The organism is Streptomyces sp. NPDC052020 (assembly GCF_040680575.1).
Lineage (GTDB): Bacteria > Actinomycetota > Actinomycetes > Streptomycetales > Streptomycetaceae > Streptomyces.
Window position 1 is genome coordinate 57,672 of record NZ_JBFAWY010000024.1, and the last position, 55,543, is coordinate 113,214.

50 protein-coding genes, 1 tRNA gene and 3 pseudogenes (2 of these 54 only partly in view) are annotated in these 55,543 nt (G+C 72.1%); 26 read left to right on the forward strand and 28 right to left on the reverse strand.

What is annotated here, in order from left to right; all coding sequences use genetic code 11:
• A protein-coding gene (locus AB0L74_RS23520; protein WP_365655627.1) for a cyclopropane-fatty-acyl-phospholipid synthase family protein crosses the window boundary here: on the forward strand, positions 1 to 911 show its 3' portion. The gene continues 394 nt to the left of window position 1, outside the view; the window shows 911 of its 1,305 coding nt (coding positions 395-1,305); the start codon falls outside the window, past its left edge; the stop codon is at positions 909 to 911.
• A gap of 79 nt (positions 912 to 990) precedes the next feature.
• Here AB0L74_RS23520 and AB0L74_RS23525 read toward each other — a convergent pair whose 3' ends face one another.
• Both AB0L74_RS23525 and AB0L74_RS23530 read right to left on the reverse strand, forming a co-directional pair.
• A complete protein-coding gene (locus tag AB0L74_RS23525; RefSeq protein ID WP_365655630.1) occupies positions 991 to 3,519 on the reverse strand; it encodes an ABC transporter permease in 2,529 nt (842 codons plus the stop codon).
• 65 nt (positions 3,520 to 3,584) lie between these two features.
• Positions 3,585 to 4,355: an ABC transporter ATP-binding protein gene (locus AB0L74_RS23530; protein ID WP_365655633.1), complete on the reverse strand. Its 771-nt coding sequence runs from the start codon at positions 4,353 to 4,355 to the stop codon at positions 3,585 to 3,587.
• 394 nt (positions 4,356 to 4,749) lie between these two features.
• On the opposite strand from AB0L74_RS23530, the gene AB0L74_RS23535 reads away from it, so the two are divergent.
• Positions 4,750 to 4,833, forward strand: a tRNA-Leu gene (locus AB0L74_RS23535).
• A 132-nt stretch (positions 4,834 to 4,965) separates the two neighbouring features.
• Here AB0L74_RS23535 and AB0L74_RS23540 read toward each other — a convergent pair.
• Positions 4,966 to 5,154 (reverse strand): annotated as a pseudogene (locus tag AB0L74_RS23540) (GNAT family N-acetyltransferase); the annotation flags it as partial.
• 419 nt (positions 5,155 to 5,573) lie between these two features.
• On the opposite strand from AB0L74_RS23540, the gene AB0L74_RS23545 reads away from it, so the two are divergent.
• Positions 5,574 to 6,749 (forward strand): 4-hydroxybenzoate 3-monooxygenase, encoded by a 1,176-nt coding sequence (locus AB0L74_RS23545; protein ID WP_365655636.1) that lies wholly within the window; start codon positions 5,574 to 5,576, stop codon positions 6,747 to 6,749.
• 167 nt (positions 6,750 to 6,916) lie between these two features.
• Entirely contained in the window at positions 6,917 to 7,840 is a 924-nt protein-coding gene (locus tag AB0L74_RS23550; protein WP_365655639.1) for a Bax inhibitor-1/YccA family protein, read from the forward strand.
• An 84-nt stretch (positions 7,841 to 7,924) separates the two neighbouring features.
• Here the strand turns inward: AB0L74_RS23550 and AB0L74_RS23555 are convergent, their stop codons facing one another.
• Positions 7,925 to 8,152 carry a DUF4287 domain-containing protein gene (locus tag AB0L74_RS23555; RefSeq protein WP_365655642.1) on the reverse strand — a complete coding sequence of 76 codons (228 nt, stop codon included), beginning with the start codon at positions 8,150 to 8,152 and terminating at the stop codon, positions 7,925 to 7,927.
• A gap of 101 nt (positions 8,153 to 8,253) precedes the next feature.
• On the opposite strand from AB0L74_RS23555, the gene AB0L74_RS23560 reads away from it, so the two are divergent.
• Positions 8,254 to 8,565 carry a hypothetical protein gene (locus AB0L74_RS23560; RefSeq protein ID WP_365655644.1) on the forward strand — a complete coding sequence of 104 codons (312 nt, stop codon included), beginning with the start codon at positions 8,254 to 8,256 and terminating at the stop codon, positions 8,563 to 8,565.
• Between the two features lie 37 nt (positions 8,566 to 8,602).
• Here the strand turns inward: AB0L74_RS23560 and AB0L74_RS23565 are convergent, their stop codons facing one another.
• From AB0L74_RS23565 to AB0L74_RS23575, 3 genes are all read right to left on the reverse strand, one after another.
• Positions 8,603 to 9,385, reverse strand: a complete 783-nt coding sequence (locus AB0L74_RS23565) for a hypothetical protein (protein WP_365655647.1) — start codon at positions 9,383 to 9,385, stop codon at positions 8,603 to 8,605.
• 295 nt (positions 9,386 to 9,680) lie between these two features.
• Complete coding sequence (locus tag AB0L74_RS23570) at positions 9,681 to 10,901, reverse strand: acetyl-CoA C-acetyltransferase (protein WP_365655649.1); 1,221 nt, start codon at positions 10,899 to 10,901, stop codon at positions 9,681 to 9,683.
• Between the two features lie 156 nt (positions 10,902 to 11,057).
• Positions 11,058 to 12,083: an SGNH/GDSL hydrolase family protein gene (locus AB0L74_RS23575; protein WP_365655652.1), complete on the reverse strand. Its 1,026-nt coding sequence runs from the start codon at positions 12,081 to 12,083 to the stop codon at positions 11,058 to 11,060.
• Between the two features lie 379 nt (positions 12,084 to 12,462).
• Between AB0L74_RS23575 and AB0L74_RS23580 the strand changes: the two genes are divergently transcribed.
• A complete protein-coding gene (locus AB0L74_RS23580; protein ID WP_365655654.1) occupies positions 12,463 to 13,851 on the forward strand; it encodes a cystathionine beta-synthase in 1,389 nt (462 codons plus the stop codon).
• Between the two features lie 474 nt (positions 13,852 to 14,325).
• Here AB0L74_RS23580 and AB0L74_RS23585 read toward each other — a convergent pair whose 3' ends face one another.
• Together AB0L74_RS23585 and AB0L74_RS23590 are read right to left on the reverse strand one after the other, a co-directional pair.
• On the reverse strand, positions 14,326 to 14,748 hold the full coding sequence (locus AB0L74_RS23585; protein ID WP_365655771.1) for a hypothetical protein: 423 nt from the start codon (positions 14,746 to 14,748) through the stop codon (positions 14,326 to 14,328).
• A gap of 19 nt (positions 14,749 to 14,767) precedes the next feature.
• Positions 14,768 to 16,183, reverse strand: coding sequence for a cytosine permease (locus AB0L74_RS23590; RefSeq protein WP_365655657.1), 1,416 nt, complete (start codon positions 16,181 to 16,183; stop codon positions 14,768 to 14,770).
• Between the two features lie 257 nt (positions 16,184 to 16,440).
• Between AB0L74_RS23590 and AB0L74_RS23595 the strand changes: the two genes are divergently transcribed.
• Positions 16,441 to 17,283, forward strand: coding sequence for a MurR/RpiR family transcriptional regulator (locus AB0L74_RS23595; protein ID WP_365655660.1), 843 nt, complete (start codon positions 16,441 to 16,443; stop codon positions 17,281 to 17,283).
• Positions 17,284 to 17,395: 112 nt separating this feature from the next.
• Positions 17,396 to 18,016: a hypothetical protein gene (locus tag AB0L74_RS23600; RefSeq protein WP_365655662.1), complete on the forward strand. Its 621-nt coding sequence runs from the start codon at positions 17,396 to 17,398 to the stop codon at positions 18,014 to 18,016.
• 133 nt (positions 18,017 to 18,149) lie between these two features.
• On the opposite strand, the gene AB0L74_RS23605 is transcribed toward AB0L74_RS23600, so the two are convergent.
• On the reverse strand, positions 18,150 to 19,541 hold the full coding sequence (locus tag AB0L74_RS23605) for a diaminopimelate decarboxylase (protein ID WP_365655774.1): 1,392 nt from the start codon (positions 19,539 to 19,541) through the stop codon (positions 18,150 to 18,152).
• Between the two features lie 232 nt (positions 19,542 to 19,773).
• On the opposite strand from AB0L74_RS23605, the gene hutU reads away from it, so the two are divergent.
• The 4 genes from hutU to hutI are packed head-to-tail and all read left to right on the forward strand — an operon-like array spanning position 19,774 to position 25,329.
• A complete protein-coding gene (hutU, locus tag AB0L74_RS23610) occupies positions 19,774 to 21,489 on the forward strand; it encodes a urocanate hydratase (protein ID WP_365655664.1) in 1,716 nt (571 codons plus the stop codon).
• Entirely contained in the window at positions 21,486 to 22,703 is a 1,218-nt protein-coding gene (locus AB0L74_RS23615; protein ID WP_365655667.1) for an allantoate amidohydrolase, read from the forward strand. The genes hutU and AB0L74_RS23615 overlap by 4 nt, the downstream gene beginning before the upstream one ends.
• Complete coding sequence (locus AB0L74_RS23620) at positions 22,694 to 24,118, forward strand: formimidoylglutamate deiminase (protein WP_365655777.1); 1,425 nt, start codon at positions 22,694 to 22,696, stop codon at positions 24,116 to 24,118. Before AB0L74_RS23615 ends, AB0L74_RS23620 begins: the two co-directional genes overlap by 10 nt.
• A 35-nt stretch (positions 24,119 to 24,153) precedes the next feature.
• A complete protein-coding gene (gene hutI / locus AB0L74_RS23625; RefSeq protein ID WP_365655670.1) occupies positions 24,154 to 25,329 on the forward strand; it encodes an imidazolonepropionase in 1,176 nt (391 codons plus the stop codon).
• A 90-nt stretch (positions 25,330 to 25,419) separates the two neighbouring features.
• Here the strand turns inward: hutI and AB0L74_RS23630 are convergent, their stop codons facing one another.
• On the reverse strand, positions 25,420 to 26,346 hold the full coding sequence (locus tag AB0L74_RS23630) for an RNA polymerase sigma factor SigF (RefSeq protein WP_044381987.1): 927 nt from the start codon (positions 26,344 to 26,346) through the stop codon (positions 25,420 to 25,422).
• A gap of 239 nt (positions 26,347 to 26,585) precedes the next feature.
• Here AB0L74_RS23630 and AB0L74_RS23635 point away from each other — a divergent pair, with 239 nt between their 5' ends.
• Both AB0L74_RS23635 and AB0L74_RS23640 read left to right on the forward strand, forming a co-directional pair.
• Positions 26,586 to 26,963, forward strand: a complete 378-nt coding sequence (locus tag AB0L74_RS23635; protein ID WP_365655674.1) for an STAS domain-containing protein — start codon at positions 26,586 to 26,588, stop codon at positions 26,961 to 26,963.
• Between the two features lie 236 nt (positions 26,964 to 27,199).
• Entirely contained in the window at positions 27,200 to 27,772 is a 573-nt protein-coding gene (locus AB0L74_RS23640; RefSeq protein WP_365655677.1) for an ATP-binding protein, read from the forward strand.
• A 220-nt stretch (positions 27,773 to 27,992) separates the two neighbouring features.
• Here the strand turns inward: AB0L74_RS23640 and AB0L74_RS23645 are convergent, their stop codons facing one another.
• Positions 27,993 to 29,531 (reverse strand): oligopeptide:H+ symporter, encoded by a 1,539-nt coding sequence (locus tag AB0L74_RS23645; protein ID WP_365655680.1) that lies wholly within the window; start codon positions 29,529 to 29,531, stop codon positions 27,993 to 27,995.
• A 533-nt stretch (positions 29,532 to 30,064) separates the two neighbouring features.
• Between AB0L74_RS23645 and AB0L74_RS23650 the strand changes: the two genes are divergently transcribed.
• Positions 30,065 to 30,742: a response regulator transcription factor gene (locus AB0L74_RS23650; protein ID WP_358782430.1), complete on the forward strand. Its 678-nt coding sequence runs from the start codon at positions 30,065 to 30,067 to the stop codon at positions 30,740 to 30,742.
• Positions 30,743 to 30,801: 59 nt separating this feature from the next.
• Entirely contained in the window at positions 30,802 to 32,070 is a 1,269-nt protein-coding gene (locus AB0L74_RS23655) for an ATP-binding protein (protein WP_365655684.1), read from the forward strand.
• Between the two features lie 88 nt (positions 32,071 to 32,158).
• Here AB0L74_RS23655 and AB0L74_RS23660 read toward each other — a convergent pair whose 3' ends face one another.
• Positions 32,159 to 32,761, reverse strand: coding sequence for a GtrA family protein (locus AB0L74_RS23660; protein WP_365655687.1), 603 nt, complete (start codon positions 32,759 to 32,761; stop codon positions 32,159 to 32,161).
• A 154-nt stretch (positions 32,762 to 32,915) separates the two neighbouring features.
• Here AB0L74_RS23660 and AB0L74_RS23665 point away from each other — a divergent pair, with 154 nt between their 5' ends.
• Genes AB0L74_RS23665 through AB0L74_RS23675 form a run of 3 tightly spaced genes read left to right on the forward strand, consistent with a single transcriptional unit; the run spans position 32,916 to position 35,781 of the window.
• Positions 32,916 to 34,076: a 5-(carboxyamino)imidazole ribonucleotide synthase gene (locus tag AB0L74_RS23665; RefSeq protein WP_365655690.1), complete on the forward strand. Its 1,161-nt coding sequence runs from the start codon at positions 32,916 to 32,918 to the stop codon at positions 34,074 to 34,076.
• On the forward strand, positions 34,073 to 34,597 hold the full coding sequence (gene purE, locus AB0L74_RS23670) for a 5-(carboxyamino)imidazole ribonucleotide mutase (RefSeq protein ID WP_365655693.1): 525 nt from the start codon (positions 34,073 to 34,075) through the stop codon (positions 34,595 to 34,597). The genes AB0L74_RS23665 and purE overlap by 4 nt, the downstream gene beginning before the upstream one ends.
• A gap of 5 nt (positions 34,598 to 34,602) precedes the next feature.
• A complete protein-coding gene (locus AB0L74_RS23675; RefSeq protein WP_365655780.1) occupies positions 34,603 to 35,781 on the forward strand; it encodes a dipeptidase in 1,179 nt (392 codons plus the stop codon).
• Here the strand turns inward: AB0L74_RS23675 and AB0L74_RS23680 are convergent.
• Positions 35,730 to 36,878 (reverse strand): alkene reductase, encoded by a 1,149-nt coding sequence (locus AB0L74_RS23680; RefSeq protein WP_365655696.1) that lies wholly within the window; start codon positions 36,876 to 36,878, stop codon positions 35,730 to 35,732. The genes AB0L74_RS23675 and AB0L74_RS23680 overlap by 52 nt on opposite strands.
• A 57-nt stretch (positions 36,879 to 36,935) precedes the next feature.
• On the opposite strand from AB0L74_RS23680, the gene AB0L74_RS23685 reads away from it, so the two are divergent.
• Positions 36,936 to 37,295, forward strand: a complete 360-nt coding sequence (locus tag AB0L74_RS23685; protein WP_365655699.1) for a MerR family transcriptional regulator — start codon at positions 36,936 to 36,938, stop codon at positions 37,293 to 37,295.
• 92 nt (positions 37,296 to 37,387) lie between these two features.
• Positions 37,388 to 38,518: a dipeptidase gene (locus AB0L74_RS23690; RefSeq protein WP_365655703.1), complete on the forward strand. Its 1,131-nt coding sequence runs from the start codon at positions 37,388 to 37,390 to the stop codon at positions 38,516 to 38,518.
• Positions 38,519 to 38,553: 35 nt separating this feature from the next.
• On the opposite strand, the gene AB0L74_RS23695 is transcribed toward AB0L74_RS23690, so the two are convergent.
• The 3 genes from AB0L74_RS23695 to AB0L74_RS23705 all read right to left on the reverse strand — a co-directional run bounded on the left by AB0L74_RS23695 (position 38,554) and on the right by AB0L74_RS23705 (position 40,978).
• On the reverse strand, positions 38,554 to 38,946 hold the full coding sequence (locus tag AB0L74_RS23695) for a VOC family protein (RefSeq protein ID WP_365655706.1): 393 nt from the start codon (positions 38,944 to 38,946) through the stop codon (positions 38,554 to 38,556).
• An 18-nt stretch (positions 38,947 to 38,964) separates the two neighbouring features.
• A complete protein-coding gene (locus tag AB0L74_RS23700) occupies positions 38,965 to 39,333 on the reverse strand; it encodes a VOC family protein (protein WP_365655783.1) in 369 nt (122 codons plus the stop codon).
• Positions 39,334 to 39,634: 301 nt separating this feature from the next.
• Positions 39,635 to 40,978, reverse strand: a complete 1,344-nt coding sequence (locus AB0L74_RS23705; protein WP_365655709.1) for a UDP-glucose/GDP-mannose dehydrogenase family protein — start codon at positions 40,976 to 40,978, stop codon at positions 39,635 to 39,637.
• Between the two features lie 185 nt (positions 40,979 to 41,163).
• Between AB0L74_RS23705 and AB0L74_RS23710 the strand changes: the two genes are divergently transcribed.
• Entirely contained in the window at positions 41,164 to 42,321 is a 1,158-nt protein-coding gene (locus tag AB0L74_RS23710) for an acyl-CoA dehydrogenase (RefSeq protein ID WP_365655712.1), read from the forward strand.
• A 196-nt stretch (positions 42,322 to 42,517) separates the two neighbouring features.
• Here AB0L74_RS23710 and AB0L74_RS23715 read toward each other — a convergent pair whose 3' ends face one another.
• Together AB0L74_RS23715 and AB0L74_RS23720 are read right to left on the reverse strand one after the other, a co-directional pair.
• The gene (locus AB0L74_RS23715) at positions 42,518 to 43,222 is read right to left on the reverse strand and encodes a class I SAM-dependent methyltransferase (protein WP_365655715.1); all 705 of its coding nucleotides are present in this window, start codon (positions 43,220 to 43,222) and stop codon (positions 42,518 to 42,520) included.
• A gap of 82 nt (positions 43,223 to 43,304) precedes the next feature.
• A complete protein-coding gene (locus AB0L74_RS23720; protein ID WP_365655718.1) occupies positions 43,305 to 43,778 on the reverse strand; it encodes a hypothetical protein in 474 nt (157 codons plus the stop codon).
• A 366-nt stretch (positions 43,779 to 44,144) separates the two neighbouring features.
• Here AB0L74_RS23720 and AB0L74_RS23725 point away from each other — a divergent pair, with 366 nt between their 5' ends.
• Positions 44,145 to 44,924, forward strand: coding sequence for an XRE family transcriptional regulator (locus AB0L74_RS23725; protein WP_365655721.1), 780 nt, complete (start codon positions 44,145 to 44,147; stop codon positions 44,922 to 44,924).
• A gap of 372 nt (positions 44,925 to 45,296) precedes the next feature.
• Here AB0L74_RS23725 and AB0L74_RS23730 read toward each other — a convergent pair whose 3' ends face one another.
• The 4 genes and pseudogenes from AB0L74_RS23730 to AB0L74_RS23745 all read right to left on the reverse strand — a co-directional run.
• A complete protein-coding gene (locus AB0L74_RS23730; protein ID WP_365655725.1) occupies positions 45,297 to 45,473 on the reverse strand; it encodes a helix-turn-helix transcriptional regulator in 177 nt (58 codons plus the stop codon).
• Positions 45,463 to 45,699 (reverse strand): annotated as a pseudogene (locus AB0L74_RS23735) (DUF6879 family protein); the annotation flags it as partial. The pseudogene AB0L74_RS23735 and the gene AB0L74_RS23730, both read right to left, overlap by 11 nt.
• A 229-nt stretch (positions 45,700 to 45,928) precedes the next feature.
• A complete protein-coding gene (locus AB0L74_RS23740; protein WP_365655728.1) occupies positions 45,929 to 46,138 on the reverse strand; it encodes a DUF397 domain-containing protein in 210 nt (69 codons plus the stop codon).
• Between the two features lie 11 nt (positions 46,139 to 46,149).
• Positions 46,150 to 46,359 (reverse strand): annotated as a pseudogene (locus tag AB0L74_RS23745) (Scr1 family TA system antitoxin-like transcriptional regulator); the annotation flags it as partial.
• A 29-nt stretch (positions 46,360 to 46,388) separates the two neighbouring features.
• On the opposite strand from AB0L74_RS23745, the gene AB0L74_RS23750 reads away from it, so the two are divergent.
• Positions 46,389 to 46,790 (forward strand): ATP-binding protein, encoded by a 402-nt coding sequence (locus AB0L74_RS23750; RefSeq protein WP_365655731.1) that lies wholly within the window; start codon positions 46,389 to 46,391, stop codon positions 46,788 to 46,790.
• On the opposite strand, the gene AB0L74_RS23755 is transcribed toward AB0L74_RS23750, so the two are convergent.
• On the reverse strand, positions 46,780 to 47,346 hold the full coding sequence (locus AB0L74_RS23755) for an acyl-CoA thioesterase (protein WP_365655734.1): 567 nt from the start codon (positions 47,344 to 47,346) through the stop codon (positions 46,780 to 46,782). The genes AB0L74_RS23750 and AB0L74_RS23755 overlap by 11 nt on opposite strands.
• 118 nt (positions 47,347 to 47,464) lie before the next feature.
• Here AB0L74_RS23755 and AB0L74_RS23760 point away from each other — a divergent pair, with 118 nt between their 5' ends.
• A complete protein-coding gene (locus AB0L74_RS23760; RefSeq protein ID WP_365655737.1) occupies positions 47,465 to 48,763 on the forward strand; it encodes an LCP family protein in 1,299 nt (432 codons plus the stop codon).
• Positions 48,764 to 48,829: 66 nt separating this feature from the next.
• Here the strand turns inward: AB0L74_RS23760 and AB0L74_RS23765 are convergent, their stop codons facing one another.
• On the reverse strand, positions 48,830 to 49,192 hold the full coding sequence (locus tag AB0L74_RS23765; protein ID WP_365655740.1) for a four-helix bundle copper-binding protein: 363 nt from the start codon (positions 49,190 to 49,192) through the stop codon (positions 48,830 to 48,832).
• Between the two features lie 282 nt (positions 49,193 to 49,474).
• Positions 49,475 to 50,983, reverse strand: a complete 1,509-nt coding sequence (locus tag AB0L74_RS23770) for an LCP family protein (protein WP_365655743.1) — start codon at positions 50,981 to 50,983, stop codon at positions 49,475 to 49,477.
• Positions 50,984 to 51,128: 145 nt separating this feature from the next.
• On the opposite strand from AB0L74_RS23770, the gene AB0L74_RS23775 reads away from it, so the two are divergent.
• A complete protein-coding gene (locus AB0L74_RS23775) occupies positions 51,129 to 52,172 on the forward strand; it encodes a glycosyltransferase family 2 protein (protein WP_365655747.1) in 1,044 nt (347 codons plus the stop codon).
• A gap of 57 nt (positions 52,173 to 52,229) precedes the next feature.
• Here the strand turns inward: AB0L74_RS23775 and AB0L74_RS23780 are convergent, their stop codons facing one another.
• Positions 52,230 to 53,930, reverse strand: a complete 1,701-nt coding sequence (locus AB0L74_RS23780; RefSeq protein WP_365655786.1) for an LCP family protein — start codon at positions 53,928 to 53,930, stop codon at positions 52,230 to 52,232.
• Positions 53,931 to 53,994: 64 nt separating this feature from the next.
• Positions 53,995 to 55,543, reverse strand: partial view of an LCP family protein gene (locus AB0L74_RS23785; protein WP_365655750.1) — the 3' portion only. 194 nt of this gene lie beyond the right edge of the window; only the last 1,549 of its 1,743 coding nucleotides appear in the window; the start codon falls outside the window, past its right edge; its stop codon occupies positions 53,995 to 53,997.

Consider the following 55,543-nt stretch of genomic DNA (forward strand, 5'->3'; position numbering starts at 1 on the left):
TCCGCGGCCATCTGCACACCCGGCGCAGCGACCGGCGGGCCGTCAGCCACCACTACGACGTCGGCAACGACTTCTACGAACTCGTCCTCGGGCCCTCCATGGTGTACTCCTGTGCCTACTGGCGGGCCCCGGAGTCCGAGGGCGGCACCCTGGAGGACGCCCAGCGCGACAAGCTCGAACTCGTCTGCCGCAAGCTCGCCCTGAAGCCCGGTCAGCGCCTGCTCGACGTCGGCTGTGGCTGGGGCTCCATGGCCATCCACGCGGCCCGCGAGCACGGCGTGAGCGTCGTCGGGGTCACCCTGTCGCAGGAGCAGGCCGCGTACGCCCGCAAGCGCGTCGCCGACGCGGGGCTCACCGACCGGGTGGAGATCCGGGTCCAGGACTACCGGGACGTCGCCGACGGGCCCTACGACGCGATCTCCTCCATCGGCATGGCCGAGCACGTCGGCGCCGAACGGTACCTGGAGTACGCCCAGGACCTGTACGCGCTGCTGAAGCCGGGCGGGCGGCTGCTGAACCACCAGATCGCCCGGCGCCCGGAGAGAGACGAGTCCGCCTACCGGGTGGACGAGTTCATCGACGCCTACGTCTTCCCCGACGGCGAGCTCGCGCCCGTCGGCACCACCGTCACCCAGCTGGAGCGCGCCGGTTTCGAGGTGCGCGACGTGGAGTCGATCCGCGAGCACTACGCCCTCACCCTGCGCCGCTGGGTCGCCAACCTGGAGGCCCACTGGGCGCGCGCCGTGCGGCTCACCGGCCCGGGCCGGGCCCGCGTCTGGCGCCTGTACATGGCCGCCTCCGCGCTGGCCTTCGAGCGCAACCGCATCGGCGTCAACCAGGTCCTGGCCGTGAGGACCCCGGAGCCGGGTGACTCCGGGATGCCGCTGCGGTCCCGCACCTGGACCGGCTGAACGGGCCGGGGCCGGCCGCCGTACGGGTCCGTCCCACCGGAGCACCGGTGGGACGGACCCGTCGCCGCGGCGGTGCGATCTACTCCGCCTTGATCGCCTGGAGCATGTTCAGCCGGGCCGCGCGCCGCGCCGGCCACAGGGCCGCCAGGACGCCCACGGCCGCCGCCAGCAGCAGGAAGACGGCCATCCGGCCCCACGGCAGGACCAGTTCGTACGTCGCCAGCGACGTGCCGAGCAGCTGGCCGGCCGCCCAGCCGAAGAACACGCCCAGCCCGATGCCGAGCACGCCGCCGAACAGGGAGATCACCAGCGACTCCAGCCGGACCATCCGCTTGATGCCCCGGCGGTCCAGGCCGATCGCCCGCAGCATCCCGATCTCCTGGGAGCGCTCGAAGACCGACATGGCCAGGGTGTTGACGACACCGAGCACGGCCACGATCACCGCCATGGCCAGCAGGCCGTAGAGCATGTTCAGCATCAGCGTGAACATCTGGGCGATCTCGTCGGAGAGGTCCTTCTTGTCCTGGACCTTGATGGCCGGGTTGCTGCCCAGCGCCTTCTCCAGCCGGTCCTTCATCGTGTCGGAGGCGCCGCCGGAGGTCTTGACCATCACCTGCATGTCGGCCGGCTCGCTCTGGTGCGGGGCGAGGGTCGCGGTGTCGATCATGATGCCGCGCATCATCTCGTTGCCCTCGTAGACGCCCGCGACCGTCAGCTTCTGCTTGCGGCCGTCCTCGTAGGCGACGGTGAAGGCGGAGCCGGCCTGCCAGCCGTGCCGCTCGGCGGTGCCGTCGTCGACGGTCACCCGGGTGCCGTCCACCGTGAAGGAGCCGTCGTCCAGCTTCAGCTCGGTCAGCTCGCCGATGGTCGAGCCGTCGACGCCGGTGAGGTACTCGGTCTCGCCGCCGATGCGGGAGGGCGAGTTGCGCAGCGGACTGGTGGCGGTGACGTCACCGGTCCGCTTCAGCTTCTGCTCGACGTCCGGCGACAGCAGGTTGCCGTTGGCCATGGAGACCACGTAGTCCGCCTCGATCGCGGACGCCGCCATCTTGTCGATCGACTTCTGAAGGCTGCCCGCCACCACGGTCATGCCGGTGATGAGGGTGAGTCCGATCATCAGCGCGGAGGCGGTGGCGGCCGTACGGCGCGGGTTGCGCACCGAGTTCTGCCGGGCCAGCTTCCCGGAGACGCCGAACAGGCGCAGCACGGGGGAGGCGGCGGCGATCAGCGGGCGGGACAGCAGCGGGGTCAGAACGAACACGCCGATGATCAGGAGTACGGCGCCCAGGCCCATGGGGGCCTGTCCGTCGGTGCCGTCCATCGTCGTGGCCGCCAGCACCACCGCCACGCCCGCGGCCGAGAACAGCGAGCCCAGCGTGTTGCGCAGCACCAGCGACTTGCCCGACGCCTTGGCGTGCACGCTGTTCATCGCCGCCACCGGCGGGATCTTCGCCGCCCGGCGGCCCGGCAGCCAGGCCGCCAGCATGGTGACCAGGACGCCCACCGCGAACGCCGAGACGACCGTGCCGGGGGAGACCACCAGCGGCCCGTCGGGCACGGTCGCGCCGAACGAGCCCATCAGGGAACGCAGCCCCGCCCCGATGCCGATACCGGCGGCCAGGCCGGCCACGGCGGCGGCCATACCCACCACGAACGCCTCGATCAGCACCGACCGGGTGACCTGGCGGCGGGAGGCGCCGACCGCGCGCAGCAGCGCCAGCTCCTTGGTGCGCTGGGCGACCAGCATGGTGAAGGTGTTGGCGATGATGAAGGTGCCGACGAACAGCGCGATGCCGGCGAAGACCAGCAGGCTCTGCCGCATGCCGCTCATCGACGAGGCGATCGTCTCCGCCTGGTCCTCGGCGAGCCGCTCGCCGGTGGTGGTCTCGACGAGGTCCGCCGGCAGCGCCCGGTCCAGCCGGTCCTTGAGCGCGGTCTGGGTGACGCCCGGCCCGGCCTCGACGGCGATCTCGTCGTACGTGCCCGGCTTGCCGAACAGCCGCTGCGCGGTCGCCGTGTCGAAGAGGGTGAGGCTGCCGCCGGCCGCGACATTGCCGTCGTCGGTGGTGAAGACGCCGGTCACGGTGGGGGTCAGGACGGGGCCGTCGACGGACAGGCGCACGGTGTCGCCGACGCGGTAGCCGGTGCGCTCGGCCGTCTTCGCGTCGATGAGGATCTCCCCGGGACCCTTCGGGGCGTGGCCGCTGACCAGCGGGTAGCGGGGGTCCTCGGTGCCCCAGTAGTTGCCGCCCAGGGTGCTGAAGCCGTTGCCGATCAGCTTGCCGTCCCGGTCGGCGACGGCGGTGAAGCCGCCGACGACGCCGATCGCGGAGGCGGCGCCGGGCACCCGCGCGCTCTTGTCCAGGACCGCCTGGGTCAGCTCGGGCCGCCGCCCGACCTTGTCGCCCTCGGCGCCCTGGTACTTCGGCTGCACGGCGACGTCGACATGGCCGAAGCCCTTGGCGGAGCTCTTCTGCAGGGCGCCGGAGATGGTGTTGGTGAAGACCAGGGTGCCCGACACGAACGCCACGCCGAGCATCACGGCGAGCACGGTCATCAGCAGCCTGGCCTTGTGCGCGAGTACGTTGCGCAAGGCGGTACGGAACATGGGGGTCGTCTCAGTCCAGGAGGTACGGGGAGTGGGGGGGCGGGGCGGCGGGCGGGCGCGGCGCGTCAGCTGGTGCGGCCCTTGGCGTCGAACCGCTTCATGCGGTCCAGCACCGCGTCGGCCGTCGGGCCGTACAGCTCGTCGACGATGCGGCCGTCCGCCAGGAAGACCACCCGGTCCGCGTAGGCCGCGGCCACCGGGTCGTGGGTGACCATCACGACGGTCTGGCCCAGCTCCCGCACGGAGTTGCGCAGAAAGCCCAGCACCTCGGCGCCGGAGCGCGAGTCGAGGTTCCCGGTCGGCTCGTCACCGAAGATGATCTCGGGCTTGGAGGCCAGCGCCCGGGCCACGGCGACCCGCTGCTGCTGGCCGCCGGAGAGCTGGGCGGGCCGGTGGCTCAGCCGGCCCGACAGGCCGACCATCTCGATCACGGTGTCAAGCCACTGCCGGTCCGGCTTGCGGCCCGCGATGTCCATCGGAAGGGTGATGTTCTCCAGGGCCGTCAGCGTCGGCAGCAGGTTGAACGCCTGGAAGATGAAGCCGATCTTGTCCCGGCGCAACGTGGTGAGCTGCTTGTCCTTCAGGGAGCCCAGCTCGGTGTCGCCGAGGCGCACCGACCCCGAGGAGAAGGTGTCGAGGCCGGCCACACAGTGCATCAGCGTGGACTTGCCGGAGCCCGACGGCCCCATGATCGCCGTGAACTCCGCCTGCCGGAACTCCACGGAGACCCGGTCGAGGGCGACCACCTGGGTCTCGCCCTCGCCGTAGATCTTCGACAGCTCCGTGGCACGTGCGGCCACGGCGGTGGACCGGCCGGCGAGGGGGGCGGTGGTCATGGGAAGGCGCTCCTGTCGGGACGACGGTGTTCTCGGGGACGTGATCCATCGTCCCGGCCGCGCGGGCCGGTGGAGTCAGCCGCTGTTCCGGTTCCGGGGGGAGACTTCGGTCGGACCGGGCGAGGCCATGTCATACCTGGGGATGACGGGCGACCCTGAGACGCCGGCGCTGGTGCGGAACGCATGGATCCGTCATGTCGAGACGGTGAAATTCCGTCATTCCGCATGCGCGGCCGAGCTTCGCACGCAAGGCTGTTGGCAAGTGCGGATGGCCTGTTCGGCTGACTGATGCTTCCTCAGACATCAATAAAATAAGACAACATCGGTCCGCCCGCCCGCTGTTCGGGGGATGCATCCCGATAGGCTCGGAGTCTCGACGCGGAGCCCATGGCCTGCCCGGATGGTGGAATGCAGACACGGCGAGCTTAAACCTCGCTGCCCCTTCGCGGGCGTGCCGGTTCGAGTCCGGCTCCGGGCACCTCCGCTCGCACGGCGCCTGTCCAGGAGAACGACCTCTCGGGGCCGTTCTCCGATCTTTCGTGTGGCGCCCATCGGCACACGCGCTCCTACCCCGCCCTCCCCCGCCCATGCGCAGGAGCTGAGGAACAAGGACGGGATGGTCGTCCGCGTAGGCGAGGACGGCGACGAATCCCGGATCCCCGCCGTGGCGGTCCAGGCGCTCGCCGAATGAGGTGACGGCGTAGTCCGGCAGGTGCAGCAGGGGCGCGCGCACTTCGGTGTAGACGTCCAGCAAGGTCGCCGCGGACGTCCTGAGCGTGGTGTACGCGCGCGGTTCGATGGCGGGTGCCGTGGTCGTGCGCTGGCCTTCCAGGCGGCCGTGTGCTCGGTCCGGGTGCCGCACGGTCCGGTTGCCGGGCACGGTGGCCCGGAGCGCCGCACCGGACTCTGGCAGCGTGCGGGATGCCCCCGCGGGTTGGGCACGTCCACCGCACTCGACGCCGACCTGCGCCAATCGTCGTACCGCAGCGTTCACAGGCGGGCCGCGCGGACCGCGCCGCCGCCGGTCCGCCCGCCCGCCGCCCCCCAGGACTTCGCCGCCCACCCATTGACAGCGGGCCCGCGCGGCCGGAAACTCACGTCAGCAGTCAGTGAAGGAAATTTCACCACGCGAACAAGCGGGCGGGCGGTCGGACGCGCCGCGCCGCCGTCCTCGACGCCCCGCCCACCGGCAACGACGCCAACTGAAGGGAACGACCGATGCGCACCACCGTCGGCATCATCGGAGCCGGCCCCGCCGGCCTGCTGCTCGCCCGGCTCCTCCACAACGCCGGCATCGACTCGGTCGTCCTGGAGAGCCGCGACCGCGCCTACGTCGAGCGGCGCCAGCGGGCCGGCATCCTGGAGCAGGGCACCGTGGACGTGTTGCGGGCGGCCGGTGCCGGGGAGCGGATGGACCGCGAGGGGCTGCGCCACGACGGCATCGAGCTGCGGTTCGACCGCACCCGTCACCGCGTCGACTTCCCCGCGCTGACCGGCGGCAAATCCGTGATGGTCTACGCCCAGACCGAGGTCTGCAAGGACCTCATCGCCCTCCAGCTCAAGGAGGGCGGCCCGCTGCTGTTCGAGGCGGAGGCGCTGGCCGTCGAGGGCGCCGGCACCGACAGCCCGCGGATCCGCTTCCGGCACCAGGGCGCCGAGGACGTCCTGGAGTGCGACTACGTCGTCGGCTGCGACGGCTTCTGGGGCGTGGCCCGCCAGGCGATCCCGGCCGAGCTGAGCCGTACGTTCGAACGGACGTACCCCTTCGGCTGGCTCGGCATCCTCGCCGACGTCGCCCCCTCCCACGACGAGCTGGTCTACGCCCGCCACGACCGCGGCTTCGCCCTGCTCTCCATGCGCTCCCCGTCCGTCTCCCGCCTCTACCTCCAGGTGCCCGAGGGCACGGACGCCGAGACCTGGGGCGACGAGGAGATCTGGGACGAGCTGGAGCGCCGCTTCGAGACCGCCGACGACTGGCGGCTGGAGCGCGGCCCGATCACCCAGAAGTCCGTCACCCCCATGCGCTCCTTCGTCCACGAGCCCATGCGTCACGGACGCCTCTTCCTCGCCGGCGACGCCGCGCACATCGTGCCGCCCACCGGCGCCAAGGGGCTGAACCTCGCCGTCGGCGACGTCGTGACCTTCGCCCGGGCCCTGGTCCACCAGCGCGAGACCGGCTCCGCCGAGCTCCTCGACGCCTACTCGGCCACCTGCCTGCGCCGGGTCTGGCAGGCCGAGCGGTTCTCCTACGACATGACGACCCTCCTGCACCGCGCGCCCGACGCCACCCCCTTCGAGGACCGGCTCCAGGTGGCACGCCTGACGCGCATCACCGCCTCCCGGGCCGCCGAGACCGACCTCGCCGAGGCGTACACCGGCTTTCCGATCGGGTGAGCCGGGCGCCCGGGGGCATGGCCCCCTGCCGTGAGGGGAATCACGGACCCGCGTAGCGTGTTGCGCAGCACCATGAGGGAAAGATCCTCCCCAAGCACTAGGGTCAATCCTTTGCCTACCTATTACTCTTGAGCCAAGGCCATGCTGTGTGGCCATGGAGGAGTGAAATGAGGAGCAGAAACCCGGTCTTCTCGCGACGGGGGTTCAGCCGCGACAACGGCTACGCGGGCTTCAACGCCGCGCCGCAGGCCGGGGGACCCGCCGTCGCCACGCAGGGGAACCCGTACGCGCAGGGCAATCCGTACGCCCAGCCGGCCGGCGACCCCTACGCGCAGAACCCGTATGCGCAGAACCCGTACGCCCAGCAGGACGTGCAGTACGGCGCTCCCCAGGCGCCGGCCGCCACCGGCCGGATGACGATGGACGACGTCGTGGTGCGGACGGCGAGCACGCTCGGCGTCCTGATCGTCACGGCCGCGCTCTCCTGGGCGCTGCTGCCCGTCGACGACGCCCACATCAGCCGGTCCTACGGCATCGGCATCGGTGCCGCGCTGATCGGCATGGTCCTGGCGTTCGTCCAGTCCTTCAAGCGCAAGGCCTCGCCGGCGCTGATCCTGACGTACGCGGCGTTCGAGGGCGTCTTCCTCGGCGTCGTCTCCAGCGTCGTCGACAACCGCATCGCCAGCGGCGCGGCCATGCAGGCGGTCCTCGGCACGATGGCGGTCTTCGCCGCCGTGCTGGTCGCCTACAAGGCGGGCTGGATCCGCGTCAACCGCCGCTTCGTCGGCTTCGTGATGGCCGCGTCGCTCGGCTTCGTGCTGCTGATGCTGGTGAACCTGCTGTTCGCCGTGTTCGGCGGCGGTGACGGCCTCGGCTTCCGCAGCGGCGCCCTCGGTGTCGTCTTCGGCGTCATCGGTGTGCTGCTCGGCGCCTGCTTCCTCGCCCTGGACTTCAAGCAGGTCGAGGACGGCGTCGCCTACGGCGCCCCCCGTGAGGAGGCGTGGCTGGCCGCCTTCGGCCTGACGCTGACGCTGGTGTGGATCTACCTGGAGTTCCTGCGCCTCATCTCGATCCTCAACAGCAACGACTAGCACCCGCGCGAGCACCTCGCTCACACAGGCGTGCGAAAGGGCCCCGGACATCCGGGGCCCTTCGTCGTGTCCGAAGCCACGCGCCTAGAGCAGCTTGCGCGCGGCTCGCCTCAAGTCGTACTCATGAATGATCGCCTTGGCGTGGCCGTACGCCAGGTTGTGCTCGTGACGCAGCCAGCTGACCTTCTCCTCGAAGCGGAGAGCCGGGCCTTCTTCGACGGTGCGCAGCCAGTCGGAGATCTCACGACCGGTGCAATGGGGGATGCGGGCGAGCAGGTTGCGATGGGTCTCCTCGGAGAAGATCTGGGACATCGGCGCCTCCGGCGGTATGGGTGTAAGCCGGTCCTTCAGCTCACCGTGCCCGAGCGTTCGCCCGTTGGCAACAGTGCCGGTGGGCCGCGTACGCTCGCGCCGTGGTTGATACGACGCCTCTGACCCGTGCCGTGGATCACTTCGCCGACCGGCTGCGGGCGGCCCCGCAGAGCCGGCTGCAACGGGGCGCCGCCGCCGAGGCGCTCGCGCTGGCCAGGGAACTGGCGCGCCGCGCCCAGCTCGCCGAGGCGCCCGGCGCGGAACCCCGCGAGATGCCCGACGCGGGGATGTTCGCCGCCGCCGACCAGATCACCGTCGCCGCCCACGACCTGGCGCTCGTCCTGAGCGGCGAGGCCGAGGTGGCCGAGGCGGTGCGGCTGGTGGCCGAGGCACAGAAACGCGCCGGGGTGTGAGCCCCGGCGCGTCGCGCGCGAACGGACGGGACCGCGGTTACAGCGACGCGATGACGCGGTCCGCCAGCACGTACACCGTCTCGCCGCCGCAGGCGAAGGTGAGGGCGTAGGCGCCCGAGACGCCGGAGCCGCCGAGCAGGACCGGGGTGTCGCCCGCGCGCAGCGCGGCGGCCAGGCGCTCCGCGGTCTCCCGGTGCCCCGGGGTCATGCACAAGGTGGTGCCGTCGGCGAAGACGTAGACGTCCAGCGTGCCCAGCGGGCCCGGGCGGACGTCCGCCAGCTCGACGCGGGCGGCGGCCAGTTCCTCCAGCGCGGCGGCGGTGCGCTCGTGATCGTCCGCCGCGGGCGAGGGGGCCGGGACGAAGTCCGGGTGCGAGGGGTGGCGGCGGCGGGCCGCGGCCAGCTCGGCGGAGTCCCCGGCGGTCTCGTCGGCGTCCGCGCCGGGCTCGGCCACCGGCTCCAGGCCCGCGAAGTCGGCCTGCCGGGGCAGGTAGAGCTCGCTGTCGGGCAGGCCCAGCAGCAGCGGCGCGTCGGAGGCCTCGCGGGCCTCCTGGGCGGCCCAGAACGCCCGCGCCTCGGCGAGCTCCCGCTCGCGTTCCTCGGCCAGCGCCTCGGCGACGGCGGCGCGTATCTCGTCCGCGTCGGCGGTGGTGCGGGCGGCGGGAACGAGGCCCCGCGCCGCGACGGCGCGGCTCTCGGCCAGCTCGGTGCGCAGGGCCGCCACCTGCCGGCGCAGTACCCGGATGCCGCGCAGGACGGCGAGGCCCACGGCGCCGGTGGCGGCCGTGGTGAGCAGCAGGGCGATCGGCATGGCGCTCACGGACGTACTCCCGGTTTCAAAGTCGACCCCCGACTTCCTACATCAGCTTGAACGGCGGACTAACCCTCTGTCAGTGCGTAACGTCACGAAACGGACAGGGGGAGGGGGCGGGAGGTTCCGGTGGGGCTGCTCTGACCTGCGTGAATGACCGGCACGAGGGAGATAGGTCACATCCTGGGGGAGATTGGGTCACGAAACGGGCCCGGAGCCCCGGGTTTCCGGAGTTCCGGGCCAGAGCCTCGCGAGGCGTCGACCGGCCGCTACGGACCGTCGACCGACGGGAGCCGGGGCGGACTCAGCTGAGCCGCTCGATGACCATGGCCATACCCTGGCCGCCGCCGACGCACATCGTCTCCAGGCCGAACTGCTTGTCGTGCCACTGGAGGGAGTTGATGAGCGTGGTGGTGATGCGGGCGCCGGTCATGCCGAACGGGTGGCCGACGGCGATGGCGCCGCCGTTGACGTTCAGCTTCTCCAGCGGGATGCCGAGGTCCCGGTAGGAGGGGATCACCTGGGCGGCGAACGCCTCGTTGATCTCCACCAGGTCGATGTCGCCGATGGTCAGGCCCGCCCGCTTCAGGGCCTGCCGGGAGGCCTCGACCGGGCCGAGGCCCATGATCTCGGGGGAGAGGCCGGAGACGCCGGTGGAGACGATCCGGGCGAGCGGGGTGAGGCCCAGCTCGCGGGCCTTGGTGTCGCTCATGATGACCAGGGCCGCGGCGCCGTCGTTCAGCGGGCAGCAGTTGCCGGCGGTGACCAGGCCGTCGGGGCGGAAGACCGGCTTCAGGCCCGCCACGCCCTCCATGGTCACGCCGGGGCGCGGCCCGTCGTCCTTGGAGATCACCGTGCCGTCGGGCAGCGTGACCGGGGTGATCTCGCGTTCCCAGAAGCCGTTCTTGATGGCCTCCTCGGCGAGGTTCTGCGAGCGGACGCCGAACTCGTCCATCTCCTGGCGGGTCACGCCCTTGAGGCGGGCGAGGTTCTCGGCCGTCTGCCCCATCGCGATGTACGGGTCGGGCAGCAGGCCGTCCTCGCGCGGGTCGTGCCAGGTGGTCCCCTCCTGCTCGGCGACGGCGGCGGTGCGCGCCTCCGCCTGGGCGAAGAGCGGGTTGTGCGTGTCCGGGAGGTTGTCGGAGTTGCCCTTGGTGTACCGGGAGACCATCTCGACGCCGGCCGAGATGAACACGTCGCCCTCGCCGGCCTTGATGGCGTGCAGGGCCATGCGGGAGGTCTGCAGGGACGAGGAGCAGTAGCGGGTGACCGTGCAGCCGGGCAGGTGGTCCATGCCCATCTGCACGGCGACGATCCGGCCGAGGTTGTTGCCCTGCTCGCCGCCGGGCAGGCCGCAGCCGAGCATCAGGTCGTCGATGTCCTTCGGGTCCAGCTCGGGCACCTTGGCGAGGGCCGCCTGGACGATCGTGGCGGTCAGGTCGTCGGGGCGCAGGTCCTTCAGGGAGCCCTTGAAAGCGCGCCCGATGGGGGAGCGGGCGGCAGAGACGATCACGGCTTCGGGCATCACGGCTCCAGAGGCGATACGGATACGGGTCCGGCGGGGCTGGTTGGGAAGTTACCCGGCCGTATGGCCAGGGTCACGGGTCGTGCGGTGTGACCCTGGCCGCAGTTTACTAAGCGCTTGCTTTCTCCCTGGTCTCCCCCGGGGGACCGGGCCGCGTCACGACGGCTGCGCCGTGGGTTCCGGCTCCGCCTCGGTCACCCGGCGCCGCCTGCGCCGCTTGAGCAGCGCCCACGGGCCGCGCGGCCCGGCCGGCATCGCGGCCGCGACCTCGGTGCCCGCCTCGGACGCCGCCTCCGCCGCCGCCCGCGCCACCGGCAGGAAGCCCTCGCGGCGGGAGACGTCGGGCCGCTCCTCCTCGGCCGGCCACAGCCCGAGCGCCGCGCAGACCGTGGGCAGCACCGCCATCGCCGCCGTGGCGTAGCCCTCCGCCGAGGGGTGGTAGTTGTCCGGGCCGAACAGCTCGCGCGGGTTGGCCGCGAACTCCGGGCCCAGCAGGTCGCCCAGCGACACCGTGCGCCCGCCCTGCTCGACGACCCCGATCGTCTGGGCCGCCGCGAGCTGCCGCGAGACCCGCCGGGCCAGCCAGCGCAGCGGCTGCCGCACCGGCTCGATCGTGCCCAGGTCGGGGCAGGTGCCGACCACCACCTCCGCGCCGGACGTGCGCAGCCGCCGTACCGCCGACGCCAGGCAGCGGACCGAGCGGGTCGCCGGCATGCGGTGCGTGACGTCGTTGGCGCCGATCATGATCACGCAGATGTCGGGTGCCCGGGCGGGGTCGGCCAGCACCAGCGAGACCTGCCGGTCCAGATCGTCGGACCGGGCTCCGGGCACCGCCACCGACCGCAGCGTCACCGGACGCTCGGCGACCGCCGCCAGCCCCGACGCCAGCAGCGCCCCCGGCGTCTGCCCGGCCCGGTGCACCCCCTGCCCGGCGGCGGTGGAGTCGCCCAGCATCACCAGCCGCAGCGGCGGCTGGCCGGCCGGGGGCACCGTGGCCCCGTACAGCCCCTCCGCGTTCGGCACCCGTGGGGGCGTGCCGTTGCCCACCCGCCGCCTGGCCAGGTGCATCTCCGCCAGCAGCAGGCCCACCGCGGCCGCCCCGGCCAGACCGAGCCCGCCACCGCCGTATGCCGCCCCGGCCGCGATCCGCCGGGCCACCCTCGCCCTCGCCATGCTCGTCATGCGTCCCCGCCACCTCCTTCGAGCCGTACACCCACTGCTTGCCCCGTACGGACCGTCGCCCAATCTCGACCAGGAGTGAACGGCCATCGCGTGCTGACGGCAGGGCCTAGTGCCGCGGCAGGCAACGTTCGCCCCGTCGCGACGCCCGGCACGCTCCCCCAAGCTCTTCGAGCAGGGGGGACCCCCACTCGCCGCACCGGCCGAAAGCCCAAGTACGTCCAGTACGAGGACTTCCGGCCGGCACTCCCCCAGCCTTCGGCCGGGGGGACCCCCAGAGCACGCACCGGACGCCGCTCCTTGACGGGCCAACGTCGCCTGCCGCGGCACTAGGCTGGCGGAACCATCACGACCACACCTTTTGCAGCATCCGGAGACAACGGTGCAATTCCACGACTCGATGATCAGCCTCGTCGGCAACACCCCGCTGGTGCGGCTCAACAGCGTGACCAAGGGAATCCGGGCGACCGTCCTGGCCAAGGTGGAGTACTTCAATCCGGGCGGCTCGGTGAAGGACCGCATCGCCTTGCGCATGATCGAGGCGGCGGAGCGGAGCGGCGAGCTGAAGCCCGGCGGCACGATCGTCGAGCCGACCAGCGGCAACACGGGCGTCGGCCTGGCCATCGTGGCCCAGCAGAAGGGCTACAAGTGCGTCTTCGTCTGCCCGGACAAGGTGTCGACCGACAAGATCAACGTGCTGCGCGCGTACGGCGCCGAGGTGGTCGTGTGCCCGACGGCGGTCGCCCCGGAGCACCCCGACTCCTACTACAACGTCTCCGACCGCCTGGTCCGCGAGACCCCCGGCGCCTGGAAGCCCGACCAGTACTCCAACCCCAACAACCCCCTCTCCCACTATCACTCGACCGGCCCCGAGCTGTGGGAGCAGACGGAGGGCCGGATCACCCACTTCGTGGCGGGCGTCGGCACCGGCGGCACCATCTCCGGCACCGGCCGCTATCTGAAGGAGGCCAGTGACGGCCGGGTGAAGGTCATCGGCGCCGACCCGGAGGGCTCGGTCTACTCCGGCGGCTCCGGGCGGCCGTACCTGGTCGAGGGCGTGGGCGAGGACTTCTGGCCGACCGCCTACGACCGGACGGTCGCCGACGAGATCGTGGCCGTCTCCGACAAGGACTCCTTCCAGATGACCCGGCGGCTGGCCAAGGAGGAGGGCCTGCTGGTGGGCGGCTCCTGCGGCATGGCCGTCGTCGCGGCGCTGCGGGTGGCCGAGCGGCTGACCGAGGACGACGTGGTGGTCGTACTGCTGCCGGACAGCGGGCGCGGCTACCTCAGCAAGATCTTCAACGACGAGTGGATGGCCGACTACGGCTTCCTGGAGGACGCCGGTCCCAGCGCCCGCGTCGCCGACGTCCTGGAGCACAAGGAGGGCGGCTCCATCCCGTCCCTCGTCCACATGCATCCCGACGAGACGGTCGGCCAGGCCATCGAGGTGCTGCGCGAGTACGGCGTCTCCCAGATGCCGATCGTCAAGCCCGGCGCCGGCCACCCGGACGTGATGGCCGCCGAGGTCGTCGGCTCGGTGGTCGAACGGGAGCTGCTGAACGCCCTGTTCACCCAGCGGGCCGCGCTGGAGGACCCGCTGGAGCGGCACATGTCCGCCCCGCTGCCGCAGGTCGGCTCCGGGGAGCCGGTCGGGGACCTGATGACCGTGCTCGGCACGGCGGACGCGGCGATCGTCCTCGTCGAGGGCAAGCCGACCGGCGTGGTCAGCCGGCAGGACCTGCTGGCCTTCCTCGCCGAGGGCGGGAAGTGACCGGCGAACCGGCGGCGTACGCGCGGTGAACTCCCGGTGCGGGCGGCCGGCTCGCCCCGGACTCGCCCGCGCGGACTTCGCGGAAGTGGTACGAGCGCGTCATGTCCGCGCAGCACACGCTTAACACGGCATCGGCACAGTAGGGGGTGTCGGCAGGCGAGGGAGTACCTCCCGGGCGTTCAGCACGGGGGACGTTCCCCGCCTGGTCCGGCACCGAACGGCGCCAGGGACTCTCCGGAGCGGCTCCCGGACCTCCATGGACGCCACGGACGCGGCAGCCGGTCTCCGACCGCCCGCGTCCCTCGCGGGGACCGCCGTCGTCCCGCCCCCCGGCAACGGGGGTGCGGCGGTCCCCGCGTCACTCTTGTCCCGGGACGCCGATTGCTCCGGTTTTTCCGGAGCTCCGATTTCCGGGGTCCGAATTTTCTAAGCTTTTGGGGTTTTCGCCAGGCGGGTCCGAAGGCTCCCTGGTCCTCAGTCCTCCGGGTCGCCGTCCGGGGAGGGCGTGCGGCGGCGGAAGAGGCCGGGGCCGGTGCGGGCCGCCTGGACGACGTTGACGCCGACGATGCCGCCCCAGACGACGAGCAGCCCGGGCAGGTCGCCGGTGCCGCCGCCGATCGCGGACAGCGGGATGGCCAGGACCAGCGAGACGATCCCGAAGCCGAAACGCTCGCCCCAGGAGTCGGTGGGCGCCGGGGACCGGGCGCCGCGCGCCGCCGCCATCTGCTGCTCGGCCAGCTGCCGCCGCACCCGGCGCTCGACGGCGCCGTCGATGCGTTGGTCGACCTTCTCCAGGAAGGACTCGACCAGCGCGGACTCGTACTCCTCGCCCAGCTCCCTGCGGGCCCGCAAGGTGGCGTCGAGGTCCTTCTCCAGGTCGGAATCCCGCGCGTCCATCGCCGTCATGCGCCCCACGCTAGGGAGCGGCGGCGCCGGCCGCACTGGGGTTAGCCCCCGTGTCCGGGCGGGGGCCACCCGACCGGGGCGAGCGCCGGGCCAGCAGCCAGTACAGCAGCGCCGGTACGGCCAGGCCCACGATCCACGACACGTCCGCCCCGCCGAGCCGCTCCACCAGCGGGCCCGTGTAGAAGTGCGTCACCAGGAACGGCAGCTGCGCCAGCAGGCCCACCGCGTACACCACGAGCGCGTCCCAGCGCCAGGCGCCGTAGCGGCCCCGCGGGTCGAACAGCGCCGGGATGTCGTAGCGTTCCTTGGAGATCAGGTAGTAGTCGACCAGGTTGATCGCCGACCACGGGGTGAAGAAGGTCAGCAGGAACAGCAGGAAGTCCTTGAAGGAGGTCAGGAAGCTGTCCTTGCCGGCCAGGGCGACCGCCGTGCCCGCCACCATGATCAGCGCGATGTACGCCGCCCGGCCGCGCCTCGAGAGCACTCGCTGGCCGCGGAAGCCGCTGACGCTGGTCACCATCGACATGAAGCCGCCGTAGGTGTTGAGCACGTTCACGGTCAGCTTGCCGAGGGCGATGACGAAGTAGAAGAAGGACGCGGCCAGTCCGGTGCCGCCGAGCGCCACGACATAGCCGACCTGGCCGCGCATGAACTCCTCGCCCGCCGTCGCCGCCACCAGCACGCCGAACGTCATCGACCACTGCGAGCCGAGCGCCGAGCCGGACAGCGTCCACCAGAACGTCGCCTTCGCGGACGTCGTGCGGGGCAGATAGCGGGAGTAGTCCGCCACATAGGGGCCGAACGCCAGCTGCCAGGACGCCGACAGCGACATCGCCAGCAGGAACATCGGCAGCGAGAAGTGCGCGTCGCCGAGCAGGGCGCCGAGGTCGGCCCGCTCCAGCAGGCGGGCGCCGAGGTAGACGAACGCCAGCGCGCAGACGACGCCGGCCACCCGGCCCAGGGCGTGGATGACCCGGTAGCCGACGGCCGCCATCACCGCCGTGACGGCCGCGAAGACGACGATGCCGGTGGTGTCGCCGGTGTGCGTCAGCTCGGCGACCGCCTGCCCGGCCAGCACGCTGCCGCTGGCGAAGAAGCCGACGTACATGACGATCACCAGCAGCAGCGGTACGACCGCGCCGCGCACCCCGAACTGGGCGCGGGACTGGATCATCTGCGGCAGGCCCAGCTTCGGGCCCTGCGCGGAGTGCAGGGCCATGACCGCCCCGCCGAGCAGGTTGCCCAGCAGCAGGCCGGTGACCGACCAGACGACGTCGCCGCCGAAGACCACGGCGAGGGCGCCGGTGACGACGGCCGTGATCTGGAGGTTGGCGCCGAGCCACAGGGTGAACTGGGAGAAGGCCCTGCCGTGGCGCTCGTCGTCCGGGACGACGTCGATCGAGCGCAGTTCGACGAACTGGGTCATGCGGGGTCCCTTGTTCGGCTGTATAACGGTATGCAGAGTTCTTGGTGACTGAATAGGTTGTCAATGCCCGCGCGCTAATCTGCGGTAACGGCAGGCGGAAGGGCGAGACCGGATGTCCGGTTCAGGGAGGGTGTGCGCGAGATGTCGTCGGGGAGCGCGGACACGGGGCCGGGCGCGGACGCTGTACCCTCCCGGGGCGTGACGGCGGCGGGCCGATCCGGCCGACGGGGCACGGACAACTGGAGGGGGAGCACGTCATGAGCGTGACCGACAGCCCGGCCGCGCGGCTGCAAGCGCTCTTCGAGGGGCACCGGCTGACACCGACCCAGCGGCGCATCGCGCACAGCATGGTGCGGCGGGCCGCCGACGTGCCCTTCCTGTCCAGCGTGGAACTGGCCGAACTGGCCGGGGTCAGCCAGCCGTCCGTCACCCGCTTCGCCGTCGCCCTCGGCTTCGACGGCTATCCGGCGCTCCGCCGCCACCTGCGCGAGGTTGCGCCCGCCGAAGCGGCGGCGGAGGCCGGGGCGCCCAACGAGTACCAGCAGGCGGTCGAGGCCGAGATGGAGAACCTGCGCCACCTGGCGGAGGTGCTGGCCGACCCCCGGCCGGTGCGGGAGGCGGGCCGGGCGCTCGCCGCCTCCCGGCCCCTGCCCGTCCTCGGGCTGCGGGCGGCGGCCTCCCAGGCGTACGGCTTCGCGTACTTCGCCGCCAAGGTCCACCCGGACGTCCGCCTGCTGCACGAGGGCGGCACCGTGCTCCAGGACCGTATCGACGGCGCCGTGCGCGCCGGCGCCACGGCCCTGCTGTGCTTCGCGCTGCCCCGGCATCCCCGCGAGGTCGTCGACGCCCTCTCCTGCGCCAAGGAGGCGGGGCTGACCGTCGTGACCGTCGCGGACTCGGCCTTCGCGCCCGTCGCCAAGGTGTCCGACCTGCTGCTGCCCGCCGCCGTCGGCACCGGCCTGGTCTTCGACACCGCCTGCGCGCCGATGCTGCTCGGCCGGGTCCTGCTGGAGGCGATGTGCGACGACCTGCCGGACGCCCAGGCGCGGCTGGAGGAGTTCGACGCGAAGGCGGCGGCGCGCGGGCTGTTCGTGGAGTGAGGGCGCGGCCCGGGACACGCGCCGGTTCTCAGACTCGTCTCACGTTGCCGCGCTAACCTGCCTGCCGCTCAAGACCCTCGAACGTTTCACAGACGGAGACGGGAGGCTGAACGTGGCACGCGGTGGACAGGGGCTGGCTCGGGTGGCCGTCGTCGTGCGGGCGGGCGCGGCGCCGTTGTGGTGGCTGGGCGTGCTCGCGGCGGGTGCCGGCGTGTGCGTGCCGGGACTGACCGGACGCCGGATCGGTGTGACGGCCGGCGCGGCGCTGTTCGTCGTCGCGGTGGCCGCGGTGGCGTACGCGCGGCGCAAGCGGTACGCCGCCCTGGCCCGCTCGGCGGCGCGCGCGGGCAAGCACGACGTGCTCCAGGACCGGGCGGTGACCGCCCGCAACTGGCGCCGCGGCCACCGCTGGTGGCTGCTGCTCGCCCTCCTCGCCGCCGCGGGCAGCGCGTTCGCGGTGCCGGCCGCGGGCGGCATGCTGCTGGCCGGCTGCGGGGCGGGTCTGTGGCTGAAGGCCGCCTGGGTCGGCCGCCTCGAACGCGACGCGGACGCCCTGCTGTGGGTCCGTGTCGACTGGCTCGGCCGGAACGCCGGCGGTGCCGCCGGCAAGGCGGTCAAGGCGTACCGCAGCACGGGCATCGCGGCGGGCGACGCGGCCCCCGGGGGCAAGCCCCGCAAGGCGGCGGCGCCGGCCCCCGGGAGCAGGCCCCGCAAGACGGCGGCCCTGGTCTGACCGCGCGCCGGACGGCGCCACGGGTGGGGCGGCCCGGGTGGGGCGGCCCGGGTGGGGCGCCCCGGGTGGGGCGGCCCGGCGACGTGGGTGAGCGGGGCGCGGACGCCGGTCCGCGTCCCGCCGTCCCGGCACCTCAGCCCCGGGACGGCCGGGACTCGCGCCGAAAGAGGCCGGAGATGAGGGCGTCGGCGTGGGCGCCCCCCGCCTCGGCCACGATCTCCTCCACCGGCTGCGGCTCCCGCACCACCGCGAAGGCGACGCCCGCCTCGCCGTCCGGGGCGAACCCGTACACCCCGGGACGGGCCAGCGAGTTGTACGCGTAGTGGTGCGCGAAGTAGTACGCCCCCGTGTCCAGCGCCGCCGCGTAGTCCCCCTGGCGCAGCAACGGCAGAGCCCGTCCGACCGCGAGCAGGTCCCCGGCGAAGCAGGCGGGACCGGCCACGTCCTGCACGACGTCCGGCCCGTCCTTGGGCCGCCCCCCGGCGTCGTACGCGGCGATCCGCAGCGGCCACGCTCCCGGCGCGTACACCGTCCGCGTCGCCACCTGCACCCCCGCGTGCGTGACCGCGACCGGACGCCCCCCGGCGGTCTTGGCGTACTCGACCCGCGCCACCACGGTCCCGTGCTTGGCCAGCAGCGACCGCCCGAACTCGGTGACCAGCCCGTACCGCCCGTCGAACAGCCCCGGCACCGCCGCCCGCAGCTCCCGCGCGTACGCGGCGTACGTTGGTGACGTCTCGTCGGAGGTGAAGTTCACCGGCAGCCCGCCGCCGATGTCGACGGTGTCGACCTGCCGCCGCCCGGCCCGCTCGTTGATCTCCTCGGCGAGCGCGTACGCCGCCGCCACGCCCTCGGCCATCAGCGGCAGCGGGATGCCCTGGGAGCCGGTGTGCGTGTGCAGCCGGGTCAGCCACGGCCGGTCCAGGAAGGCCCGCACCACCCACTCCCGGGCCCCCTCGTCCCGCAGCGCCACGCCGAACTTGGAGGTCGCCGTCGCCGTCGACAGCGCCTCGATGGAGCCGCCGCCGACCTGGGGGTTCACCCGGATGCCCAGCGGGGACCGGCTGCGGGCGGTCCGCATCAGGCCGTCGATCCGGTCCAGCTCCTGCGGGTTGTCGGCGTTCACGGCGATGCCCAGCGCCAGCGCCTCGCGCAGCTCGTCCGGCGTCTTGGCGGGCGAGTCCAGGACCGTGTGCTCCGGCGGCACCCCCGCCGCCCGCGCCAGCGCCAGCTCGCCCGGGCTGGCCACCTCCGCGCCCAGCCCCCGCGCGTGCAGCAGCCGCAGCACCGGCACCAGCGGGGCCGCCTTCACCGCGAAGGCGTGCAGCACCGGCGTGCCCGGCGCCACCACCGCGTCGAACGCCGCCCGCAGCGCCGCCGCCGACTCCCGGATGCCGACGACGTCGAGCAGCCCGGCCAGGGGCGCCCCGGGCCCCAGCAGCCCCTGCTCCACCGCCGCCCGCACCGCCGCGTCCCGCCGGGCCGCCCGCTCCGCGCCCGCGCCCGTGCCGTCCAGGTTCCCCATGCCCGTGTCCACGTCCCCACCCTGCCCCGTTCCGCCGGCGCCCGCGCCCCCGCGTCCGGCCAAACATCCGCGACCGTCCGGCCACACAGCCGGGCCCGGCATCCGCGACGCGCGTCGGCGGCGGCGCACCGCCGACTGTATTGACTAGCTCTATTCACACGTCCAGGATGTGAATAGTCGCGGCAACAGCGCGCGGCCCGCGATCCGGGAGCAGGCCACCAGGAGGCAGAGCATGTCAGGAACCCGCCCACCCGTCTCGCACCACCGCCCCGGCACGGACTCCTACGGTCCGCCCCCCGGCGGTGTCCGGGCACCGCGGGGCACGGAGCCGAGCGCCCTGGGCTGGCAGCAGGAGGCCGCCCTGCGGATGCTGCGGAACAACCTCGACCCGGAGGTCGCCGAACACCCCGACAAGCTCGTCGTCTACGGCGGCACGGGGAAGGCGGCCCGCGACTGGCGTTCCTTCGACGCCATGGTCCGCACGCTGAAGACCCTCAAGCAGGACGAGACGATGCTCGTCCAGTCGGGCCGCCCGGTCGGTGTCATGCAGACCCACGAATGGGCCCCGCGCGTGCTCATCGCCAACTCCAACCTGGTCGGCGACTGGGCCACCTGGGAGGAGTTCCGCCGCCTGGAGGCCCTCGGCCTGACCATGTACGGCCAGATGACGGCCGGCTCGTGGATCTACATCGGCACCCAGGGCATCCTCCAGGGCACCTACGAGACCTTCGCCGCCGTCGCCGCCAAGCGCTTCGGCGGCACGCTCGCCGGGACCATCACCCTCACCGCCGGCCTCGGCGGCATGGGCGGCGCCCAGCCCCTCGCCGTGACGATGAACGACGGCGTCGCGATCTGCGTCGACTGCGACCCCCGCGCCATCGACCGCCGCATCGAGCACCGCTACCTCGACGTGCGCGCCGACTCCCTCGACCACGCCCTCCGGCTCGCCACCGAGGCCCGCGACCGGCGCGAGCCCCTGTCCATCGGCGTCCTCGGCAACGCCGCCGACCTGGTCCCGCGACTGCTGGCCATGGGCGCCCCCATCGACATCGTCACCGACCAGACCTCGGCGCACGACCCGCTGTCCTACCTGCCGCTCGGCGTCGCCTTCGAGGACATGGCCGCCGCCGCCAAGGACCCGGCCGGCTTCACCACCCGCGCCCGCGAGTCCATGGCCCGGCACGTCGAGGCCATGGTCGGCTTCCAGGACGCCGGCGCCGAGGTCTTCGACTACGGCAACTCCATCCGAGGCGAGGCCAGGCTCGCCGGATACGACCGGGCCTTCGCCTTCCCCGGCTTCGTCCCCGCCTACATCCGCCCCCTGTTCTGCGAGGGCAAGGGCCCCTTCCGCTGGGCCGCCCTGTCCGGCGACCCCGCCGACATCGCCAAGACCGACCAGGCGATCCTGGAACTGTTCCCCGAGAACGAGTCCCTGGCCCGCTGGATCAGGATGGCGGGGGAGCGGGTCCACTTCCAGGGCCTGCCCGCCCGCATCTGCTGGCTGGGCTACGGCGAGCGGGACAAGGCCGGCGAGCGCTTCAACGACATGGTCGCCGGCGGTGAACTGGCCGCGCCCGTCGTCATCGGCCGCGACCACCTCGACTGCGGCTCCGTCGCCTCCCCGTACCGCGAGACCGAGGCCATGCTCGACGGCTCCGACGCCATCGCCGACTGGCCGCTGCTCAACGCCATGGTCAACGTGGCCTCCGGCGCCTCCTGGGTCTCGATCCACCACGGCGGCGGCGTCGGCATGGGCCGCTCCATCCACGCCGGACAGGTGACGGTGGCCGACGGCACCGCCCTGGCCGGGGAGAAGATCCGCCGCGTCCTCACCAACGACCCCGGCATGGGCGTCATCCGGCACGTCGACGCGGGGTACGACATCGCGGACTCCGTCGCCCGGGAGCGGGGCGTCCGCGTCCCCATGCGCGAGGGTGACGGCGCGTGACCTTCCACAGCATGTGGGCGGAGCTGCTGCCGCTCGGCCGCAGCTCCGCCTCCGGCGGCTACCGCCGCTTCGCCTGGACGCCCGCCGACACCGAGTGCCGGGCCTGGTTCGAGCAGCAGGCCCGCGACCGCGGCCTCGCCTACGAGCTGGACCGCAACGGCAACCAGTGGGCCTGGCTCGGGGACCCGGCCGAGGGGAACGCCGTCGTCACCGGGTCCCACCTGGACTCCGTACCCGACGGCGGCGCCTTCGACGGGCCCCTCGGCGTGGTGTCCGCCTTCGCGGCCCTGGACGAACTGCGCCACAGGGGAGCCCGGTTCGCCAGGCCCGTCGGCATCGTCAACTTCGGCGACGAGGAAGGCGCCCGGTTCGGCCTCGCCTGCGTCGGCTCCCGGCTCACCGCGGGAGCGCTCACCCCCGAACAGGCCCACCGGCTGACCGACGGCGACGGCGTCACGCTCCCGCGCGCGATGGAGGCCGCCGGACACGACCCCGACGCCATCGGGGCCGACCCCGAACGCCTCGCCCGCATCGGCGCCTTCGTCGAACTCCACGTCGAGCAGGGCCGCGCCCTGGACCTGTCCGGCGACCGGATCGGCGTCGCCAGCGCCATCTGGCCGCACGGACGCTGGCGGTTCGACTTCCGCGGCGAGGCCAACCACGCCGGAACCACCCGCCTCGACGACCGGCGCGACCCCATGCTCGGTTACGCCGAGACCGTCCTCGCCGCCCGCCGCGAGGCCCGCCTGGCCGGCGCCGTCGCCACCTTCGGCAAGATCGCCGTGGAGCCCAACGGCGTCAACGCCATCCCCTCCCTGGTGCGCGGCTGGCTCGACTCCCGCGCCGCCGACCAGGAGACCCTGGACACGGTCGTCACCGGCGTCGAGAAGGCCGCCCGCGAGCACGCCGCCGCCCACGGCGTCGACCTGGACGTCGTGTGCGAGTCGTTCACCCCCGTCGTCGAGTTCGACCACGCCCTGCGCGACGAACTCGCCCGCATCCTGGGCAAGGACACCGCTCTCCGGGTCCCCGTCCTCGGCACCGGCGCGGGACACGACGCCGGGATCCTCTCCGGACGCGTCCCGACCGCCATGCTGTTCGTGCGCAACCCCACCGGGGTCTCGCACTCCCCGGCCGAGTACGCCGCCGAGGACGACTGCGTGGCCGGGGTGCTCGCCCTCGCCGACGTACTGGAAGGACTGGCCTGCCGGTGACCAAGGGGACCTACTGGTTGGAGTACGCCTGGCCGGGCACCCTCTCCCGGGCAGGGGAGACCCCCATCGAGCCCGGCGTGGTCCTGGAGACGCGCGACGGCCGCATCACCGCCGTCCGCACCGGCGCCGGCACCCCGCCGCCCGGCGCGGAGGTGCTGCGCGGACTGACCCTGCCGGGGCTGGCCAACGCCCACTCGCACGCCTTCCACCGCGCGCTGCGCGGCACCGCGCAGGCGGGCCCGGGCACCGGATCACCCCCGCGGCGGCGGGGACCGGACGGCGGGGACGGCGAGCGGGCGCCGGACTCGTTCTGGGCGTGGCGCGAGGTCATGTACTCCGTCGCCGACCGGCTGACCCCCGACTCGTACCACGCCCTCGCACGGGCGGTGTACGCCGAGATGGCCCTGGCCGGCATCACCGCCGTCGGCGAGTTCCACTACCTCCACCACGCCCCCGGCGGCACCCCCTACGCCGACCCCAACGCGATGGGCGAGGCGCTCATCGAGGCCGCCGCCGAAGCCGGCATCCGCATCACCCTCCTCGACGCCTGCTACCTCTCCGCCGGCTTCGGGCAGCCCCCCAACGCCCACCAGCTCCGCTTCTCCGACGGGACCGCGGAGTCCTGGGCGCAACGCTGTTCACTTCTCAAGGAACGGGATCACGCACGGATCGGGGCCGCCGTGCACTCCGTGCGGGCCGTGCCCGCGGACCAGCTGGCGACCGTGGCGCGATGGGCCGAGCAGCGGCGGGCCCCGCTCCATGTGCACCTGTCCGAGCAGACCGCCGAGAACGACGCCTGCCGCCAGGCCCACGGGCGCACCCCGGCGCGGCTCCTCGCCGACCACGGCGTGCTCGGCCCCCGCACCACCGGCGTCCACAACACGCACCTCACCGACGAGGACATCGCGCTGATCGGCTCCACCTCCACCGGCACCTGCATGTGCCCCACCACCGAGCGGGACCTCGCCGACGGCATCGGCCCCGCCGCCGCCCTCCAGCGGGCCGGGTCGCCGCTCTCCCTGGGCACCGACAGCCACGCCGTGATCGACCTGCTGGAAGAAGCGCGCGCCATGGAGCTGAACGAGCGCCTGCGCAGCCGCACCCGCGGCCACTGGACGGCCGGCGCGCTGCTGCGCGCCGCCACCGCCGACGGCCACGCCGCCCTCGGCTGGGACGACGCGGGCACCATCGAGCCGGGTGCCCGCGCCGACCTGACGACCATCGCGCTGGACTCGGTCAGAACAGCGGGGCCGCCCCCGCGGCTCGGCGCCGAGACGGCCGTATTCGCGGCGACGGCAGCGGACGTGCGGCACACGGTCGTCGCGGGCCGGCACGTCGTACGCGACGGGGCGCACACCCTCGTACCCGACGTGCCCCGTGCCCTCGCGCGGGCCGTCGAGGCCCTGCGCGCCTGACCTCCCCACCCGCCCCGGGAACCCCCAAGGACACCATGAGCAGCAGCACCGTCATCACCAACATCGCCACACTGGTCACCAACGACCCCTCCCTCGGCGACACATCCCCCCTCGGCCTGGTCCGGGACGCGGCCGTCGTCATCGACGGCGACCGCGTCGCGTGGACCGGTGAATCAAGCAAAGCACCCGCCACTGACAACCGGATCGACGCCGGCGGCCGGGCGGTCCTGCCCGGCTTCGTCGACTCCCACTCCCACCTGGTCTTCGCCGGCGACCGCACCGAGGAGTTCAACGCCCGCATGTCCGGCCGCCCCTACAGCGCGGGCGGCATCCGCACCACCGTCGCCGCCACCCGCGCCGCGTCCGACGCGGAACTGGAGGAGAACCTCACCCGTTACCTCGCCGAGGCCCTCCGCCAGGGCACGACCACCTTCGAGACCAAGTCCGGGTACGGTCTGACGGTCGCCGACGAGTCCCGCGCCCTGCGCATCGCCGCCCGCCACACCGAGGAGGTCACCTACCTCGGCGCGCACATCGTCTCCCCGGACTTCGCCGACGACCCGGCCGCCTACGTCGCCCTGGTCACCGGCGAGATGCTCGACGCCTGCGCCCCGCACGCCCGCTGGATCGACGTGTTCTGCGAGAAGGGCGCCTTCGACGGCGACCAGGCGCGCGCGATCCTCACGGCGGGCAAGGCCAGGGGCCTGCACCCGCGCGTCCACGCCAACCAGCTCACCCACGGCCCCGGCGTTCGGCTCGCCGTGGAACTCGACGCCGCCAGCGCCGACCACTGCACCCATCTCACCGACGCCGACGTCGACGCCCTGGCGAACAGCCGTACGGTCGCCACCCTGCTCCCCGGAGCCGAGTTCTCCACCCGCGCCGAGTGGCCCGACGCCCGCCGCCTCCTCGACGCCGGCGTCACGGTCGCCCTGTCCACCGACTGCAACCCCGGCTCGTCCTTCACCTCGTCCGTCCCCTTCTGCGTCGCGCTCGCGGTACGGGAGATGGGGATGACCCCGGACGAGGCGGTGTGGTCGGCCACGGCGGGCGGCGCGGCGGCCCTGCGCCGCACCGACATCGGCCGCCTCGCCCCGGGCGCGTACGCCGATCTGACGCTCCTCGACGCCCCGAGCCACGTCCACCTGGCGTACCGGCCCGGGGTGCCGCTGGTGGCGGGCGTGTGGCGGCGCGGCGAACGCGTGGTCTGACCCGCGCGGCCCCCAGGGGGGGCGGCCCGCCACCGGGCCGCCCCCCCTGGGAGCGCGAAGGACATGCGTACGCCACTGCGGGCGCCGGGGTCACTCCTCGACCGTGAGCCCCTTGCGCAGCCGCACCAGCGTGCGCGACAGCAGCCGCGAGACGTGCATCTGGGAGATGCCGAGCTCGTCGCCGATCTCGGACTGGGTCATGCCGGCGACGAAACGCAGGGAGAGGATCTTCCGGTCCCGGGAGGGGAGTTCGGCGATCAGCGGCTTCAGGGACTCGACGTACTCGATGCCTTCGAGCCCGTGGTCCTCGTAGCCGATCCGGTCCGCGAGCGTGCCCTCGCTGTCGTCCTCCTCCGGCTGGGCGTCCAGCGAGGAGGCGGTGTACGCGTTCGAGGCCGCCATGCCCTCGACCACCTCCTCGTTGGAGATGCCGAGGCGCTCGGCCAGTTCGGCCACGGTCGGGGAGCGGTCGAGCTGCTGGGCCAGCTCGTCACCGGCCTTGGCCAGGTCGAGCCGGAGCTCCTGGAGCCGGCGCGGAACCCGCACGGACCACGAGGTGTCGCGGAAGAAACGCTTGATCTCGCCGATGATGGTCGGCATCGCGAACGTCGGGAACTCCACGCCGCGGGAGAGTTCGAAGCGGTCGATCGCCTTGATCAGGCCGATCGTACCGACCTGGATGATGTCCTCCATCGGCTCGCTGCGCGAGCGGAAACGGGAGGCCGCGAACTTCACCAGGGCGAGATTGAGTTCGACCAGCGTGTTGCGGACGTACGCGTAGTCGTAGGTGCCTTCCTCCAGCGACTCCAGCCGCTCGAAGAGGGTCTTGGACAGGGCTCGGGCGTCCGCCGGAGCCACCTCGTCGTACGCGGGGATGTCCGGAAGCCCGGCGAGTGCGCCGTCGTACGCGGCACCTTCGTCCTGCTGCTCGATGGGATCCAGATGTTCCGGAGGGGGTGTCGACGTCGCTTTGTGGGTACGCGATCCGTCGAGCCGGGGTGACATGATGTCCTCCATCGTTCTCGGCATACGGCTGCCGAAGCCAGTACGTGCACTGCGGTGTGCGGCGCCTCCAAAGCCGGCCGTGTCGGTTACGTGTCCGTACTAGCCCTACCCGCTTTACCGAGCCCACCGCAAGTGTGTTCTGTGGACATATGTCCGTTTGTGTGTAGTTGTTCGGGTGTCGAAGAGCGGAGGGAAGGCGTAGTGTTCAGGGGCGTCAGCAAGCAGTCACGACGTCGGGAGAGAGAGACGGCATGGACCGCGGGACGGTCGGCAGTACACAGTCTGGCCGGCTTCTGGTGGAGGTGCGGGAAGAGGGCCCCAGTGCCGTCGTGACCCCGGCGGGTGAGCTGGATCACCACACCGCCGACCTGTTGCGGGAGCCACTGGAGGACTGCCTCACCAAGGGATTCAACCGGCTGGTCGTCGACTGCTCGCGCCTGGAGTTCTGCGACTCCACGGGGCTCAACGTCCTGCTGGGCGCGCGGTTGAAGGCCGAGGCGGCGGGGGGTGGCGTACATCTGGTGGGGATGCAGCCGGTGGTGGCGCGAGTCTTCGAGATCACGGGGGCGGACGCCGTCTTCACGGTCCATGACACGCTTGAGGCGGCCCTGGCCGACAAGTCCGGCTGAGCCGCCGTCCGCGGGGCCGCGGCGTGCCGTGCGCGCTCCCGTGACCGGCGAATTTCGCCCCGGCCCGGTTTCTTGCCGAAGACGGGGGTGTTCCGCCGGTCCGCTCGGGCAGGAGACAACCTGAACCCGTCGGCTGCCGGACGCGGGACGCCCGGGGCGGACGCACCGCTGTACTGCGTAATCGACTGTGTACGACTTTGAAACGTGAACTGGTGAATCGGTGAGGTGAAGCGCTGATGAGCACCACCCGGCCCTACTCGCCGGGCGACCGCGGTCCGGAGCCCAGCGGCGCTTCCGGGGCGCCGGAGGGGGACGTGCCCGTGACCGAGGAGCCCGCCGGCCGTGCGACGGAGACCGCGGCGGCCGGCGGTGACGCGGCCGACCCGTCCGGGGCCGGTGGCCGCCAGGCGCGCCGGCTGAGCTTCGACGGCGAGAGCGGGGTCGTCCCCCTCGCCCGCGACTTCACCCGCCAGGCGCTGTACGCGTGGGGCTGGCTGCCCGCCGCCACCGCCGACCAGCGGGCCGCCGCGGAGGACGTCCTGCTCGTCGTGTCCGAGCTGGTCACCAACGCCTGCCTGCACGCCGAGGGCCCCGACGAGCTGCGGATCAGCTGCGACCGCAAGGTGATCCGGCTGGAGGTCTCCGACCGGGGCACGGGCCAGCCCGCCCCCCGCACCCCGCACCGCGCCGGCCGCCCCGGCGGCCACGGCATGTTCATCGTGCAGCGGCTCTGCCTGGACTGGGGCGTCGTACGGACCCCCGGCGTCGCCGGCAAGAAGGTCTGGGCGGAGCTGGGAGCCCCCGCGTAGCCGACCGCGCCCCCTGGGGCGCCGGTACGGCGGCGTACGGACGTCTTCCGGTACGCCGCCGTACGCGATCACGGCCGTCTTCCACCCCCCGTACGGGACACCCGCCCCGGGACCCCGCGTCCGCCCCGCCCACAGAACCCGGAACCCGCACGCGGAAGGGCCGCGCACCCTGAGGTGCGCGGCCCTTCCGCCGTTACCGCGTGGCTGACGCCGGCCGGCGTCAGCGCACGTCGCCCATGAGCGACTTGACCTTCCTGCGGTACATGTAGACCGCGATGCCCGCGATGGCGGCGAGCACCGCCTCCGCGGCGACCGCGCCGGTGCCGCTCAGGTCGACACCGCCGACGGCGGGGTTGGAGAGCAGGCTCGTGATCGAGTCGCCCGCCGTGACCGCGAGGAACCACACGCCCATCATCTGGCTGGCGTACTTCGCCGGGGCCATCTTCGTGGTCACCGACAGGCCGACCGGCGAGAGGCAGAGCTCACCGGTGGTCTGGATGAGGTAGATGCCCACCAGCCACATCGGGCTGACCAGCGTGTCACCGTCGGCCATGGTCATCGGGACCAGGAAGAAGAAGAACGACACGCCGATGATGAACAAGGCGGCGGCGAACTTGGCGACCGTGCTGGGCTCCTTGCCCTTGCGGTTCAGCCACAGCCAGATCCAGGCGAAGACCGGGGCCAGCGCCATGATGAACACCGGGTTCAGCGACTGGTACCAGGAGGAGGGGAAGGTGAAGCCGAGCAGCGAGTCGGCGGCCTTCGTCTCACCGAACGCCTGGACCGTGGAACCGCCCTGGTCGTAGATCATCCAGAAGACGGCGGCGGCGACGAAGAACCAGATGTAGCCGGTCATCTTCGACTGCTCGGTGTCCGACAGCTCCTTGTCGCGCTTGATGCGCAGCAGGACGCCCGCCGGGATGATCAGGCCGAGCACGGTCAGCGGGATCATCGCCCAGTTGAGGGTGAAGTGGCCGGTGAAGCCGACGATGCCGTAGAAGACGGCCGCGACGGCCAGCCAGATCAGGCCCTTGCGCAGCCAGGAGGCGCGCTCCTGGGCCGCCAGCGGCTTGGGAACGACGCTGCTCTCCGGGCTGAGGTTGCGGGTGCCGATGAGGAACGCCGCGAGACCGATCGCCATGCCCACGGCCGCCAGGCCGAAGCCGAGGTGCCAGTTCACCTTCTGGCCGACGGTGCCGATGATCAGCGGAGCGAAGAAGGCACCCATGTTGATGCCCATGTAGAAGATGGTGAAGCCACCGTCGCGGCGCGGGTCGTCCGGACCGTCGTAGAGGTGGCCGACCATCGTGGAGATGTTGGCCTTCAGCAGGCCGGAACCCAGCGCGACCAGTGCCAGACCGGCGAAGAACGGCGCCTGGCCGCCCGGCAGCGCCAGCACCAGATGGCCCGCCATGATCGTGAGGGCGGCGATGGCCACCGTCTTGCGGGGGCCCCAGACCCGGTCGCCCAGCCAGCCGCCGGGCATGGCGAGCAGGTACACCATCGACAGGTAGACCGAGTAGATCGCGGTCGTGGTGGCGAGATCCATGCCGAGCCCGCCGCCCATGCTGCCTTCCTTGGCGTCAGGGCCGCCGGAGAGCAGATAGACGACAAGCAGGGCCCTCATGCCGTAGAAGCTGAAGCGCTCCCACATCTCGGTCATGAAGAGGGTGGCCAGTCCCCGGGGGTGGCCGAAGAAGGTCTTCTCGGAACCGGGGGTGCCCGGGCGGACCGAGTCCTTCGTCAGGCTGGACGCCATGGTCGTTCCTTGCTGGTCGGGACGCGCTCCATAGGCGATGCGCGCCCGGTGGGGAAAGCCGGCACCGGCGGCTGGGCCGTCCACCCCACGCCTACGGGGCACCCGCCCCGGATCACGGGGCGGCGGACGGTGACCACCGGGATCCACGCCTCGGTGCGCGGCGCTGCGCGGTGAGGCCCGGCCACAGGTCATTCCTTGTCAGGCTGATCTCGGACCAGCCCGCACACAAAAGAGACCTTCAGCGTCGTATGCCGCCAAAGGTCCCCGTGGTGCTACAGGCGTTGGTTCACCATACGGCAGGACACCGCCCGGTATGGAAGGACTTGAGACATGGATCACAGGTGATTCCGGAACCACGGAGGCCCTTTCCAAGGTGGTTATCAGGATGGCATCGCACACCCGCAGGCTCACTTCGAGGGTACGCCCGCGGCGGCGGGTCGGGTGCGGGAGCCGCGTGCCCGGCTTGTCCGAAGGTAAGAACGACCGCACGCATCTCACCTCGGCCGTTGGGCCGAGCGGACTACCATCACCTCATGACCCGTGTACTGCTCGCCGAGGACGACGCGTCCATCTCGGAGCCGCTGGCCCGCGCACTGCGCCGGGAAGGGTACGAGGTCGAGGTGCGTGAGGACGGACCCGCCGCACTCGACGCCGGGATGCAGGGCGGCGTGGACCTGGTCGTACTCGACCTGGGGCTGCCCGGCATGGACGGCCTGGAGGTCGCCCGCCGGCTGCGTGCCGAGGGCCACACCGTGCCGATCCTCATCCTGACCGCGCGCGCCGACGAGGTGGACACCGTCGTCGGGCTGGACGCGGGCGCCGACGACTACGTCACCAAGCCCTTCCGCCTCGCCGAGCTGCTCGCCCGCGTCCGGGCCCTGCTGCGGCGCGGTTCCGCCGAGCCGCAGCAGCCGCCCGCGACGCACGGGGTCCGCATCGACGTCGAGTCGCACCGCGCCTGGATGGGCGACGAGGAGCTCCAGCTCACCGCGAAGGAGTTCGACCTGCTGCGGGTGCTGGTGCGCGACGCCGGCCGGGTCGTCACCCGCGACCAGCTGATGCGCGAGGTCTGGGACACCACCTGGTGGTCGTCGACCAAGACCCTCGACATGCACATCTCCTGGCTGCGCAAGAAGCTGGGGGACGACGCGGCCAACCCGCGGTACATCGCCACCGTGCGCGGCGTGGGCTTCCGCTTCGAGAAGAACTGAGCCGGAGCCCGGGACGGACCGGGCCCCGGGAGAGCCGTGGGTAACGTGGGTAAGAGGACATGCGCCGTCGACTGATCCAGTCCACGCTCGCCGTGGTGCTCGTCGTGATCGCCGTCTTCGGCGTCTCCCTCGTCATCGTCGAGACCCGGACGATCAGCAGCACCGCCCAGGAGAAGGTCGACCTGGAGGCGGCCCGGCTGGCCAGCATCGTGGACAGCCGGCTCCTGGGCACCGGGCGGGTCGACCCGGACATCCTGCGGCAGCAGGTGGCGGACGACCGGTACGCCGTCATCCGCATCCCGGGCAGGCCGGTCATCGAGATCGGCGACAAGCCGGACGGCGAGGTCATCCGCGGCAAGACCACCGGCGAGGAGGGCGAGACGGTCGTCGTCGAGGAACCGCGCTCCTCGGTGACCCGCGAGGTCGGCCGGACCCTGGTCATCATCGGGCTGGTGGCGCTGCTCGCGGTGATCGCGGCGGTGCTGCTGGCCGTGCGCCAGGCCAACCGCCTCGCCTCCCCCCTCACCGACCTCGCCGAGACCGCCGAACGCCTCGGCTCGGGCGACCCGCGCCCGCGGCACAAGCGGTACGGCGTCCCGGAGCTGGACCGGGTCGCGGACGTCCTGGACGCCTCAGCCGAGCGCATCGCCCGCATGCTCACCGCCGAGCGTCGCCTGGCCGCCGACGCCTCCCACCAGCTGCGCACACCGCTGACCGCGCTGTCGATGCGGCTGGAGGAGATCACCCTCACCGACGACCCGGAGACGGTGAAGGAGGAGGCGACGATCGCGCTGTCGCAGGTGGAGCGGCTGACGGACGTGGTGGAGAGGCTGCTGACCAACTCCCGCGACCCGCGCAACGGCTCCGCGGTCACCTTCGACCTGGACGACGTCATCCAGCAGCAGATCGCCGAGTGGCGCCCCGCCTACCGCAGCGCGGGCCGCGCCATCGTCTCCTCCGGCAAGCGGCACATGGAGGCCGTGGGCACGCCCGGCGCGGTGGCCCAGGTGCTGGCCGCGCTGATCGAGAACTCCCTCATGCACGGCGGCGGCACGGTGGCCCTGCGGACCCGGGTCACCGGGAACCAGGCGGTCGTGGAGGTGACGGACGAGGGGCAGGGCGTCCCCGCCGACCTCGGCGCGCGCATCTTCGAGCGGACGATCAGCGGCCGGAACTCGACGGGCATCGGCCTGGCGGTCGCCCGCGACCTGGCGGAGGCCGACGGCGGCCGCCTGGAGCTGCTCCAGACCAAGCCCGCGGTCTTCGGCCTGTTCCTGTCCCGCACCCCGCCCCCGAAGAAGACGGACGCGGCCCACACGGTCCGCTGACCGGTCCGGCCGGAGCCACCCGGCCGGCGCGGCGGCGGGTCCCGCTGCGGGGTCCAGCCCCGGCCCGCGCCCGCTACGGCCGGGCCCGCTACTGCCGGCGCCCGGCGCCCACCCGGCCCGCTCCCGGGCGGCGGCCCGTGCCGTGGCCGTCACCGGGACGGGCCCCCGCCGGGCGCCCGGGCTCCAGGAACGATTCCGCGCGGGTCACCGTCTCGCGGGCGGGCAGGGCGCGGAAGACCCAGGTGCGGTACGACCAGAAGCGGAACAGTGTGGCGATGCCGATGCCCAGGAACTTGAAGACGTTGCTCTGCAACGGGCTGTCCCAGCCGAAACCGTACGTCGCCGTGTACAGCACGCCGTTCTCGATCACGAGCCCGGCCGCGCTGAACAGCAGGAACAGCGTCATCTCCTTCGTACGGCCGCCCTTGTCGCGGTCCCGGTACGTGAAGTAGCGGAAGCCCAGGTAGTTGAAGACGATCGCGACGACGGTCGCGACCACGCTGGCCCGGACCACCTGGAGGTCGGTCGTGTGCCGCACCAGGTTGAACACGAGCAGGTTGACGAGCAGACCCGCTCCGCCCACCGCGCCGAACTTGGCGGCCTCGCGCACGAGCCGGTCGATGCGCTGCCGCACCGGCCCGCGGGATACTGCCGGGGGCGTCGGGGGACACCCCGAGGAACCGCGTCCCATGGTCGTGCAGGCCCCCGTCCGTCGGTCGGCGTCAACCCAGCCATGCTAACCACCCGCGGACCCGATCTTCCTGCGGACGAGGGCGGATCCCGGACGGAGGGGGGCGAACCGGCCGGGCGACCGGCCGGTCCTCCGTGGCCGATACGCTAGGGGTGTGACGTTCCCGGTAGTCGGTATGGTCGGCGGGGGCCAGCTCGCTCGTATGACACACGAGGCGGGCATCCCGCTGGGCATCAGGTTCAAGCTCCTCAGTGACACTCCTCAGGACTCCGCGGCCCAGGTCGTGAACGATGTCGTCGTCGGCGACTATCGCGATCTGGAGACCCTGCGCGCGTTCGCACGTGGCTGCGATGTGATCACCTTCGATCACGAGCATGTCCCGACCGAGCATCTCAGGGCCCTGGAGGCGGACGGCATCCCCGTGCGCCCGGGTCCGGACGCGCTCGTGCACGCCCAGGACAAGGGCGTGATGCGGGCCAGGCTCGACGCGATCGGCGTGCCCTGCCCGCGGCACCGCATCGTGGCGGACCCGGCCGACGTGGCCGCCTTCGCCAGGGAGGGCCTGCCCGAAGGCGCCGAGGGCGACGGCTTCCCCGTCGTCCTGAAGACGGTGCGCGGCGGCTACGACGGCAAGGGGGTCTGGGTCGTCGACTCCGTCGAGGAGGCCGCCGAGCCCTTCCGGGCCGGTGTGCCCGTCCTCGCGGAGGAGAAGGTCGACTTCGTCCGCGAGCTCGCCGCCAACGTCGTCCGCTCCCCGCACGGCCAGGCCGTGGCGTACCCGGTGGTCGAGTCCCGCCAGGTCGACGGCGTCTGCGACACCGTCATCGCCCCCGCGCCCGACCTCGACCCGGCCCTGGCCCTCCAGGCCGAGCGGATGGCGCTGGACATCGCCAAGGAGCTGGGCGTCGTCGGCCACCTCGCCGTCGAGCTGTTCCAGACCCGCGACGGGCGGATCCTCGTCAACGAGCTGGCGATGCGACCGCACAATTCCGGTCACTGGTCGATGGACGGCGCGATCACCTCCCAGTTCGCCAACCACGTCCGGGCCGTGCTCGACCTCCCGCTCGGCGACCCGCGCCCGCGCGCCCCGTGGACCGTCATGGTCAACGTCCTGGGCGGCGACTTCCCGGACATGTACTCCGCGTACCTGCACTGCATGGCCCGCGACCCCCAGCTCAAGATTCACATGTACGGCAAGGACGTGAAGCCCGGCCGCAAGGTCGGCCACGTCAACACCTACGGCGACGACCTGGACGACGTGCTGGAGCGCGCCCGTCACGCTGCCGGTTACCTGAGAGGGACCATCACCGAATGAGCCCCGTTGTTGGCATCGTCATGGGGTCGGACTCCGACTGGCCGGTGATGGAGGCCGCCGCCAAGGCCCTCGACGAGTTCGAGATCGCCTACGAGGTCGACGTCGTCTCCGCGCACCGCATGCCGCGCGAGATGATCGCGTACGGCGAGCAGGCGGCCGACCGCGGCCTGAAGGCGATCATCGCCGGTGCGGGCGGCGCCGCCCACCTGCCCGGCATGCTCGCCTCCGTCACCCCGCTGCCGGTGATCGGCGTGCCCGTGCCGCTGAAGTACCTGGACGGCATGGACAGCCTGCTGTCCATCGTGCAGATGCCGGCCGGCGTCCCCGTCGCGACCGTCTCCGTGGGCGGTGCCCGCAACGCCGGTCTCCTCGCCGCCCGCATGCTCGCCGCGCACGACGAGGAGCTGCTCGCCCGGATGCGCGAGTTCCAGCAGGAGCTGAACGACCAGGCCACCGAGAAGGGCCGCCGCCTGCGGTCCAAGGCCGAGGGGGCCGGGTCCGGCTTCGGCTTCGGGAAGTGACGGCGATGACCGCGCTGGAGCGGGCCCGGGAGCTCCTGCGGGAGTTCCCGGTCGTCGACGGGCACAACGACCTGCCGTGGGCGCTGCGCGAGCAGGTCCGCTACGACCTGGCCGCGCGCGACATCGCCGCCGACCAGTCCGCCCACCTGCACACCGACCTCCCGCGGTTGCGCGCGGGCGGCGTCGGCGCGCAGTACTGGTCGGTGTACGTGCGCGCGGACCTGCCCGACGCGGTCCCGGCGACGCTGGAGCAGATCGACTGCGTACGGCAGCTGCTCGACCGCCACCCCGGGGAGCTGCGGGCCGCGTTCACGGCCGCGGACATGGAGGCGGCCCGCGCCGAGGGCCGCATCGCCTCCCTCATGGGCGCCGAGGGCGGCCACTCGATCGCGAACTCGCTGGGCACCCTGCGCGCGCTGTACGCGCTCGGCGTGCGCTACCTGACCCTCACCCACAACGACAACGTGGCGTGGGCGGACTCGGCGACCGACGAGCCGGGCGTCGGCGGGCTGTCGGCCTTCGGCCGCGAGGTGGTCCGCGAGATGAACCGGCTCGGCATGCTGGTCGACCTCTCGCACGTCGCGGCGACGACGATGCGGGACGCGCTGGACACCTCCACCGCGCCGGTGATCTTCTCGCACTCCTCCGCGCGAGCGGTGTGCGACCACCCGCGCAACATCCCCGACGACGTCCTGGAGCGGCTGCCCGCCAACGGCGGCGTGGCGATGGTGACGTTCGTGCCGAAGTTCGTGCTCCAGGCGGCCGTGGACTGGACGGCCGCGGCCGACGAGAACATGCGCGCGCACGGCCTGCACCACCTGGACACCAGTCCCGAGGCGATGAAGGTGCACCGCGCCTTCGAGGAGCGCCACCCCCGCCCCGTCGCCACGGTGGCCACGGTCGCCGACCACCTCGACCACATGCGCGAGGTCGCCGGCGTCGACCACCTCGGCATCGGCGGCGACTACGACGGCACGGCCTTCACCCCCGACGGCCTGAACGACGTCTCCGGTTACCCGAACCTGATCGCCGAGCTGCTGGACCGCGGCTGGTCCAAGGCCGATCTGGCCAAGCTGACCTGGAAGAACGCGGTCCGGGTGCTGGGCGCGGCGGAGGACGTGGCCCGGGGCCTTCAGGCGACGCGGGCGCCGTCCAACGCGACCATCGAGTCACTGGACGGCTGAGCGGCCGCGCCGGCTTCGGCGAGGGTGGGGTAGTCGGTGTAGCCGGCCGCCCCGCCCACGTACATCAGGTACCGGTCCCGCACCTGGTTCAGGGGCGCGCCGAGCCGCAGCCGGGTCACCAGGTCGGGGTTGGCGAGGAAGGGACGGCCAAGCGCGATCAGGTCGGCCCCGGCGTCCAGCAGGCGGGCGGACGCCTCCTCGATCGCCGGGCCGGACATCTCCCCGAGCACCGGGTTGGCGACCAGCGTCCCCGGCCATCCGGCGCGGATCGTCCGGTAGACCGGGCTGTCCGGGTCGGCGAAGACCAGGTGCAGATAGGCCAGCCCCAGCCCGCCGAGCCGTTCGACGAGCGCCGGGTAGATCTCCTCGGTCTCGCCCTCCGCGATGCCGTTGACGGTGTTGCCGGGGGAGATCCTCAGGCCCACCCGGTCGGCTCCGATCTCGGCGGCCACGGCCTCGGTCACCTCGGCGGTGAACCGTATCCGCCCGGCGATCGAGCCGCCGTAGCCGTCCGTGCGGCGGTTGGTGTTGCGGGCCAGGAACTGGTGCAGGAGATGGCCGTTGGCCGAGTGCACCTCCACGCCCTCGAACCCGGCGTCCCTCGCGTCGCGGGCGGCCCGCGCGAAGTCGGCGACCGTGGCGCGGATGTCCTCGGCCGTCATCTCCCGGGGCACGACGGCCGGCCGGTGCCCGCCCGGCGTGAAGATCGTCTCGGGGAGCGGCACGGGCGACGGCGCCACCGGCGTCAGCCCGCTGGTCGCCGGATGGCCGACCCGGCCGCCGTGCTGGAGCTGGAGGAACATCCCCCCGCCCCCGGCCGCGCGCACCGCGTCGGTGACCCGCCGCCAGCCCTCGACGTGCCGCGCGGTGTGGATCGCGGTGATGTTCGGGTACGTCTGCCCGACCGCGTTGGGCGTCGCGGCCTCGGCGATGATCAGGCCGGCGGAGGCGCGCTGGGCGTAGTACTCGGCCATCAGCGGGGTCGGCGTGCCGTCGGCCTCGGCCCGGTTGCGGGTCAGCGGGGCCATCAGGAGGCGGTTGGGGAGGGTGAGCGGGCCGAGGGAGGCGGGTGCGAGGAGCTTCGTCGTGTGCGTCATGCCGGTACGGTAAAAGTTGACACAGGTGTCAGATTCAAGCCCCGGGGGTGGGAGAAGATGCGGATCGGTGAACTGGCCCGGCGCACCGGCGTGAGCGAGCGGTCGCTGCGCTACTACGAGAAGCAAGGGCTGCTGGTGGCCGAGCGTACGCCCGGCGGGCACCGCGAGTATCCCGAGGCCGCCGTCGACCGGGTCATCCGGATCCAGGAGCTGTTCGCCGCCGGACTGTGCAGCAGCAAGATCGCCCAGCTGCTGCCCTGCATGCGGGACACCGACGGCCGCCCCTCCGCGATCGCCACGCCCAGGCTCGTGGCGGACCTGAGCGCCGAGCGGGAGCGGATCGACCGGATGATCGCCGACCTGGTCCGCTCCCGGGACACGCTGGACGAGGTGATCGACACGGCCCGGGGCCGCTGACCGGCGTACCCCCGAACGCGCCATCCACCAGGAAGCCGCCGGGTCCGCGTGCGACGGTGACGGTACTGCACGACGACCGTACGGAGCCCGCCATGGCAGACCTCCAGGACGACCTGCACACCACCCCAGAGGCCGGCGAGCTCGACGACCTGCCCGTGCCGTTCCCGGCGGGGGTCTTCACGCCGGGGAGCTGCCCGCCCGTCCTGGACCCGGACGACGGCCCGCTGGAGCGGGCCCACGCCCTCCTGGCCGCCCACCCCGTCGCCGACGGCTACAGCGGACTGTCCTGGGCGCTCAGGCACCTGGCCTGGTACGACCTGGAGCTCGGCGAGAGCGCCGTCGACACCGACGTCCCCCGGCTCCGCGAGGGCCACGTGGCGGCGGTGTTCTGGTCGCTGCACCTGCCCGAGGAGCCGGGCGGCGACCGGGCCGTCGGCGCCACCCTGGACCAGCTCGACCTGGTCAAGACGGTCGTCCGGGCCCACCCGGAGGGACTGCGCCTGGCCGAGGACGCCGGGCAGACCGCGGACGCCCGCAACTGCGGACGCACCGCCGTCCTGCTCGGCCCCGCCGGGGCCGACGCCCTCGGCGACAGCCTCGGCGTCCTGCGCTGCCTGCGCGCCCTCGGCCTGCGCGTGCTCAGCCTGGCCGGCGCGGCCTGGACGGGCGAGGCGGGGCTGACCCGGTTCGGCGAGGAGGTCCTCCGCGAGATGAACCGGCTCGGCGTCATCGCCGACCTCTCCGGTGCCTCCCCGCAGACCATCCGCCGCACCTTCGCCGTCTCCAAGGCGCCCGCGCTGTGCACCCGCTCCGCCGCCCGCGCCCTGCGCCCCCACCCGGCCAACCTCCCCGACGACCTGCTCATCGAACTGGGCGCCGCGGGCGGCCTGTGCATGGTGCCGCTGACCGCCGAGCAGACCGGCCCCACCGTCCGTGACGTCGCCGACCACCTCGACCACGTGCGCACGGTCGCCGGCCCCGAGAGCGTCGCCCTGTCCGGCACGTACGACACCGGAACCGCCCACCCGCTGGAACTCGGCGACGTCTCCTGCTACCCCCGGCTGATCACCGAGCTGCTCCGCAGGGGCTGGGACGAGTCCGACGTCGCCCTGCTGACCTGGGGCAACGTCCAGCGCGTGCTGCGCACCGCGGACTTCGCCGCCCGCGCGTTCCAGCAGCGCCGGGAGCCGTCGACGGCGACGATCGAGGAACTCGACGGCTGACGGCTGACGGCGGACGGCCTCAGGCGTGCTCGATCTCAGGCGTGCTCGATCCGGCACAGGCAGAACGGATGGCCCGCCGGATCGGCGTACACCTGGAAGTCCTTCTTCTCCCGGTCCTCCAGGTCCAGCGGCCGGGCGCCCAGCGCCAGCACCTTCTCGTGGGCGGCGTCGATCTCCTCCCAGGTGGAGCCGGCGTCGAAGTCGAGGTGGAACTGCTGCGCGTTGCGGTCCGAGCGCGGCCACTCGGGCGGCGTCAGCCCGGTCACCCGCTGGAAGGCCAGGCGCGGCCCGCCGGGGATCTGGAGCACCACCCAGTCGGAATCCTGCTCCTCGGGCGTGCCGCCCGCGACCTCCGCGTAGAAGCGGGCCAGTTCACGCGGCTCGGGGCAGTCGACGACGACGGTATGGACACGGGCCACGGGCGCCATGGGCACAACCTCCTGGAGTCAGCAGGCACAGAGGCAGAACGGGTGCCCGGCCGGGTCCGCGTAAACCCGGAAGCCGCGCGCACGGTCCTCGGTGTCCAGCGGCCTCGCCCCGAGTTCCAGTACGGCCTTCTCGGCCGCGTCGAGGTCCTTCACGTTCAGGTCCAGGTGGAACTGCTGAGAGCGGTCAGGGGCGGGCCACCTCGGCGGGACGAACCCGGGGGCGGTCTGGAAGGCCAGGGTCTGCCCGCCGGGCAGCTTCAGGGTGATCCAGCCGCTGTCCTCGAACTCCGTCTCCACCGTGCCGCCGAGCACCTGCGCGTAGAAGCCGGCCAGGGCGCGGGGGTCGGGACAGTCCAGGACGACGACACCCAGTTCGGCGACGGCCATGACGTCCTCCTCCAAGTCGTCGGTCACCCGCGAAGGCGGGCAATCGGTAACGATCACCTCATGGTGGCGCATATCCGGCACCGGACCCTGAGGCCCCGCCGACGGCCCTCAAAGACACCGGAAAGAGACCGGAAGAGAACAGAGACCGGAAGAGAACAGAGACCGGAAGAGAACAGAGACCGGAAGAGAACAGAGACCGGAAAGAGAAGTGGGACCGGGAAGAGAACAGAGGCCGGAAAGACAAGAGGACGCCGGTTCGGGTCGAACCGGCGTCCTCATCCATGTTCATCCGTGCCGCGCCTCACGCGGTGGGGCGTCCCATCGCCCGGTACGTCCATCCGGCCCGCCGCCACGCCTCCGCATCGAGCGCGTTGCGCCCGTCGAGGACGACCCGGGCCGCCGCGACCTCGCCCAGCGCCTCCGGGTCCAGCTCGCGGAACTCCCGCCACTCCGTCAGATGCAGCACCACGTCGGCGCCCCGCACCGCCTCCAGCGCCGAGGGGGCGTAGCCGAGCGTCGGGAACAGCCGCCGGGCGTTCTCCATGCCCTTCGGGTCGTACACCGTCACCTGGCCGCCCTGGAGGTGGATCTGCCCGGCCACGTTCAGCGCCGGCGAGTCCCGCACGTCGTCCGAGTCGGGCTTGAAGGTGGCGCCGAGCACCGCGACCCGCTTGCCGAGGAACGGCCCGCCGCCCAGCGCCTGCCGCGCCAGCTCCACCATCCGGCCGCGCTGGCGCATGTTGACCGAGTCGATCTCGCGCAGGAACGTCAGCGCCTGGTCGGCGCCCAGCTCGCCCGCGCGTGCCATGAACGCCCGGATGTCCTTGGGCAGACAGCCGCCGCCGAAGCCGATCCCGGCCCGCAGGAACTTCTTCCCGATCCGGTCGTCGTACCCGATGGCCTCCGCCAGCTTCGCCACGTCACCGCCCGCGGCCTCGCACACCTCCGCCATCGCGTTGATGAAGGAGATCTTGGTGGCCAGGAAGGAGTTCGCGGACGTCTTCACCAGCTCCGCGGTCGGGAAGTCCGTCACCACGAACGGCGAGCCCTCGGCGATCGGCGTGGCGTACACCTCGCGCAGCAGCTTCTCCGCCCGCTCGCCGCGCACGCCCACCACGATCCGGTCCGGGTGCAGCGTGTCCTCGACGGCGAAGCCCTCCCGCAGGAACTCCGGGTTCCACGCCAGCTCGGCGTCGCCCCCGGCCGGCGCGTGCTCGGCCAGGTACGCGGCCAGCCGGTCGGCGGAACCGACCGGCACCGTCGACTTGCCGACCACCAGCGCCGGGCCCTTCAGATGCGGCGCCAGCGCGGCGACGGCGGCGTCGACGTAACTCATGTCGCAGGCGTACTCGCCGTGCTTCTGCGGCGTGTTCACGCACAGGAAGTGCACGTCGCCGAAGGCCGCCACCTCCGCGAAGTCCATGGTGAAGCGCAGCCGCCCGCTGGACCCCTCGATCCCGGCGACATGCCGGCGCAGCAGCTCCTCCAGGCCCGGCTCGTACATCGGGACCTCGCCCCGCTGGAGCTTCTCGATCTTCTCGGGCACCACGTCCAGGCCCAGCACCTCGAAACCGAGCTCGGCCATGGCCGCCGCATGCGTCGCGCCGAGGTAGCCGGTGCCGATCACGGTGATCTTGAGGGCCATGCGTGCTCCAGGGGTCTGCGGCAGTCTGCGGGCCCGAGCATAACCGGGGCATGGGAAGGGGCCCCGCCGGGCAGCAATCCGGCTGTCGGCAAGCTCACCTATCCACGTACGTGCACCGGGCTCTAAAATTTCGGTTACTTAACGGTAGTTAGCGTCAGCATCGCAGCGTTTTGGAGCGTGAGACCTTGGCCGGATCGGCTGACTTCGACCTGTACCGCCCGTCCGAGGAGCACGACATGCTCCGCGACGCCGTCCGCGCGCTGGCCGAGGCGAAGATCGCGCCGCACGCCGCCGCGGTGGACGAGGAGGCCCGCTTCCCGCAGGAGGCGCTGGACGCCCTCGTGGCGGGCGACCTGCACGCCGTGCACGTCCCCGAGGAGTACGGCGGCGCGGGCGCCGACGCGCTCGCCACGGTCATCGTCATCGAGGAGGTCGCCCGCGTCTGCGCCTCGTCCTCCCTCATCCCGGCGGTGAACAAGCTGGGCTCGCTCCCGGTGATCCTCTCCGGCTCCGAGGAGCTGAAGAAGAAGTACATGGCTCCGCTCGCCAAGGGCGACGCGATGTTCTCGTACTGCCTGTCCGAGCCGGAGGCGGGCTCGGACGCGGCCGGCATGAAGACGCGCGCGGTCCGCGACGGCGACCACTGGGTCCTCAACGGCGTCAAGCGCTGGATCACCAACGCGGGCGTGTCGGAGTTCTACACGGTGATGGCCGTCACCGACCCGGAGAAGCGCTCCAAGGGCATCTCCGCCTTCGTGGTCGAGAAGTCCGACCCCGGTGTCTCCTTCGGCGCCCCGGAGAAGAAGCTCGGCATCAAGGGGTCGCCCACGCGCGAGGTGTACCTGGACAACGTCCGCATCCCCGCCGACCGCATGATCGGCGCGGAGGGCACCGGCTTCGCCACGGCGATGAAGACCCTGGACCACACCCGCATCACCATCGCCGCCCAGGCCCTCGGCATCGCCCAGGGCGCCCTCGACTACGCCAAGGGCTACGTCAAGGAGCGCAAGCAGTTCGGCAAGCCGATCGCCGACTTCCAGGGCATCCAGTTCATGCTCGCCGACATGGCCATGAAGATCTCGGCCGCCCGCGCCCTGACCTACCAGGCCGCGGCGGCCTCGGAGCGCGGCGACGCGGACCTGACCTACCTCGGCGCGGCGGCCAAGTGCTTCGCCTCGGACGTGGCGATGGAGGTCACCACGGACGCGGTCCAGCTCCTCGGCGGCTACGGCTACACCCGTGACTACCCGGTGGAGCGCATGATGCGCGACGCCAAGATCACCCAGATCTACGAGGGCACCAACCAGGTCCAGCGGATCGTGATGGCGCGGAACCTGCCGTAGCAGGGTTTTCGCAGGTCAAGCACGCTTTGGGGGCGGTTCGGGATCCGTGATCGGCTTCCGGTCCGCTCCTGGGCGTCGTGCTGGGGAAATCCTGGCTAGCGCTGAGGTTGGCACCGGCTTTGACCTGCACGGACGACAGGCTTTTCATGCACCGGAGGATTGCCGAATCTGGAATTTCCCGGTCCCTGGAGGCTCATCACATCGCGCTACACGGCTGGGCTTGGTCTCCCCGTACGGCGCGTACCAGGAGCGTGCCTACGGTGCGCTTGTCGTGCTCAGGGGCCGGGAGCACGGTCGCGGTCACCTCGGCAAAACCGTACTCCTCAAGGAGTGCGGACCAGATGTCAGGCTCGTAGTCCCATCGCTTCACAATGGCCGGGTCCTCATCGGCCCCTCGGGGAACGTAGGACGCCTGGCAGCCATAGCAGCCCTTGACCGGGGGCCGCTGGGAGAAGGCGAAGACGCCGCCCGGCTGAAGGCCGGCGTGGGCGAGGGGTACCAACAGGCGGGGGTCGGTGAACCAGACGGCGCCGAAGACGCTGTAGATCGCATCGAAAATCGTGGACGTGTCCCGCAGGTAGGCCAGGGCGTCGGCCTGGTGGAGTTCCAGCCCGCCTACGTCGGACCAGCGGTCGCGGGCCTTGCCGAGTTGCCTGGCGGACAGGTCGATTCCCACCGGCTTCATGCCCAAGGTCGCCAGATGGGCGAGGTTGCCGCCGGACCCGCATCCGAGGTCGAGCACACTTGCGCCGGGGCGGAGTGCCAGTAGCTCGGCTCCGGGGCCGTGGTCGGCGTACTGGGTCCAGTTGAACCAAGTGGTCTCACCCTTGGCATTGGTCTGCCTTCGCTGCGGCTTGGCCTGTGAGTAGGTGTCCCATGCGGCGCTACGAGGGTCAGTCATGTGTGCGTCCGTTCTCGTTCATGGCGCAGCCGCCCGGCACCATACCGGGCGGCTGTCGCGGTTGCAGCTCGTTCCGCGGCTGCTACTTGCCCTTGCCGGTGTTCGGGCTGTCGGAGCATCCGGCGTAGGACTGGGTGCAGTCGGCGGCGCCGTTGATCGGCCAGAACTCGGCGTCCGTGTGGAAACCGGCCGCGCGGATCATTTCGGCTGTACGACGCATCGCGGCCCGGCCCTCAGCCGGGTTGTGTCCGGCGTTGCTGCGGTCGGGGACGTGGTGGATGAACCCGCCGCCGAGGGCCTGGCAGAAGTCGGCGTAGGGCTTGGTGTGAAGCACGAACGCGTGCCAGAACAGGTCCACGCGTAGGCTGGGGGCTGCCTTCTCCGTGGTGTTCGCGGCGACGGCGAGGAACGCGGCGAGCTGGTTGACACCACGCGCGCCCTGGTCGTCGGTCATCTCCGGCCAGTAGTCCTCGCGGACCATGGTGATGAGGTCCGTCCGGAGGGTGGGGCTGATCAGGTCGAGGACGCTGGTGCTGTTGTGCTGGGTAGTCGTCACGTCTGTGCCTTCCTGGTCAGGGGACCGGCTGATCCCGTGGAGTTGGTTCTGGACGTGCATCGGGGGCATTGGCAGGGCGGCCAGGCTGCGGACGCCATCGGCGTCAGCGGCTTCTCGGCGGTGCTGCTCGGGTAGGTCGCCTCAGCGCCGTACGTCTTGCCGGAGCCACCCTCCGTCGCTGTGGCTGGCCATCAGCTCACCCTCTCGTCCGGTTGCCCTGCCAGTGGGTTGATGCTCTCGCCGTTGAAGGGACGGAACGACGACGCTTCGGGCGTCGTCCGGGCGTCACTCAGAGGGGTGTCTATGACGCCACTCAGGGCGTCAAACCGGTGTCATTGTGTGGGTGTTGCGTCTAGCTTTGACGTCATGACGACGACCGCCGTGGTGCCGAATGATGTGCTGCGGGCCGTGCGTATCGGTCTGCGCTTAAGCCAAGACGACTTCGCCAAGGCCCTGCGCCAGGCGGGGAAAGAGCTGGGAGAACCCAACGAAGCGTCCAAGCGTCTGGTGCAGCGCTGGGAGTCAGGTACGAGCAAGACACCCCGAGGCGTGTACGCGAGGGCGTTGGAGCGAGTCACAGGCCGTCCCGTCGAGGCCCTGGGGTTCTCTTTGCCTGTGCCGGTGGCGAGGGTCCACGCAGACGGGGCAGGAGGGCATGACATGGATACAGGAGCAGAGGGTGTCACCTCCGCCGGCGTGGGGGCGCAGTCGGCCGCACAGAGCGGTGAGGAAACGTTCTCGGGCGTATGGCTCAGCCGGTACGAGTTCTACTCGTCCAGCCGGGCCAAAACGTACGAGGGCAAGCATTACGTGGTGATCGTCCAGCATGGCAACCGGCTGACCGCTCAGAGCCTGCCGGGGGCGTCCTCTAATCCGGACAGCCCGCTCACGCTGGATCTGACCGTGGACCGCAACGTGGTCACCGGGTCATGGGTGGAGCAGACCGCTTCGGATGGTTACTACAACGGGGCTCGGTACCACGGGGCCGTTCAGCTCCTGGTCGAGCCGACCGGCCGACGGATGGTCGGGAAGTGGGTCGGCTTCGGAAAGGACTTCGACGTGAACACGGGGCCGTGGGAACTGCGGCTTGTGGACAAGTCCGTCTCGAAGGCGACGCTGGAGTGCTACAGCCGAGTCCCCGACTAGGGGTCGGACAGTAGAAGACCCCCGATCGGAGATACTGCCTGTCGGCTTGAACATGGGACCGCATGTCGGCGATCACGGGGGCCTGCCTGCCGCTCCGACTTCCGCGCCACGGTTTTGAAACGTCCCCTGGCGAGTATGCGAGGCTGGCCGGGACGTACTCGGAGGTGGCCAACAATCCTGTGATCATTGACGGGAGGAAGTACCGGAGTTCCTTGGCCTCTGCTTCCAGGCCGGCCAGCTCCGCCTGACGCTTCTCCAGGCCCTGCCGCCACGAGGACCGGATGGGCTGCCACGCCGTGTTCGCGAGCCGCGCCAGCGCTGTCACCTCGGCCACCGATGGCTCAGGGGCTCCGAGCGCTCGCAGGATGAGTTCTACGTCGACCAGACTCGGTGTGATCTCGGCCGTTCAATCTTGCTGATCTTCGATTGGGGCATCGCGCAACGCTGAGCGAGCCGGACCTGGGACAGTCCGGCTCCCTTGCGAAGTGCCCGCAATGTCGCGGCCAGGTCGGCTTTCGACTGCCCCAGCCGCTCTGCGTCAAGCGTCAAGGCCTTTCACGTACTCCTCGAAGGGCACCGATTCGGAGAGGGCGATGCGCTGGTACTCACGGAAGGGCCCGGTGTCGCCGTCGTACAGTTCTCGGCTGATCTGGGTTCCGTCGGCCTCGTAGTGCATGAGCACGACTCGGGAGCGATCGAACATCCAGAAGTCGGGTGCCCCCTCAAGAGGATTGGGACGGTCGGTCACGTCGAGGATGCGGACAGCCTCACCGGCCTCGACACTGAATCACGAACGCCCCCGAAGCGGTCCGGTAGACGTTCGGGCAGTCGTCACCTCCGCACTCTCCGTTGCCGTTGCCGGTGAGCCGGGTCAGTTCCCCACGCGTCATCACACCCCCTTGGATGGTGCAGGGGCGTTCCCCGCACCGGGAAACGACGCTAGTCGCGCTGTCGGGAGCCGTCTACGACGACTCGGGGATATTCCTGTAGTGGCGTACTTGATCTTACGAACCGGCCCGACGTGACAACGCCCAAACATCGGTCTCTGCTGCGTAGGTCAGGAAGTCCGCCCAGGCGGTGGGCGGGAGGGACAGCCGAGGGCCGGCCGGGTTCTTGGAGTCGCGGATGTGGACGGTGGTGGGGCTCGTGGCTATCTCTACGCAGTTGGAGCCGTCGCCGCTGTAAGTGGACTTCCGCCAGTCAAGGGTTTGCATGGCTGGTTCCTTCACAGGTCCTGGATGCGGTGGTGGATGAAGTCGCGCGTCATGTCGGGGGCCAGCGCGCAGGACTCCATGCGGTCCAATACCAAGCGGTACTTGGTCAACTGCGCGTCGGCGTCGAGGAAGTCGCAGGCACCGTGGTGTGAGTCCAGTTGGACCGTGTCGAGCTGCGGAACGGGGCCCTCGATGTAGTCGAAGGACTGACCGGTGGTCGGGAGACCCCAGAGCCGCACGCGTCGCACGCGTGACCGTACGGGCCGCTCTCGACGGGCACGGCAGGCACGAGTTGGTGGACACCGTCGAGCTGCTGGTGTCGGAGCTGGTGACCAATGCCTACCGGCACACCGCCGGACCGTGCTCGCTGCGGCTGACCGCGCTGGGCGACGGGCGGCTGCGGGTCGGGGTGTGGGACGGCGACCCGTACGTCCCCGCGCCCTTCGCCGGGCCGCCCGCGGGCCGTGCCGTTCCCGCCCCGCCCGGCGCGGACGGGGGACGCGGGCTGCACCTCGTGCGGGAGTACGCCGACGTGTGGGGCGGCTGGTCGCTCGGGGAGCGGGACGGCCTCCCGGGGCGCGGGGCGGGGAAGCTGCTCTGGTTCGAGACGGGGGGCCCGGGGCCCCGGCCGGGCTCGGGCGTCAGTCCGTGAACCCCTCCGCCGCCCGCTGCTCCCGCAGCTCCATGATCGCGCGGCGGCGCGCGAGGCGGTGGGTGCGGCGGATCTGGGCCTCCTGGTAACGCCGCTTGTCCTGCTCGGTCTCCGGGATCACCGGCGGCACGCGGCGCGGCTTGCCGTCGGCGTCCACGGCGGCGAAGACGAGGTAGGCCGAGCCCACCTGCGTCGGCGGGGCGGACTCGTTCCAGCGCTCGGCCAGGACCCGCACGCCGACCTCCATCGAGGTCCGGCCGGTCCAGTTGACCTGGGCCTTCACATGGACGAGGTCGCCGACGCGGACCGGCTCCAGGAACGCCATCTCGTCCATCGAGGCGGTGACGGCCGGACCGCCGGAGTGGCGGCCGGCGACGGCGCCCGCCGCGTCGTCGACCAGTTTCATGATCACACCACCGTGCACCGTGCCCAGCAGGTTGGTGTCGTTGTGGGTCATGATGTGGCTCAGGGTGGTGCGGGACGCCGAGGTCGGCTTGCCCGGGATCTCCGGGGCCTGCGCCTCGGCGGCTGAGGCGTGGTCTGCCTGGTCTGTCATGGCCTCCACCTTATGCGGGGCGGCGACGGCGTATTTTGTGTCGGGTTCGCAACAGCGCCGCCCCTGTTTTCCGACGACCCTTGTATGCGGCACAGCCGGGACCTGCACACTGGGAGCCATGAGTGATTGGCCCGAGGGATGGTCCGACGACGACCGCGGCAGATACGGACGCGGCAGCGCGAGCGCGCAGCCCGAGGGCGCGCGCGTCATGCGGCAGATCCGGCGCGGGCAGGCCGGGCCGCCCGGCCAGGGCCCCGCGGCCCCGCCCCACGGCGGCCGGGTGCCGCCGCAGCCGTCGTACGTCGACGGCCGCGGCCACGACGCCTACGGCGACCCGGGCGGCGGCTACGACAGCGGCTACAACACCGGCCAGGTCTACGGGACCCCCGGCGGCCGGGGCCCCGGCGGTCCCGGTGGGCGCGGCCCGCGCCCCGCGCCGAACTGGCGGCGCCGCATCAAGGTGACCGCGATCACCGTGGTGACCGTGCTCGTGGTGACCGCGGTCGGCACCTACTTCTGGGCCGACTCCAAGCTCAACCGCGAGGTCGACCTGTCGAAGGTCATCGACCGGCCGGAGGCGGGCGAGGGCACCAACTACCTCATCGTCGGCTCCGACAGCCGCGAGGGCATGTCGGACGAGGAGAAGAAGAAGCTGCACACCGGGTCCGCCGAGGGCAAGCGCACGGACTCGATGATGATCCTGCACACCGGCGGCAACGGCTCGACGCTGATCTCCCTGCCCCGCGACTCGGACGTGGAGATCCCGAGCTTCGTCGGCTCGGAGTCCGGCAAGCGGTACGAGGCCACCGGCCGGCATGTGAAGCTGAACGCCGCCTACGCCGAGGACGGCCCCGAGCTGCTGGTGCGCACCGTGGAGCACAACACCGGCCTGCGCATCGACCACTACGTCGAGATCGGCTTCGCCGGCTTCGCCAACATCGTGGACGCGGTCGGCGGTGTCGAGATGGACATCCCGCAGGACATCAAGGACACCAAGTCCGGCGCCGACTTCGAGAAGGGCAGGCAGACCCTGAACGGCGAGCAGGCCCTCGCCTTCGTCCGCACCCGCTACGCGCTGGCCGGCTCCGACCTGGACCGGACCAAGAACCAGCAGAAGTTCCTGTCGGCCCTGGCCGGCCAGGTGGCCACCCCCTCGACGGTCCTCAACCCGTTCAAGCTCTACCCGACCATGGGCGCCGGCCTGGACTCCCTGATCGTCGACAAGGACATGGGCCTGTTCGACCTGGCCGACATGTTCTGGGCGATGAAGGGCGTCAGCGGCGGCGACGGCACCTCCATGAACATGCCGATCGCGGGCAGCGCCGGCAACGGCAACCTCCAGTGGGACACCGCCAAGGTCAAGCGGCTCGTGGAGCAGCTGAAGAACGACGAGACGGTGACCGTCTCCGGCAACTGAGCCCGGTGCGCACCGGGCGGGGAGAGGGCACCCCGGCGCGGGGTGCCCTCGCCGTCGCCGGGCGGGTCACATCATGGCGCCCGCCATGGCCCGGCAGGTCGCGGCGCAGCGGCGGCACGCCTCGGCGCAGCGCTTCATCTGCGGGTCGTCCGGCATCGCCATACACGCCTCGGCGCACATCTCACAGGCCCGGGCGCACAGGGCGCACATCTCGGCCGCCATCGGCGAGCGGCGCATCATCATGTCGGCGCACAGCCGGGTCATCTCCGAGCAGTCCATCAGCGCGCGCATGATCCGCATCTGGGCCTGACCGCCCCTCTGCAGGCACGAGCTCATGGTCTCCTCGCACAGGGCGTGGCAGGACATGCACGCCTCGACGCAGTCCTGCATCTCCTGGCTCATCGCGGTCGTGGTCGCGGGCTGCTCCATGGTGTCCTCCTCGGGACGGGCGGGGGATGCGCGGGCCGCGAACCGGCCCGCCCCTTTGTCGTACGCCCGCCGGACCCCGTCCGCCACGGGGGGAGGGGACGGATCCGCCAAGCGGGGCCCCACGGAGGGATGGGGGCGGATTCGCCGAGCGGGCCCCATGGAGGGATGGGGGCGGATTCGCCGAGCGGGCCCCACGGGGGGCGGGGACGGTTCCGCCGAGCGGGCCCCACGGGGCCGGGGGGACGGATTCGCCGAGCGGGGGCCGTCCCGGGTCGGTCGCGGCTACGGCTTCCCGCACACCACCTCGTCGCCGCGCACCACGCCGCCGGGCTCCCGGACCGGCTGCTCGGCGCGGACCTTGCGGACCCCGGTGAAGTCGGTGCCCGCGATCACCTTCAGCGTGGGCCCGAGCCCCGCGACCGGTCGCAGCTCGCTGCCCGGCAGGGCCGCCGCCAGCGACCTGGCGGAGCGGTCCCAGCGGGGGTCGTAGGCGACGACGGTCCGCCGCACGGAACGGTCCGCGGCGTTCACCGGCATCCGGGTGGTGCCGAAGCCGGCCGCCGCCAGCGCCGTGTCCACGCGCCGCCCCAGCCCGGCCGTGTGCGTGCCGTTCTCCACCTGGACGCGGATGTGCCGCGGCTCCACCGGCACGGCCGGCACCGGCGTGCTGCGCGGCTGGTGGGCGGCGAGCGGCTCGTCCTCGCGCAGTGCCCGGAAGAGCCGCTCGGCCCTGGCGGTGTCCCACTTCAGGGTCGAGCCGACGCCCTTGACGGCGTACCCCATCTGCTCGATGGGCACCGTCGCGAACTCCGACGACGAGGGGGAGAAGTTCCGCATGGCCCGGCCCAGCGCCAGCAGCTCGCCGGTGCCGAAGCCCTTGTCGGCGCGGACCGAGCCCAGCACGGCCCGGGTCACGTCCCGGAACTTGAGCGGGTTCAGCAGGATGCCCGAGGAGGTCGCCCGGTCGATGAGGGCGGCCAGGAACTGCTGCTGGCGCTGCATCCGCCCCAGGTCGGAGGCGTTGTCGAGGTGCCGCGCGCGGACGTACTGGAGGGCCTGCCCGCCGGCCAGGGTGTGGGTGCCGGCCGGCAGGTCCAGGCCGGTGTAGCCGTCCTTCAGCGGCCGGGGGGTGCAGACCCGCACGCCGCCGAGGACGTCGACGGTCTTCATGAAGCTGGTGAAGTCGACCTCCAGATAGTGGTCGATCTTCACGCCGGTCATGGCCTCGACGGTGCGGACGGTCAGCTGCGGGCCGCCCTCCGCGTAGGCCGCGTTCAGCTTGAGCGGGTGGCCGCCGCGCCGCTTGCCGGTGGCGGCGTCGGTGTACGCCGGGGTCACGGCGTACGAGTCGCGGGGCAGGCTGACCACGCTGGCCCGCTCCCGGTCCGCCGAGATGTGCACGATCATGATCGTGTCGGTGCAGTGGCAGGGCGCGCCGCCCAGCCGGTACCGGCGCCGCTCCTCGGGGGTGATCCGGTCGCGGCCGTCGGTGCCGACCAGCAGGACGTTCATGCCGTGCCCGGCCCGCGGCCGGTTCTTCATGTCCTTGAAGGCGTCGACCCGGGCGATGTCCGCGTCCAGGCCGCTGAGCACCGTGTGCCCGATGCCGGCCGAGGCGAGGACCACCACCGACAGGGTGGTCACCACCCGCAGCGCCCAGCGCGGCCGCTTCCGCCCGGCGGCGGGTCCCGGCGCCGCCCGGCCGGAGGAGCGCGGGCGGCGCCGGGGCGGCGGGGGTCCGCCCGGCGCGGACGGGGCCGGGACACTGGGGGAGGGGGAGCGGGGCGGCATGGGCAAGGGGACACCTCCGCGAGGACTGGCCCTGGTACCGGACGTGCGAATCCGTGAGCACCGTAGGCCCATACGATCTGCGGCCCGGTGCAGCGGCCCCCGCGGCGCGCACCGGTGTCCCCCGTTCGCGGTAACGTGAGCTCCGATGAACGCCAACTCCGACGTGCAGCTTCCCGCCGTGTCCGTGATCATGCCGGTCCTCAACGAGGAGCGGCATCTGCGCGGCGCCGTCCAAGCGATCCTCGCGCAGGAGTACGCCGGCGAGATGGAGGTCGTCATCGCCCTCGGTCCGTCCACGGACCGCACGGACGAGATCGCCGCCCAGCTCGTCCGCGAGGACCCGCGTGTGCACACCGTGCCCAACCCCAGCGGGCGCACCCCGGCCGCGCTGAACGCCGCGATCAAGGCGTCGAGCCATCCGGTCGTGGTCCGCGTCGACGGGCACGGCATGCTGTCGCCGAACTACATCGCCACGGCCGTACGGCTGCTGGAGGAGACCGGCGCGCAGAACGTCGGCGGCATCATGCACGCCGAGGGCGAGAACGACTGGGAGCGCGCCGTCGCCGCCGCCATGACCTCGAAGATCGGCGTGGGCAACGCCGCCTTCCACACCGGCGGCCAGGCGGGCCCCGCCGAGACGGTCTACCTCGGCGTGTTCCGCCGGGAGGCGCTGGAGCGGCAGGGCGGTTACAACGAGGAGTTCATCCGCGCCCAGGACTGGGAGCTGAACTTCCGCATCCGCGAGGCGGGCGGGCTGATCTGGTTCTCGCCGGAGCTGAAGGTGTCCTACCGGCCCCGGCCGAGCGTGCGGGCGCTGGCCAAGCAGTACAAGGACTACGGCCGCTGGCGGCACGTGGTCGCCCGCTACCACGCCGGCTCCATCAACCTGCGCTACCTCGCCCCGCCGACGGCGGTGTGCGCGATCGCGGCCGGGATCGTGGCGGGCGCGGCGCTCACCCCGTGGGGCTTCGTGATCCCCGGCGGCTATCTGGCGGCGATCGTCGCCGGGTCGGTGCCGGCCGGCAAGGGCCTGCCGCTCAAGGCGCGGGCGCAGATCCCCGTCGCGCTGGCGACCATGCACATGTCGTGGGGCTGGGGCTTTCTGACCAGCCCGCGGTCGCTGGCCCGCAAGGTGATCGCCAGCCGCCGCCCGGCGGTCCGCGCGGACGCCGACGCCGGCTCACGGTGACGGCCGTCGCGCGGCGGACCGCGGCTTTCCGGGTGAGGGCCGGGGCGCGGGCGGCCGTCAGGACCAGGTGAACGCCGGGTCCACGCGCATGCACGCCGTGTCGTCCGCGCCGTTGAGGGCGTCGGCCGTCTCGGGCGTCTTGTCGTCGCTCTCGGGCGCCCGGTAGGCCGTACCCTCCCGCCAGTCCGCGCCGACGACGAGCGTGACCCCCGAGACGTCCGTGGACCGCTTCACCGAACTCAGCGGAATGCCCAGGGCCTCGGCGACCCGCTGGGCGTCGCCCTCCAGTTCGGCGCTGGGGAAGCGCACGACGGTCCGGGCCTCGCTCGCGGACGCGGCGGGGTCGGCGACCGCCTGGGTGAAGCCCTTGTCCGCCAGCAGCCCGGCGACGGTGGTCGCGCGCCCGCTCGCCGGGGCCAGGACGTCGGTACGGGTGCCGTTGCGGACCTGCACCGCGATCTCGCCGTCGGGGGCGGCCGGGTCGTCCGACTCCCGCCGCGGCGTCTTCTTCTCCGTGCCCTTGCCGTCCAGCGGGATGTCCTCGCGCACCAGCCGGAACAACTGCTCGGCGTCCTCGGTCGGCTCCACCCGGGCGCCCACGTACCGGTTGGGCATCGTGGTCATGGTGATGCGCTCCGGCTTCACCTTCCGCAGCTCGGTGCTGAGGTCGTACAGCTTCTTGACGGTGTCGAGGCCCGGGTCGACGGTGAGCGCCTCGGTCGCCTCCTCGGCGAGCCTGCGCAGCTTGTTCGGATTGCTCAGGGTGGCGTTCTCGCGGAGTTGGCGGACCATCGAACTCATGTACATGTGCTGCGCCTTGGCGCGGGCGAGGTCGCTGCCGTCCTCGAAGCCGTAGCGGGTGCGCAGCCATTGCAGGGCCTGCTCGCCCTTGACCGGGTGGGTGCCCTTGGCCAGTTTCAGGCCCGAGCCGTGGCCCTTGCCGTCACGGGAGTGGATGTTGGCGTCCACGCACACCGGTACGCCGCCGACGGCGTCCGCCATCGACACCACGCCCGCGAAGTCCACCATGACGAAGTGATCGATGTGGATGCCGGTGAGCTCCTGCCAGGTCGCCACCGTGCAGCCCGGGCCGCCGTGCCCGAGGCTCTGGTTGGTCATCACCCGCCCGTCGCTGGCGGGGTAGACCTTCCCGTCGTCCGGGTCGGTGCACTTGGGGATCCGCACCAGGGTGTCGCGCGGCATGCTGACGACCGACATGTTGCTGCGGTCCGCGGACAGGTGCACCAGCATCTGCACGTCCGCCAGCGGCGTGCCCCCGAACGTCTCGCGGGCGCCGCCCAGTTCCTGGTTCTCCTTGGTGTCCCGGGCGTCGGAGCCGATGACCAGGATGTTCAGCGGGACCTGCCCGGCGGCGTTCGGCGTGGGTTCGGCGACCTTGCTGTCGCCCAGGTTCAGGGGGTCCTTCTCGATGTTGCCGTTGAGGTGCTCGTAGTACAGGTATCCGGCGCCGGCCGTGCCGAGTATCAGCACCGCCAGGGTGACCGCGGTCCAGCGCAGCGCGCGGCGCCCGCGCCGGGGCGGCAGGCGTCTGCCGCCGGCGTGGCCCTCCGCGCCGTCCTTGCCGTCACCGCCCGGCTCGCCCTCCGCGCCGCCGCCGGAGGGCCGTCCCCGCCGGTCCGCCGCGGGCGGGGAGCCGTCCTCGCCCGGCCGCCGCCGGGGCCGCCGGACCGGCGGCAGCGTGGCCTCCCCCTGCACACTGTTGCGGGTCACGTCCCGTCCTCCCCACCCTCGCGCCATGGGCACGGGCCCGTCCCTCGTCCGGTCTGACGTACGAGGGGCCCCGCAGGTCCGCTCGCGGGCCTCAGCCGGCGCACTGCACCTTGTCCGCCGTGGACTTCTCCACGTCCGGCGCCTTCTGCGACGCCGCGTTGAGCTTGACCCCCGCGCCCTTGAAGTCCTTGCCCAGGGTCAGGGTCATCGTGGGCAGGCCCTGGGCGTTGGTGACGCTCTCGCCGGGCTTCATGGCGGCGCCGGACAGGCCCAGGATGCCGGCCAGGCGGCGGGCCTGGTCGGCCTGTGCGGGGGCGTACTCGAGCGTGGTCCTGGCCAGCTCGGCGGGCGCGTTGCCCAGGTTCTCCGACTTGTCCACGCCCTGCTCCGTCTGGAGCCAGGCGAGGGTCTCCTGGGCGCTGCCGGCCGGGGCGCCGCCGTTGAGGATGCGCACCCGCACGTCGGAGGGGGCCGACTTGTCGCCCTTGAGCCGGGCGGCGACGGCGGCCGCCTCCCGCTTCTGCTGCTGCTTGGCCGCGGTGAGCGAGACGTCGTTGACGATCGTGTCGAACAGCTGGGGGGCCTTCGATTCTTCGAGGACGACGGTGGCCTTGACCGTCTCGGCGGGGTTGTCCTTCACCGGCACCGTGGTGAAGGAGATGTTCTTCGTCGGCACCTTCTTCAGCTCCAGGGCGATGTCCTTGAGCGTGCCCACCTTCCGGATGGCGGAGTCCACGGTCAGCGCCTTGGTGGCGGCCTCGGCGAGCTTCACCAGCTTGGTGGGGCTGGTCAGGGTGTCGCCGGAGGACATCTGCCGCATCAGCGAGGCCAGGAACTGCTGCTGCACCTTGATGCGGTCCAGGTCGCCCTGGTTGCCGAAGGCGTGCCGGGTGCGGACGAAGGCCAGGGCCTGCTCGCCCTGGACGGTGGACTCGCCCTCGGGCAGGTTCAACTTGGACTTCTCGTCGTTGACGGCGTGCTGCAGGCAGACCTTCACGCCGCCGACGGCCGAGGTGAGCGTCTTGACCGCGTTGAAGTCGGCCATCATGAAGTGGTCGACCGGGATGCCGGTGTTCTCCTTCACCGTGCGCATGGTGCAGCCCGGGTCCCGGCCGCTCTCGCCCAGGCTCCGGTTGAAGCGGACGCCCTGCGAGCCGGGGATGACCTGGGTGGAGCCGTCGGCCTGCTTGGTCGGGCAGTCGGGGATGTCGACGATGAGGTCGCGGGGGATGCTGAGGGCGGTGGCGTTGGAGCGGTCCTTGGAGACGTGCAGCAGGATCGTGGTGTCGGCGTGCCCGGCGCTGCCCGCGTCGCCGTAGCCCTCGTTCCCGGCGCCGGTGCGCTTGTCGGTGCCGATGACGAGGATGTTGAACGCCTCGTCCTTGCTGAAGGTGCTCTTGCCCGCGTCGCCGACGTCCGTCGCCGAGACGTTGCCCTCCAGATGCTTGAGGTAGAAGTAGCCGCCCGTGCAGGCGGCGAGCAGTACCAGCGCCATCGTGCCGCCGGTCCACAGCAGGACCCTGCGGCCCTTGGGCCCCTTCTTCGCCTGCGGCTCCGGGCGGCGGCCGCGCCGCCCGGGCGGCTCCTCGGGCGCGGTGCGGCGCCTGCGCTGGGACGGGACCTCACGGCGTGTCTCGCCG

Excerpts from the sequence above, each read along its gene's own strand:
- AB0L74_RS23525 (WP_365655630.1), bottom strand. The coding sequence starts at position 3,519 with ATGTTCCGTACCGCCTTGCGCAACGTACTCGCGCACAAGGCCAGGCTG.
- AB0L74_RS23530 (WP_365655633.1), bottom strand. The coding sequence starts at position 4,355 with ATGACCACCGCCCCCCTCGCCGGCCGGTCCACCGCCGTGGCCGCACGT.
- AB0L74_RS23545 (WP_365655636.1), top strand. The coding sequence starts at position 5,574 with ATGCGCACCACCGTCGGCATCATCGGAGCCGGCCCCGCCGGCCTGCTG.
- AB0L74_RS23550 (WP_365655639.1), top strand. The coding sequence starts at position 6,917 with ATGAGGAGCAGAAACCCGGTCTTCTCGCGACGGGGGTTCAGCCGCGAC.
- AB0L74_RS23555 (WP_365655642.1), bottom strand. The coding sequence starts at position 8,152 with ATGTCCCAGATCTTCTCCGAGGAGACCCATCGCAACCTGCTCGCCCGC.
- AB0L74_RS23570 (WP_365655649.1), bottom strand. The coding sequence starts at position 10,901 with ATGCCCGAAGCCGTGATCGTCTCTGCCGCCCGCTCCCCCATCGGGCGC.
- AB0L74_RS23575 (WP_365655652.1), bottom strand. The coding sequence starts at position 12,083 with ATGACGAGCATGGCGAGGGCGAGGGTGGCCCGGCGGATCGCGGCCGGG.
- AB0L74_RS23585 (WP_365655771.1), bottom strand. The coding sequence starts at position 14,748 with ATGGACGCGCGGGATTCCGACCTGGAGAAGGACCTCGACGCCACCTTG.
- AB0L74_RS23590 (WP_365655657.1), bottom strand. The coding sequence starts at position 16,183 with ATGACCCAGTTCGTCGAACTGCGCTCGATCGACGTCGTCCCGGACGAC.
- AB0L74_RS23595 (WP_365655660.1), top strand. The coding sequence starts at position 16,441 with ATGAGCGTGACCGACAGCCCGGCCGCGCGGCTGCAAGCGCTCTTCGAG.
- AB0L74_RS23605 (WP_365655774.1), bottom strand. The coding sequence starts at position 19,541 with ATGGGGAACCTGGACGGCACGGGCGCGGGCGCGGAGCGGGCGGCCCGG.
- hutU (WP_365655664.1), top strand. The coding sequence starts at position 19,774 with ATGTCAGGAACCCGCCCACCCGTCTCGCACCACCGCCCCGGCACGGAC.
- hutI (WP_365655670.1), top strand. The coding sequence starts at position 24,154 with ATGAGCAGCAGCACCGTCATCACCAACATCGCCACACTGGTCACCAAC.
- AB0L74_RS23630 (WP_044381987.1), bottom strand. The coding sequence starts at position 26,346 with ATGGAGGACATCATGTCACCCCGGCTCGACGGATCGCGTACCCACAAA.
- AB0L74_RS23635 (WP_365655674.1), top strand. The coding sequence starts at position 26,586 with ATGGACCGCGGGACGGTCGGCAGTACACAGTCTGGCCGGCTTCTGGTG.
- AB0L74_RS23640 (WP_365655677.1), top strand. The coding sequence starts at position 27,200 with ATGAGCACCACCCGGCCCTACTCGCCGGGCGACCGCGGTCCGGAGCCC.
- AB0L74_RS23645 (WP_365655680.1), bottom strand. The coding sequence starts at position 29,531 with ATGGCGTCCAGCCTGACGAAGGACTCGGTCCGCCCGGGCACCCCCGGT.
- AB0L74_RS23650 (WP_358782430.1), top strand. The coding sequence starts at position 30,065 with ATGACCCGTGTACTGCTCGCCGAGGACGACGCGTCCATCTCGGAGCCG.
- AB0L74_RS23655 (WP_365655684.1), top strand. The coding sequence starts at position 30,802 with ATGCGCCGTCGACTGATCCAGTCCACGCTCGCCGTGGTGCTCGTCGTG.
- AB0L74_RS23660 (WP_365655687.1), bottom strand. The coding sequence starts at position 32,761 with ATGGGACGCGGTTCCTCGGGGTGTCCCCCGACGCCCCCGGCAGTATCC.
- purE (WP_365655693.1), top strand. The coding sequence starts at position 34,073 with ATGAGCCCCGTTGTTGGCATCGTCATGGGGTCGGACTCCGACTGGCCG.
- AB0L74_RS23675 (WP_365655780.1), top strand. The coding sequence starts at position 34,603 with ATGACCGCGCTGGAGCGGGCCCGGGAGCTCCTGCGGGAGTTCCCGGTC.
- AB0L74_RS23680 (WP_365655696.1), bottom strand. The coding sequence starts at position 36,878 with ATGACGCACACGACGAAGCTCCTCGCACCCGCCTCCCTCGGCCCGCTC.
- AB0L74_RS23685 (WP_365655699.1), top strand. The coding sequence starts at position 36,936 with ATGCGGATCGGTGAACTGGCCCGGCGCACCGGCGTGAGCGAGCGGTCG.
- AB0L74_RS23690 (WP_365655703.1), top strand. The coding sequence starts at position 37,388 with ATGGCAGACCTCCAGGACGACCTGCACACCACCCCAGAGGCCGGCGAG.
- AB0L74_RS23695 (WP_365655706.1), bottom strand. The coding sequence starts at position 38,946 with ATGGCGCCCGTGGCCCGTGTCCATACCGTCGTCGTCGACTGCCCCGAG.
- AB0L74_RS23700 (WP_365655783.1), bottom strand. The coding sequence starts at position 39,333 with ATGGCCGTCGCCGAACTGGGTGTCGTCGTCCTGGACTGTCCCGACCCC.
- AB0L74_RS23705 (WP_365655709.1), bottom strand. The coding sequence starts at position 40,978 with ATGGCCCTCAAGATCACCGTGATCGGCACCGGCTACCTCGGCGCGACG.
- AB0L74_RS23715 (WP_365655715.1), bottom strand. The coding sequence starts at position 43,222 with ATGACTGACCCTCGTAGCGCCGCATGGGACACCTACTCACAGGCCAAG.
- AB0L74_RS23725 (WP_365655721.1), top strand. The coding sequence starts at position 44,145 with ATGACGACGACCGCCGTGGTGCCGAATGATGTGCTGCGGGCCGTGCGT.
- AB0L74_RS23740 (WP_365655728.1), bottom strand. The coding sequence starts at position 46,138 with ATGCAAACCCTTGACTGGCGGAAGTCCACTTACAGCGGCGACGGCTCC.
- AB0L74_RS23755 (WP_365655734.1), bottom strand. The coding sequence starts at position 47,346 with ATGACAGACCAGGCAGACCACGCCTCAGCCGCCGAGGCGCAGGCCCCG.
- AB0L74_RS23760 (WP_365655737.1), top strand. The coding sequence starts at position 47,465 with ATGAGTGATTGGCCCGAGGGATGGTCCGACGACGACCGCGGCAGATAC.
- AB0L74_RS23765 (WP_365655740.1), bottom strand. The coding sequence starts at position 49,192 with ATGGAGCAGCCCGCGACCACGACCGCGATGAGCCAGGAGATGCAGGAC.
- AB0L74_RS23770 (WP_365655743.1), bottom strand. The coding sequence starts at position 50,983 with ATGCCGCCCCGCTCCCCCTCCCCCAGTGTCCCGGCCCCGTCCGCGCCG.
- AB0L74_RS23775 (WP_365655747.1), top strand. The coding sequence starts at position 51,129 with ATGAACGCCAACTCCGACGTGCAGCTTCCCGCCGTGTCCGTGATCATG.
- AB0L74_RS23780 (WP_365655786.1), bottom strand. The coding sequence starts at position 53,930 with ATGGCGCGAGGGTGGGGAGGACGGGACGTGACCCGCAACAGTGTGCAG.